We start from the raw sequence: 40831 nt of genomic DNA, 5'->3' as shown, positions 1-40831 counted from the left end.
GGGTCCTTCAGCCTGTCGTCGTCAGGCAGAAGCCCAGCGACCGTTCGCGGTTCGAACTCATTATGGGCGAGCGTCGTCTTCGAGCGACGAAGGATGCTGGTCTATCGACGATTCCGGCAATCATCCGGTACGTCGAGGATACAGATCTCCTACGCGACGCGCTTCTGGAGAATCTGCACAGAGCGGAACTCAACCCCCTCGAAGAGGCTGCGGCATACGGACAGCTGCTTGAGGATTTCGGGTGCACTCAGGAAGAACTCTCAGAGCGCATTGGACGTTCGCGTCCTCAGATTTCCAACACTCTGCGACTTCTTCGCTTGCCTCCCCTGGTGCAGCGCCGCGTAGCTGCCGGCGTGATTTCTGCCGGTCATGCCCGAGCCATCCTGGGCCTGCGGGATCCGGAACACATGGAAGTGCTTGCTCAGCGCATCGTTGCCGAGGGCCTGTCCGTCAGGGCTTCGGAGGAGGCAGTCGTTTTGCTCAATCGTGGTGATTCGATCAATGTTTCACGTGCAACGACGAAGGTGGCGCCGGAGTTCCTTGCGGTCGCAGAACGTCTCGGTGATCGTCTCGACACCAAGGTGAACATCTCCGTAGGTAAGCGCAAGGGCAAACTGAGCGTGGAGTTCGCGAACCATGAGGATCTCGATCGTATCCTTGGTCTGTTGGGTATCTCAAACGAGCAAGCACTCTGAACATAGAACTGTGAGCAGACATGGCCCCCGCGGGAGTGAACGTGGGGGCCATTTTTGTATCTGCTGATCACTATCACTCGACGCTCAGTACCTATAGCTGCATTGAGATGGCGGCACACTTTGGATGATGCGATTGTGTTAGCTTCAAGGTATACCGGATTGCCGGGTCGAGTCGATTAGTAATCCGTGGCGCGGATCGTTTCACGTGGAACATCGATTTCGATTTTGTATTGTATTTCTTGGCTGAGGTGAGAGCTTTCGGACTCGGCGGTGTTGGCCTTCGGCGCTGGATGATCTGTTAAGTTCGGCGCCGAAAAAATAGGGGCCGCCAATTGCCTGGGTCTGTGTCTTGTTGTCCTCGCCTGTGGCGAATACCTTCAGGACCGGTATTTCAGGCATGGCTAGTCGGTTGTGCCTCGACCCCATGTGCCGTGCAGGACTGAGTTGCGCCGGCAGCAGACGAATCTATGAAGCGTACGACTGAACAAGCTCGCGTAAAGCAACGGACCTCTCAGGTCGATCGGTGCACATCCAGTGTTCGAAAATTCATGCTGCACCGTTTCACGTGAAACACGACGAGGTTCTGGTCGGGGGTCTATTCTGCTCTATCAATCTCTGAAAGTCGCAATGCCGCGCGAATCTTCAGTTGTGGCACCAATTTGAGCATCGGTTTCACGTGAAACCTAAGGGTAGCGGCTCGGCTAGCGGTCGCTGCCACCGTCACCTGCAGCGGGACGAGCGCTCAGGTGCCAACGACCAGCTTTGCGGTACTCTCACCGACCGGCGCACTTGGTGGAGGCCATTGAGGTGGCGGAACGCCCCTTGCAAACTGCTATATCCTGCTGCCCCTTGTCGAGGCCAACGTGGAGTTTCGATACCTTGTCTGATCTCGGTTGAGTGGCCCAGGGCGGCATCCGCGACTTGCAAATGGGCATGGCCGGAGGTCGGCAGTGGACAAGTTCTCGTCATCGCGTTGTATGGGCGACTGTAGCCGATGGCTAAGGTGATGCTGTTGACCGGCACGTTTCACATGAAACATGATGCGCCGCCGTGTGTCGACGAGTTCGTGGTGACTTCTGCGGAACTTTATTGCCCATCAACGTCTGGGACACTAGCGCGCCAGTCCAACGCTCTATTGGCGGCGCCGGATGATATCGATGGTTTCACGTGAAACCTAATGGTTAGACCGTCAGTTTGACCTCTCCCGACCAGTGAGCAGCAGAAGACCGCTGTATTTTCGAGTAACTGGAAAGTAGCGTTTGCACTCTTGCGCAAGAGCAGACTTGCAGTTGTAGGGTTCTCAACTCGATCCCTATGCCTGAGCGTCATCGGGTGGCCTGCACCCTAGATCTCTGGCGTCCCAAACAGCGTTGTCGACCTACTGCCGGTGGCGGTGCGCAGCGCTGCGAGGGTATTGACCTTGTTGCAACGCGTGTTCTGAGGGTCGTTTTCAAATAGAGATGGCCCACTACAGCCGGCCAGGCGGTTAGCGCGTAGAATCTTCGCTCCGCTTTGACAGCGGAATGCAGTGTGAATGAGCATGCGCACATGTCTTACAGGTCGTTGGTGCCTCAGCTCCAGGTGAGTTGGCTCTGAAGCGTTTCACGTGAAACACTAACGATCGCTCGGTATGCGCTCGTTGTTGTCAGTCACGACTCTTGTGCCCTATCGCCCGACCGGTTGCTGAAGGCGACATTTGTCAGCGTGGACGAGTTGAGCGAGTCAGAGTCATGTCCAGGTGTGTCTCGCTGCTCTTGCAATCGTACGCCTCGGGAACTACGCTACGACTCGGTTTCACGTGAAACATCCCTCTTTGTGGATTGGGCTGTATCAAGCAGTCGCTGACCTCTGCCCGTGTTTTCGAGCCGGCTGCAGTTCTCGATCAATCGCGAGCCGTACGCTCTCTGAACGTGCCCAGTACCCAATTTGGTTGCTGCCGGCGCGGGAATACGGATGAGACAAAGAAGACTACTGTGTTGCGCGATCATTTTCACGTTGTCGCCTGGCAATCACCGAGGCCCGGAACACGTCGAGTGTTGCAGTTGTCTTTACTGTGTCCTGACAGATTGACGAGAGATTGGACTTAGCATCTGTCGCTCGGATCGTTTCACGTGAAGCCAGAGCTCACCGCCTTCATCGATCGGAGACAACAACGATGGTCTCGCTGCAAGGCGTTGGACTTCGGGAGCGTGTCGACGAGCGAGGACTTGCTCCTGGAGCTACTGCGTGTGATGTGGGAGTTGAGTGAATCATGCAAATCAAAAGCATGGCTGCCTAATGTAGACGAGCGAAGCGATCCGTCCGCACCGAGATTCGCGGATTCGCGTCCGCGTGGCATGAGTATACGCGGTGGAAAAGTGGTAAAGATGTCTGCCGGTGGAATTCCTCACCTGGTTCCTGGCTGCGGACAACACCGTTTCACGTGAAACAAGTGTTCAGAGGCAGTGAGCGGTAGCGTCTTTGTCAGTGGGCATGCCATCAGCTTCTTTGCCTATTGGTAGGCCATCCACTCTCCTGTTCGGACGTCTTGTACGTACTTCGTCCCTGGGCCGGGTTGAACCGAGTAATGCTCTCCTGAATCGAGGAGCAATTTCGCCACGTTCGTGTTCTTGTCGATGCGTCGCCACTCCTCTTAATGCGTGTCCGCCTCCTCGGCGTTGGTATGCCTTGATCGTCGAGCAATCGGCTCAGAGCAATGACTGAACGGTGCTGCTTCATTGGACGTCAAGACTTTCGGAGAATGAAATGCGCCGTGCTCCATTGGTGGAGCACGGCGCGATACAACCGATCGTGGTTATGTGGAGTCTAGTTCAGAGCCTTGATGGCATCGAGACTGAGTGTCCCGGTCTGTGGGTCTTTGTCCTCGAGGATGTACAGGCGTTGGAGAGCGGCAGCGATCCCATCCGCAATGGCATCGCGAACGTGCGGATCTTGCAGGCTCTCGAGATCATCGGAATTGGTGAGATAACCGCTGACGACATGAACCTTGGGAGTCTTCAGCCGCTTGAGTGACGACCAGGTGCGTGCATGGGTCCGACAGTCCAGCATCCCAGTCCGTGCGACGACTTCGGCTTGGATGAGCTCCGCGAGTTTCTGCCCCGTCGGAGAGTTCAGATCAGACTGACGCTCGTGCCCGAAGAAGAATGTTGCTATTCCGTTAGCGTCCTTGGACTTGCTGACATCCGCGGTCACGGTGACCACTGCCGAGGCGCCGAGCGAATCTGCTCGATTGATCTCAACCGCATCGCCTTCCAGGAGAATCGCTCCTGCACCGATCGCTTCTAGACGTCCAACAAGACGACTTGCTATATCGAGAGTAATGTGGCGTTCGAGGGCCGACTGCTCGTCGGTCATGGGCAGATTCTGAAAATCTACAACTGTAGTTGCCGCTTCGATGACAAAGGTACGGCCGACGAGAGATGTTCCCGAAGCAGCTACGCGTGCTTGCTCCTGGAGGGCGAACAGATTGCCGGTGTCCTGATTGCGGTCGATCGCGTTGAGTCCCCGCAGGGTCTGCGGACCGGTCACACCATCGACTTTGGTGCCCAGGCTCATCTGGAGCTCTTTGACGGCCGTGTCGGTGAGAGCTGCGTACTGTGCGTCTATGCGGCCCGGATAGAAGCCCAGTCCCGCCAGCTTGGTCTGGAGGTCGACGACGTCATCGCCCGTCAGCACTCTGACAGGGTCGAAACGGAGCACGCGGTCGCCGAGCTGATATCGAGCCTGCTCGAGCTCTGAAAACGTCTCAGGGCCCAGAACTCCGTCACACAAGATCCCTCGGTCCTGTTGGAACTGTCTGACACCGAGCTCAAAGGCTCGATCGAAATCCGCGGTCTCGGCATCTCCGACGTGGAGGCCCAAACGGGCCATTTGAGTCTTGATATTCGGCAGCATCTCGGAAATGTCGCCGCGCGAATAGCGCGGTAAGTTCGTGTTCGTCAATGCGGTGCCAATCTTCGGTGATGCGGTTCGAGGGTGTCGGGCGGCGCGCGGAAATGCCTAAGGCGCCTGTTGATAGTACAACAGGCGCCTTAGAACTCGATCAGATGAAGTCGGAGAGCTCATCCTCGAGGGCTGGCTTCGGACGTGCGCCGATGATGGTCTTAGCGACCTCGCCGTCCTTGAAGACGTAGAGCGCCGGAATCGACGTGATTCCGTAGGTGCTCGCGGTCTCGAGGTTCTCGTCGGTATTGACCTTGACCACGTTGAGCTTGTCTGCGTGCTCTTCAGCGATCTGGTCGACGATGGGGCTGACCATACGGCAGGGGCCGCACCAAGGAGCCCAGAAATCGACGAGCACGGGCTTGTCGGACTTCAGTACGTTCTCTTCGAACGTTGCGTCAGTGACTTCTGTCGACATGAGTAACCTTCCTTCACAACGATTGTCTCTAGCGGAACAGTGGAACTGGGTCTTTCATTCCCCGGTGAACCTGCACGGTCCTGTCCTGCCCGGGAGAGCAGCGATACGAGCGGTCGATCCGAGATCAGGAAGCGACGACTGTTTCCGCTGGTGCAGGTTCGGCCACAGCAGGCTTGGAGGCCGCTTCGAGATCGGCGAGGTAGTGTTCGGCGTCGAGTGCCGCCGAACACCCCGAGCCGGCCGCAGTGATCGCCTGCCGGTAGACGGAATCGATGACATCGCCGGCCGCGAAGACACCGTCGACCGACGTCTTCGACGTGCGCCCATCGACGCTGAGGTATCCGTCGGCGCGCATCTCGAGCTGATCGGCGAACAGACTGGTGCGCGGGTCGGAGCCGATGGCCACGAACATGCCGGTCACGGGCAGCACGGAGGTCTCCCCTGTGACGGTGTTTCGGATGGTCAGACCGGTGAGCGAGTCCTCACCATGGATTTCGGCGACTTCGGAGTCGAGCAGGAACTCGAGCTTCTCATCGGCGTTCGCACGATCCTGCATGGCCTGCGAAGCACGCAGCTCCTGCCGGCGGTGAACCAGAGTGACCTTGGATGCGAAGCGGGTGAGGAAGGTCGCCTCCTCGAGAGCGGAGTCGCCACCGCCGATGACAGCGATGTGCTGATCGCGGAAGAAGAATCCATCACACGTGGCGCACCAGCTGACTCCGTGACCGGAGAGCTTCTTCTCGTTGGGCAGGCCGAGCTCACGGTATGCCGAACCGGTGGCAAGGATGACGGCCTTTGCCGTGTAACGCGAGCCCAGCGCGGTCTGGATCTCATGAGCACCCGGGTTGAGCTTGAGGGACTCGACGTCGTCGTAGACGACCTCGGCGCCGAACTTCTCGGCCTGCTCACGCATGTTTTCCATGAGTTCCGGTCCCTGCACACCGGCAGGGAATCCGGGATAGTTCTCGACATCGGTGGTGTTCATCAGCTCGCCGCCCGCTGTAACCGAGCCGGCGATGACGACCGGTGAGAGGTTCGCGCGGGCCGCGTAGACGGCTGCGGTATAACCGGCCGGCCCTGATCCGATGATCACCAGTTGAGTATCAGTCATGTGAAAAGATCCCTGCTTCTATCTGCTGTGCGCGGAGCGCCGCCAAGTGGCGCACTCAATGACATTCGTATCTATAACGGTACGGTGCCGAGGACTATTCCGCACCGGTCGGATCAGAAGAACCTCACGGAGCTGATGGTGGCCTTGAAGCCGCCGTCGGTCTGTGGCAGTTCGGTGATCCAGAGGATGAGCTTGTCGGTCTCGACCTCCTCATCGAAGTTCACGGTGACAGCGCCGTCGGCATCGAAGACGCCTTCGCCGATGACTTCTGCGTTCTCCGGGTCGTCTCCGTCGCGGATCTCGAACTTGCCGCCCGAATTCCCCGATGCCACCTTGACCTTGCTGATGGTGGTCTTGTCTTCGAACTCGAAGAGCAGACCGAGACCCGATTTGAGATTGCCGAAGCTCGCCGAGTTGTACCGGTCGGTGTTCCAGGACCCTTCGGTCTTGGGAATGACATTCGCGGTCTCACTGTCGTGTTCCGAACCATCGCCCTCGGGATCGAGAGATTCGACGTTCTCGATCTTCGGCGGATCGGCCTTCGGAGTTTTCTTCTCTTCCGTCTTCGTCGGCTGCTCGCTCGGTGCCGAAGTTTCGGACACCGGGTTGGACTCCTCGTCTCCGGAGTTGAATCCGATGATGACGATGCCGAGCACGATTGCGGCCACTACCGAGAGAGCGAGAACCAGCCACAGGAACGGCTTCCGAGTGGCCGCGGGATCACGCTCGTCGGGACCTGTTCCTCCCGAACTGCCGCCAGCACCACCGGCGCCAGCATCTCCTGCCGCCGCCGCGGCAACAGCGGGTGCGGAGCTCGCACCCGCTGAACTGGACGAATTCGCTGCACCGCTGCCTGCGCCGGCAACGACTGCTGCGTCGGCAACGCCTGGTGCTGCCCCGGCGGCCTTGGTTCGGTTCTTGGCAGACGCAGCCTGTGCTGCATTGGTGGAATCGCTGTGCTGCTGGCGGGGTTTCCCTGCCTTGCGCTCGGCCGGGCGGACCGACGAGGAGCTCCCGGCCGCCTCGGTGGTGGGCTCACCGACGGCGCGCTGATCATCCACTGCACTGCGATCATCAACGGCGTCCGGGGACAGCCGACGCATCTCCTTCGGCGGAGCCGCAGCATTGGCTTCCTGCTCACGGGCGCTCGAACTCGCCTCGAGGGCGGCAAGACGCCTGCGTGCCTCGTCCTCCTTGGCCTTCGCAATCCGACGTTCCCGTTCATACTCACGTCGCTGATGCTCGCGCTGCTGTTCGTTGGTTTCGAACATGCCGCCGAGGAACCAAGAGCCGTCGTCCTCGTCCTCGTCGTTGTCGTTGTCCATGATCACGCGGGTATCGTTCTCATCACCCTCGTCATCGTTGTCGGGGACGATCTCAAGCGCCTGAGTATCAGGATCCGAATCGTCTTCGCGACTCATGATCGGGGTTGTGAGGTTCTCGTCGTATTCGTGCTCTGCGTACTCCGAATACTCCGAATACGTCTGCTCCGGCTGCCATTCCACCCAGTCCTTGGCGGCGCTGTCGAGCTGCTCCTTGGCGATCGGGAAACTCGAGGCTTCGCGCATCTGCATCCGGTCGGCATACCGGCCCGTGGTGCGTCCGACCACTCCGGCAGCCAGCCCCCGAGTGCCGGGACGGGTGATGCCGATACGCACGAGGGCGGCCTGCACCTGATCTTCACTCGCGCTGGCCGAACCGTCAGGACCGGGCCCGATGGTCTTCGAACGAGGTGTGGGCAGGCTGGTGGCTTCATCGAAGCTGCGCGGCGCCTGATCGAACAGGTGCTCGTTCTCTGCGACAGGAGCACGATTGACGTAGCGCAGCAGTTCGGGATCCCAGGAGTCGATGTAGCCGAGGACTTCGGCGACCGAACCCGGGCCGGGATCCGAACCTGTGATGATGCCGCTGACGAAATCATCGAGTTTGTCAGGGACGTCGGGGTTGAGCGCCTGCGCCCGGGCGATCCGGGCATTCTCCTTCTCTGCAGGAGGAATGCCGTCGAATGGCTCCTCACCGGGCCAGAACCCGGTCAGAGCCGCATAGAAGAGCTGAACGAGAGCCAGGGCGTCCCGCCGTAACGCCTGCGTCGGAGTGTAGTCCTTCTGCTCGACGAGCCCGGTGTCCAGCGCCAGTGCCGCATCGATGCCGATGCCCGCGATGACTACCGCACCCTTCGAGGTCAGACCGACCACGCTCGGCCGCAGGAACATATGGAACAGGCCCCGCCTGGCCGAAGTCACGAGGGCCGATCCGACCTCTCCGATGAGCGCGCACGCGGCATCGACGGGCAGCGGCGAACGCGGCAGGATCTGGTTGAACGGCGTCACCGCGATGCGCTTGATGACGATGTAGTCCAGCCCGTTGGAATGACCGACGTCGAGCGTCGGTGCGATGCGCGGGTCACCGAGGATCGATACGCGACGGGCGGCTTCGAGAACGTCGTTGGAGCCATCGGCATCGGCGACGAGGATGAGCACGGGCTCGTCGAGGATCGCATCGAGACCTGTGCAGACGGCACCGACCTCGGGTTTCTCGGGAAGCCACCGGCGGTCGACGGTCGATACGACATAACGGCCGGCCACCACCATGCCGGGTTCGATATCGATCAGGGCGACCACCTCCGGTGGGGATTGACAGGGCTCAGGCTGTTTTTCTTAGTTTTCCAGCAACCACGCCAATAATCGAATGCAACTCTCTGACTCTGAACAAATAACAAGCTCCGATGAAGAACAGGAGCATCACGGTGCCGACGACAGCCGTTGTGATGAACGCCTGCCAGCGTCCTGCCAAGGCGAAGTCCGGGATGAAGTAGAGCAGACCGAAACCTGCTCCACCGGCAATGATCGCGGCGAGGAGGAACTTGAGATGCGACGTGAGGATTTCACGCAGATCGATGGCTCCGAGGCGCTTCTTCAGGACCGCGAACGAGATGATCATGGCCATGAGATATCCGAGGCTCATGACGAGACCGATGATCGCCACCGTCACCGACTTCGGGAAGATCGTGGCCGAGAGCACCGCCAGGGACTGGAAGATGATCTGCGGCAGCTGGATGAGGAATGGAGTCTTCGCGTCCTCGTAGGCATAGAAGACCCTCTGCGCGAGATAATTCGCGCTGAAGGGAATGAGACCGAAGACCATCGTGATGATGACCAGACCGATGGCTGTGGCCTGTTCCCGTCCCTCACCGGCGATGATCATCGCGACCGGCGTGGCGAGGACGATGAAGGCCACTGCGGCGAAGGAATTGACGAACCCGACCATCCGCACACCCATGGAGAAGTCGCTGACGACGGCTTCGGTGTCATCGTTCGCCGCGTCCTTGGCCAGGGAGGTGAACAGAGCTGTGGCCAGAGAGACCGCAATGAGCGAATGCGGGAGCATGAACACGAGGTACGCGGTCGTATATGCGGCGTTCGAGGCGTTTCCGTCGCCGGGGATCGATGCCCCCGAGGCGACACGGGAGATGACGAGGAAGCCGATCTGGCCGATGAGCATGGCCGAGAACGTCCAGAAGGCGACCTTGCCGGCCGAGCCGAGTCCGACCCCGCGGAACCCGAACGTCGGCTTGTACTTGAAGCCGATGCGCTTGAGCGGCCAGATGAGGATGAGTGCCTGAGCCGCGACGCCGAGAGTGGCCGTGCCTGCGATGAGGGCGATCTTGTCCGGGGTCCACGTGTCGAGATCGTGTGGTGAGGCGTTGTTCGTGCCGAAGATGAGGATGAAGGCAGCGAGTCCGGCGATTGCCACGACGTTGTTGAGCACAGGCGCCCACATGTAGGGGCCGAACGACGACTTCGCATTGAGCACCTGGCCCAGCAGCGTGTAGAGGCCGTAGAAGAACAGCTGGGGCAGACACCAGAAGGCGAAGGCGGTGGCCAGGGCCATCTGCTCATCGCTCCACCCCGACGAGTAGAGCCACACGAGCAGCGGCGCCGCAGCGGTGGCGATGATGCTCACGCCCGCGAGGAGCAGGAACGACAGGGTCAGCAGCCGGTTCGTGAAGTCCGCACCGCCGTCTTCCCGCTTGGAGGCACGCACGATCTGCGGGACGAGCACGGCATTGACCACACCCCCGGCCAGCAGCATGTAGAGCGTATTCGGCACCTTGTTCGCGATGTCGAAGGCATCGGCCTGCACCGCAGTGACACCGATCGCAGTGGCCAGCATCGAGGCCTTGACGAAGCCGAGTGCACGCGAGGTCATGGTGCCGGCGGTCATAATCGCCGAGGACCGGGCCAGGGATGAGAAGCTGGACACGCTCTACCTCTTTTCGTTCTCGTTGGTCGTGGCACGGGCCATCGCGTCGGCCAGCTGCTGTTCGGGGATCTTCGGGCGCCCCCGCGAAATGGTCTTGATCAACCCGATCACGAACACGACGGCCAGGCCCAACCCGATCACAGCGGTGCCGATGTTCTCCCAATCGGCGCGCACCCGAACCATGAGTGATTCCTGCTCGGGCAGGACCACCTCGTCGGCGGTGACCATCTCGATCGTCGTCGGCACATCGGCGTTGGCTAGGCCTTCGACGGGCACATCCACACGCATCGTCTCCGCGGCGGGCACCTTCACGGTCTCCGTCTCCTGGGCCCGCAGCTGCGGAGTCTTCGGCTTCATCCTGATCCTGAGGGTCGCCTCGGCGGGGGAATCATTGACGATCGTCACCGGAATCGTCGTCTTATCACCGGTGACGAGGAGGACGGACGATCCCTTGCGCAGGCGGAGACTGTCCATGAGCTTCTCGCTCTGCTCGCGGGCCTGACCGGCGCAGATGTTCGCATTCCGGCCCAGGGCCCACGCCGCCGAGGTGCAGGTGAGAAGCTCGCGGTCGAGTCGGATATCGGCGCTGTCACGGTCGCTGAAGACGCTGTTGAAGTCCTCTTGATTCGCCCGGGTCTCGGCCAGGGACTTCACGGCCTTCTTCCGGATGTGCGGAGCGTCGGAATCCGACCGCAGCAGTCCGCGTTCCTCGGTGTCGGAGTCGAGGATCTCATCGACCCCGGTGGGGGCGATCCACGGTGCCGAGCTCAGTTCCTCGACGGTCTGCTCCCAATTCGCCGAGGCGGCCGCGCGTGGGAGCGGAACGAACAGGCTCCGGGAACGGTAGGGGGCCTCGGATTGGATGACCGCGGACTTAGCGACGAGTTCGGACAGGAGCCCGGCGGGCTTGTCCTCGGCGATGACCTCGGCGCTCATGTCCGTGAGCTTCGAATCGGAGATGAGGGTGTCGATCGTCGACTCCCCGTCATCGGTGATCGTCGTCTGCGAATGCGCATCATCGTGGATGCCGGTGATCGAGGGCTGCTGAGCATCGCTGATGATCGCGGTGGAATTGCCCGACTTCTTCAGCGCTCGCAGCCCGTTCTTCGTCGCGCTTCCTGCTACGGGCCAAGCGATGTCCGTGCGGGCATCGGGGAAGACATCTGTGACGATCGTGCGCTGCTTCTGAGCGAAGGAGCTCAATCGGTCGATCTTCGTCCCGCGCAGCGCACTGAGGTCGGGATCGCCATAGGGCAGAGCGACGACCGTGTGCTTCTGTGCCGCGTCCACGAAGTCCTGATACCAGGAGTCGAGACGCTTGCGCTGGTCTTCTGCGGCTCCGAGCTCGGCACCGCTGGAATCGGCATCGTCGTTCTCGGGTGCCCCGACCAGCGGCGACTGGGTCTCTTCGCCGTCGCCCGTGTCGGGGCCCTCGATCTCCTCCGGTGAGTCGGCGGACGGAGATTCGGCAATCGCGGCTTCGAAAGAGACGATGACTCGCGGATCGATCGCCAGAGCGAGCTCTTCGTGTTCCAGCAGCTTCGCGATCATATCGAGCGAGCCGCCTTCGGCGACGGCGGCATCGAGCCTGTCGGCGGGGATGAGTCCGCCTTCGGAGTGACCGGGCAGGGTGACGGGAGCGAGCGGGCTGATCTTCGTCTGATCGAACTGCGGCTCCGGGTACCACGTGGTGAAGCCGAGGGCAGAGGCGCGCAGACCGGTCTCGTCGCCGAGCTGGACCGCCAGCCCCCGTGGCCCCCACGTGCTCACGGGTGAGGACGTGCTCAGATCGAGGCCATCGGCGGGCACACGGAACGTGAACTCTGCGGTGGCGCCGGGATCGATGGTGTCGTCGAACGAGGTGTCGAGGGTGCTTCCCGAAGAGTCATCGGTGTCGTTGTCCTTCTGCGTCTTATTCCTGGCGTCGGGGCCATCATGTTCGAGATCGGCGACGGTGCGGTGCCGTGCCTGACCCTGCTTCCAGGAACTCAAATCGGATTCGGAATCGAGCTTGCGGGTCGACATCTGCAGACTCAGGCTCGGCTTCTCGACTGCCTCCCTCGTCGTGTTCGAGATCGTTCCCCGCACGGTCAGCGTGCCTTTGTCATCGACCCAGGGAGTCACCTCATCGAGGGTGATCGAAACCTCGTCCTTGTTCGCATCGGTGCTCGCCTCGGTGCTGGCAGCGGCCGGGGTGGCTGTGATCAGCGAGTACGCGAAAACCGGCCCTGCGAGCAGCAGGAGCGTGCTCAGCAGGGCGGTGAGGAATCGCAGTCGGCGGATGGGAATGGGTTTCACTGCTCCAGTCGGGACACCATCGGTCGGGCGGCGGCGACGATTCGGCGCTCATTGGCGAAGGAGAGTCGTGAACGCAGGTCATTGAAGGGCACCCACGCCGCATCGATCGCTTCTTGGTCAGGATCATTATCCACGGTCAGAGTCCCCGACTGTGCGCGCAGCAGGAAATGGTGGACGAGTTTGTGGATCCGGATTCCGGTCACGGTGAACCAGTAGTCGACGGTGCCCAGCGGGCAGATGATCTGCCCGGCGATCCCGGTCTCCTCTTCGACCTCACGGCGGGCGGCCTCGGCGGGGGTCTCCGTTCCCTCGAGATGTCCCTTGGGCAGGCACCATTCGATCCGTCCGGCGCGATTGATTCGGGCGATGACGGCCACGGCCAGCAACGGGTGAGAGAAGTCGACAACGATGCCACCGGCGGAGATCTCCTCCACTGTGGTGCGGCGGGACGTGCGGGGTCCCGGCTTGGGCATCGGTGTGGTCATTCTCCTACCTTAGTAGGCGAAGCTTGGAAGTTTCGTGTCATCGCCTCCCGGTAGGCTTATGGAGACCGGAACTCGCGCCTGGATGCGGGAGGTGAGTTCCCCTGGGCAAGAGCAGAAATCTGAAGAACCGAAGGAGCTCGGTGGATCCGCAGACCGCGCACAACCGACTGCACGACAAGCTCGACGAACTCGAGCACATCCTCGGCCCGCTGGGTCAGAGGTTCTCCTCAGCCGGTTTCGAACTCGCCCTCGTCGGCGGTTCCGTCCGTGACGCGCTGCTCGGCCGGCCTATGCCCGACCTCGACTTCACCACCGACGCCCATCCCGATGACATCCTCGGACTGATCTCCGACTGGGTCGACACGCACTGGGACATCGGGCGCGAATTCGGCACCATCGGGGCCGTGAAGTCCGGGGTGCAGATCGAGATCACGACCTACCGCGCCGAAGCCTACGAAGAGGATTCGCGCAAACCGGTGGTCGCCTTCGGCACTGACCTCGACGACGACCTCGTCCGCCGCGACTTCACGATCGGGGCGATGGCGATCCGTCTGCCCTCGAAGACCTTCGTCGACCCGCATCAGGGATTCGACGACCTCATCGCCGGTCGCATCCGCACCCCCGGTACGGCAGCTGACTCGTTCTCCGATGATCCTCTGCGGATGATGCGCGCGGCTCGGTTCACCTCCCAGCTCGGGCTCGATCCCGTGGCTGAGGTGGAAGAGGCGATGACGGCGATGGCCGATCGGATCGAGATCATCTCCGCCGAACGCGTCCAGGTCGAACTCGTCAAGCTCATCACCGGCATCGATCCGGTCGCCGGAATCGACCTGCTGGTGCGCACCGGCATCGCCGATCACGTCCTCCCCGAAGTGTCCGGACTGCAGCTTGAGACCGACGAGCATCATCGACACAAGGACGTCTACCAGCATTCGCTGACCGTGCTGCGTCAGGCCGTCGAACTCGAGGGCCGGTATGCCGCGGCCCAGGAGGAGGCCGGAATGGCCGACGACGATCCGCAGCGCCTGCGGGTGCCGGACTTCGTCGTCCGCTTCGCGGCGCTCATGCACGATGTCGGCAAACCCGCCACTCGGCGCTTCCAGCCCGGTGGTGCTGTGACCTTCTACCATCACGATGCGGTGGGTGCGAAGCTCACGGCCAAGCGGATGAAGGCGCTGCGCTTCGACAAGGACACGACGAAGGCGGTCGGCCGCCTCGTCGAACTGCATCTGCGCTTCTACGGCTACGGCGATGCCGGGTGGACGGATTCGGCGGTGCGCCGCTATGTCACGGATGCCGGGCGGCTGCTCTCGCGGCTGCACATCCTCACCCGCGCGGACGTGACCACCCGCAACAAACGCAAAGCCGACAGGCTGGCGTTCGCCTATGACGATCTGGAAGAGCGCATCGAAGCCCTGGCGAAACAGGAGGAGCTCGATGCGATCCGTCCGGATCTCGACGGCAAGCAGATCATGGCGATCCTCGACATCGAACCATCGCCGCTGGTGGGCAAGGCCTACAAGCATCTGCTCGAGCTGCGGATGGAGCACGGGCCACTCGGCCCCGAACGCGCCGAGGCTGAACTGCGGAAATGGTGGGAAGCTCACGGTCAGTGATCGACCCCCGCCTGCCCATCGGCTGATCAGTGCTGGTAGCTTCATTATTGGTTAGATTTGTGTGTGACGTCACAGGCTGTGACGGTGGCGATAGGTGAGGAGACCACAATGACAGTGACCGAGGAGTTCCGTGCGTCCCGAGACAAGCTGATCGAGCTCCGCAGCGACTACGAGGCCGCCCGCGAACAATTCGAATGGCCGCGTTTCACACACTTCAACTTCGCACTCGACTGGTTCGACAAGATCGCCGTGAACAACGACAAGCCGGCCCTGTGGATCGTCGAGCAGGATGGAACTGAGGGCAAGTGGAGCTTCGCGGAGCTCTCTGCCCGGTCGAACCAGGTGGCGAATCATCTCCGCCGGGCCGGGGTCAAGCGCGGCGACCACGTCATGGTCATGCTGAACAACCAGGTCGAGCTGTGGGAGACGATGCTCGCCGGCATCAAGCTCGGTGCCGTGCTCATGCCCGCCACGACACAGCTGGGCCCCATCGACCTCACCGACCGGGCCGAGCGCGGTCGGGCCGAGTTCGTCGTCGCCGGCGCCGAGGATGCCGCGAAGTTCGATGACGTCGATGTCGAAGTCGTCCGCATCGTCGTCGGCGGGGAGCCGACCCGCCAGCAGGACTACAGCTATGCCGACGCCGAGGACGAGAGCACCGAATTCGACCCTCAGGGCAGCTCGCGCGCCGATGACCTGATGCTCCTCTACTTCACCTCGGGCACCACCTCGAAGGCGAAGATGGTCGCCCACACCCACGTCTCCTACCCGGTGGGCCACCTGTCGACGATGTACTGGATGGGCCTGACACCCGGCGACGTCCACCTCAACGTCGCCTCGCCCGGGTGGGCCAAGCACGCCTGGTCGAACATCTTCACCCCGTGGATCGCCGAGGCCTGTGTCTTTCTCTATAACTACTCGCGCTTCGACGCCAACGCCCTCATGGAGACCATGGACCGTGTGGGAGTAACGAGCTTCTGTGCCCCGCCGACCGTGTGGCGCATGCTCATCCAGGCCGACCTCAGCCACCTGAAGAATCCCCCGTCGAAGGCCCTCGGCGCCGGCGAGCCCCTCAATCCCGAGATCATCGACCGCGTCCACAGCGAATGGGGCGTGCTCATCCGCGACGGGTTCGGCCAGACCGAGTCGACGCTGCAGATCGGCAACTCTCCCGATCAGGAGCTCAAATACGGTTCGATGGGCAAGGCCCTGCCCGGATTCGATGTCGTGCTCATCGACCCAGCGACCGGTGAGGAAGGCAACGAGGGTGAGATCTGCCTGCGCCTCGATCCCCGACCCATCGGCCTGACCACCGGATACTGGAGCAACCCGGAGAAGACCGCAGAGGCCTTCGACGGCGGCGTCTACCACACCGGTGACGTGGCGTCCCGGGATGAGGACGGCTACATCACGTATGTCGGTCGCGCCGACGATGTGTTCAAGGCCAGCGACTACCGACTCTCTCCCTTCGAGCTCGAAAGCGTGCTCATCGAGCACGAGGCCGTCGCCGAGGCGGCCGTCGTGCCCTCGCCGGACCCGTTGCGACTGGCCGTGCCCAAGGCGTATGTCGTCGTCTCGAGCAAGTTCGAGGCGGACGCCGATACAGCGCGTTCGATCCTCTCCTACTGCCGTGAGAATCTGGCTCCGTACAAGCGCATCCGCCGACTCGAGTTCGCCGAGCTGCCGAAGACGATCTCCGGCAAGATCCGCCGCGTCGAGCTGCGGGCCCGCGAGGACCAGCTGCATCCGTTCAGCGGCGAACCCGCTGTGGAGGGCACCGAGTACGCCGATACGGACTTCGACCTCAAGAGCTGAGCGCGAGGCTGCGCTCGTTCAAGCCGGTGGACTGTTGAATGTGAGCAAACACGCATCCGACATAGTTGATTCTCCAGTCGTGAATTAAAATGCCTGGTGAGATGCCGAATGCAGGGTTACTCTGAGAACTATTCGGTAACCTTGCAAGTCTGCAGGGCCTCAGGCTCAGCACTTTTTCATCCTCTACTAATGAATGCGTGCGAAACTGATTGGCGTCTTTGACCTTTTTCGGACCTCGTCGCCACGCATTGCGGCAGGCTGACTGACCTGGAGGACCTTGGGTGGCTAAGGGACAACACACAGCCAAGAACATCGGCAGGAATACGAAGAATCTGCTCAACTACCCCAGAGCGGGTGTGAGCGGATGGACTCGCTTCCTGCCGAGCATTCGCATACTCGTCGTCGGCGGGCTCAGCCTCGTCATCGCCCTGTGCGTGGCATTCGCCGTCGGGTATGCCGCAACGGACATCCCCGAGCCCAACCTCGAGGCCACCGGTCAGACCTCGACGATCTACTACAACGACGGCAAGACGCCGATCGGTCAGTACAAGGTCGAGGACCGCAAGTCGGTGGACATCGACGAGATCTCCGAACCGATGCAGAAGGCCGCGATCGCCGCCGAGGACACCTCGTTCTACGAGAACCGCGGCATCTCGATCAAGGGTCTCTCCCGCGCCGTCGTCGGTGTGGTCACGAACCAGTACGCGGGTGGCGGTTCGACGATCACCCAGCAGTACGTGAAGAACTTCTACCTGACGAACGAGCACTCGCTTGATCGCAAGGTCAAGGAGATGTTCATCTCGCTCAAGATCGACCAGCAGCAGTCGAAGGACGAGATCCTCGCGAACTACCTCAACACCATCTACCTCGGCAGGCGCTCCTATGGCGTCGAGGTGGCCGCACAGAACTACTTCGACAAGCCTGCTTCGGAACTCAACGTCAGCGAATCCGCTCTGCTTGCCGCGATGATCCAGCGCCCCGGTGCCGCCGATCCCTCGGAGAACCCCGGGGCTTATGAGGACCGCTTCGACTACGTGGTCAAGTCGATGGTCGACGAGGGGTTCATCACCGAGGAGCAGGCCGCGAAGGTCGAGATGCCGAAGGTGCAGAAGCAGAACAAGGAGTCCTCGCTGTCGGGCCAGAAGGGCTACATGTGGGACTTCGTCCGCCGTGAGGCCCTGGCGAAGCTCGACATCGACGAGGCTCAGCTCGACCGCGGCGGCTACAACATCGTCACCACCTTCGACAAGGACCGAATGAAGGCGGCCGAGCAGGCCATCAAGGCGCTCCCGCAGGATCAGCCCGAAGGCATGCAGGCCGGGCTTGTCTCGATCGATCCGGACAACGGCGGAATCGAAGCCTTCTACGGGGGCAAGAACTACCTGGACCAGGCGTTCAATGCGTCGACTCAGAGCCATGTGCAGGCCGGTTCGACATTCAAGCCGTTCGCCCTCGTTGCAGGGCTGGAGAACGGTGTGCGGTTGACGGACACCTATCCGGGTAACAGCCCGACGTCGATCGACAACAACGGTGAGCCTTGGCTGGTGCCGAACTTCGGAAACACGAGTTACGGACCCGTGAGCCTGCTCAAGGCCACCCAGTCGTCGATCAACACCGCCTATGCCGCACTGAATGTTCAGGTGGGCACGGACAAGACGATCGATGTCGCCGAACGTGCGGGAGTCAGTCCTGCCTGCACGGAAAAGCAGGTGGAGACCGGCGACACCGGGCAGTGCACTCTGGACATGAGCGAGGCGAACCCATCGACCGTCCTCGGTGTGCCCAGCGTCAAGCCCCTCGATATGGCCAACGCCTACGCGACCTTCGCCGCCAACGGAGTCCACCACGAGACCCACGCGATCAAGACGGTCACTCAGGGTTCCGAGGACAAGGAAGTGTACAAGGCAGACACCAAGGGCAAGCGCGTCTTCGACAAGGCAGTTGGTGCTGAGACCTCGTATGCTCTGAGCCAGGTCGTCCAGGGCGGTTCGGGCAGCTACGCCCAGAACCTCGGTCGTCCCGCCGCTGGCAAGACCGGTACGACGGACGAGAACAAGGCTGCCTGGTTCTCCGGTTACACCCCGAACCTTGCGACCTCGGTCGTCCTCTACCGAGAGGTCGACGGCAAACAGCTGTCCATCGGCGCATATGGCGGCCGCAGCGAGGTCACGGGTGGTTCGTTCCCGGTGCAGGTCTGGACGGACTACATGAAGCAGGCCCTCCAGGGTGAGAAGGTCGAGCAGTTCCCGGCCCGCGGCGAACTGCCCGACAAGCCCAAGCCGTCGAACACGAACGAGCCGGTCGCTCCCAAGCCCGAACCGAAGGCCCCGTCGGGCAGCAACGACGGCAGCGACGGGGAGGACGAGGCTCCGAAGACCAAGGCTCCGATCGAGGAACCGACCAAGGAACCGGACGACGAAGACAAGGACTCCGACGGAGACGAGAAGGGCAAGGAAGAAGACGCCGAGGCCGACACCGACGGCACCGAGTCTGATGCCGACGCTAATGACGGCGGTGAGTCGCCCGCTGCCAACGATGATCCGGATGACGGAGATGGTGCCGATGGAAACGGCGGCGACGGAACTGATAAAGCCGACGACGACAACGACGACAAGTCGGGCGGTGGATCGGGCAACGGCGGCAACTCCAATGACAGCGAAGGCGACCTGGGTTCCGGTGATGTCACCGGCTGACCGGTAACCTCGAGTCATGCCCTCGAAGTCCAGCACCCGGATCGCCGAGCCTCTGCTCGGCGGTCCGGTCGGCATTCACCTCGGTGTCGCGGGCCGCCGATTCCGCAGCGCGCAGGCGACCGCGCTGGCCGCGGTCCTCGGCATCACCACCTTCCTCGCCCTGGCTCTGCAGGGCCCGTGTCTGAGCTCGGGATACGAACAGCCGTCCGCCTCGGCGAGGATGTGCGCAGGACCCCTGTCCACGGCGTTCCTCGGTGACACCAACCCCGAGGTGCTCGGCCGGGCACACGACGGAGCGGCGGCCTTGGCCCCGCTGGAAGCTCGCCTGGTCGATCTGTTCCACCTGTTCACCGACGACGTCTCCCTGTTCATGGTCGGCGTGCTCCTGCTCAACACCGCAGGCATCGCGGCACTCGGCGCCGGACTCCTCGTCCTCGCCCGCTTCCGCGGGTGGCTGGTCGCGGTCTTCTCCTCCCCGCTCATCCTCTTCACGCTCGGCTCGACTCTCGACCCGCTCGCGCTGGCTCTGGCGGTGTGGGCTGTGGTCCTCTTCGTCGGAACGCCTCCGCTGCGCCCGCGCGGATGGTTGGCCGGTGTGCTGCTGGGCATCGCGACGTTCATCAATCCGCTCGCCCTCCTCGTCCTCGTGGCCCTGACCCTGGCCGGACCGAATCCGGCCCGGGGACTGAAGCCGCGCAATCCGCGGATGATGCTCGCCGCGGCCACGATCACCTCGGCGCTGCTGCTCGTCGTCGACCTGACCGCGATCGACCGGATCCTCCATTGGCACTCCGATGCCGTCGACGGCGGATCCTTCGCCTCGATCCTGGTCATGGCCGAACTCGGCGACGTCTCCGTCTGGGCACCGCTGTGGATCATCGTCAGCGCCGGAGTGGTCCTCGCCGTCACCGTCTCCCTCTACATGGTCCGCCGCACCGGCCTCGACCCGGCAGTGGCCGCCTGCCTGCTCATCGGCGCCTGCCTGCTGCTGGCACCGGGCCTCATGCCGTGGGACAGTCTGTGGCTGCTGCCCTTCATCGCCCTGTCCATCCGCCGCTGGTGGGTGCTCATCGTCTGGACTCTCGCCGAGGCGGTCTTCGCGATCAGCATCCAACTCGGAGATGTCTCCGGCTTCGAAGCAGACAAGGGACTCGACCCCACCTTCGTCGCCCTCTTCACCCTGCTCCGCCTCCTCGCCCTCGTCCTCGTCGTGATCATGGCCGGTGAGAACCTCTACCGCCGCGGTATCCGCGGTGCCACGGTCACTGCAGCGCCGCCTCGGCGAGGTAAGGAAGACCACGCGGATGAACATGACAGCCAGCGCACTGGTCGATTAGACTAGTGAGGTCTGTTCCCATTTCGTGACCATCACGGGACCGGGAGCGGGCGTGCATATACCCTCCTGCCATGGACCGACCATGGCCGCAAAGACCAGAGGAGGTGGGTGACATATGCGTAAGTACGAGCTCATGCTCATTCTTGATAACGACCTCGAAGAGCGGACGCTGGCTGACACCGTGAACAACCTGATCAAGGTTGTCCCGGCTGAGAACGGCACTGTCGACAACGTGGACATCTGGGGACGTCGTCGCTTCGCGTACGAGATCCAGAAGAAGTCCGAAGGCTACTACGTCGTGGTTGACTTCCACGCCGAGCCTGCAACGACTAAGGAACTCGATCGTCAGCTCGGACTCAACGAGTCCGTTCTGCGCACGAAGATCCTCCGCCCGGACGCCAAGTAAGGCATCTTAAGCTACCTCGCTTCAAGGAGATTCAATGGCAGGCGAAACAGTCATCACGGTCGTCGGGAACCTCACCAGCGATCCCGAACTGCGCTTCACACCGAACGGTGCGGCAGTCGCAAACTTCACCGTGGCCTCGACGCCGCGCATCTTCGACCGTCAGGCCAACGAGTTCAAGGACGGGGAGACCCTGTTCCTGCGCTGCTCGGTGTGGCGTGAAATGGGAGAGAACGTCGCCGAATCTCTGCAGCGCGGTACACGGGTCGTCGTTCAGGGCCGACTGAAGTCCCGGTCCTTCGAAACCAAGGAAGGCGAGAAGCGCACAGTCATGGAGCTGGACGTCGACGAAGTCGGCCCCAGCCTGCGACGCGCCACCGCCCAGGTGACGAAGAACAACCCCAGCGGCGGAGGAAACTTCGGCGGTGGCGGCGGCTTCGGTGGAGGCCAGGGCGGAGGCGGCCAGCAGGGCGGCTTCGGCAACCAGCAGTCCTCCGGTTGGGGCAACAACCCTCAGCAGGGCGGCCAGCAGGGTGGACAGCGCCAGGGCGGTTACAGCCAGGGCGGCAACAACGCACCCGCCAATGACCCGTGGGCATCATCGAACCCGCAGAGCGGCAACGGCGGCTGGGGCAACCCCGGCGCCGATGAACCCCCGTTCTGATCCACGTCTGAAGACATTTCGAGACATTCGTTAACAGGAGATACTCATGGCAAAGCCAGAGATCCGGAAGCCTATCAAGAAGAAGGCTAATCCGCTCAAGAAGGGCGAAGCGGCGAACATCCACTACAAGGACACCGCTACGCTCCGTAAGTTCATTTCCGACCGCGGCAAGATCCGTGCACGTCGCGTCACCGGTGTGACCGTGCAGGAACAGCGCGTCATCGCAAAGGCCGTCAAGAACGCCCGCGAGATGGCACTTCTGCCCTACTCGAGCTCAGCTCGCTGATCGGAGGGAGACAGACATGCCTAACCGCAAAGTGATTCTGAACCAGGAAGTCGACGGCCTCGGTGCCGCCGGCGACGTCGTCGAGGTTCGTGCCGGATACGCACGCAACCTGCTTCTGCCTCGTGGCTGGGCTTCGGCCTGGTCCGCTGGCGCTGAGAAGCACATCGAGTCTCTGCGCAAGGCCCGTCAGGCCAAGCAGATCGCCGATCACGACGAAGCCATCAAGGTCAAAGGCGAACTCGAGTCGACCACGGCTCGCATCGACATGAAGGCCGGCAAGAACGGTCGCCTCTTCGGCGCCGTCACCCCTGCCCTCGTGGCCGAGGCCCTGCAGACCGCGACCGGACGCGACTTCGATCGCCGTCAGGTCGCCCTGACCGGTCACGTCAAGACCCCCGGCAGCTACAGCGCTGTTGTGCGCGTCGGCGACGAGATCACCGCGAAGATCAAGTTCGAGGTCATCGGTAAGGCCTGATCGAAGGTCTTGTCCGGGCGTCCCAGTCCGGATGCCCTTGTCCGATTGAGTCGGACGTGGTGAGCGTCTGAACGACCCCACCACACCACCGCCGAGGCGGCACCTGAGTCCAGGTGCCGCCTCGGCGTTTTTCGACCGGTCTGGTGTTTCAGGACGGGGTGCGGACTCGGGCCGCCGACAGGGTCAGCTGTCAGCGGGATAGGTGAGGGTGCCGTCCGCCTCGATCCGGGCACCCTCGCTCAGCTTGGCCCGATCGATGTGACCTTCGCCGAGGATGTGCGCGACGGGGAGATTCCGGGCGAGCAGCTGATCGGCGATGATCCTCCGGTGACACCGCCACCACACCGCCTCCGAACACATGATCGCGCAGCGCGCCTCTGTACTCCAGCCGATGAGAGTTTCGAGGTCGGTGCGGAATGCCGATGAGAGGCAGTGGTCGGCATAGTTGTGGAAGCTGCGGTTCTGCCACCATGCGTTGACGGTGAAGGGCACCGTCCGGCTGACCGGTCGGCGACCGGTCAGCCCCTCGAGGCGTCGCAATTCGATCCCCACTTCGGCGAGGTTGCTCTCAAGGGTGTCGGCGTTGAACCAGGGGTTCTTCGTCGAACCAGGCAGCTTGCGGACGTCGACGACCACCTCGGTGCCGGTATCGGTGAGCAGTTCGATGAACTCGTTCAGTTCACGATTCGAATGCCCGACTGTCAGCAGACGCGGCAGAGCGGCGTCCGCAGGGCCAGCCGACGCGGCGGGGGATTTCGCCGTGTCCAGTCCCGTCATTCGTCGTCGATGAGGTGCAGAGCGCTGCCTTTGTGGGCGGCGATGTGATCGGTCTTGTCGCTCTTGACCTCGTACTGCGGGTCCTCTGCCGAGGCGCGGCGACGGTGTCCCTTGTAGTCGAAGTCGGCAGTGTGGACCTTCGTGATATGACCGGAGACCTGCCCTGCCTCGGAGTTCCAGCCCACGTGGTCACCGACCGAGAATTCAGTTGCCATGATTCCTTCCTGCCTGAGTATGTGATCCTATGTGCAGCCTACGACTCTGAATCCGCGTCCTCAGCTCTCGGAGAGGTCGGCGATGAGGGCGTCGATGAAGGATTCGCAGGCGGCGATCTGGTCGAGTTCGATGAACTCGTCGGGAGCGTGAGCCTGAGCGATGTCTCCGGGACCGCAGACGACGGTCGGGATGCCGGCTTCGGAGAACAGTCCCGCCTCGGTGCCGTAGGTGACCTTGTCATCGGCGGCGATTGCGCCCCAGTTCGCGGCGAGCGAGACGATGTCCGCATCGGCCGGAGTCTCGCAGCCGGGAGCTTCCGCTTCGATCGTGAAGTCGACTCCGGCGGCCTCGTTCTCGGCGGCCATGGCTCGACCGAGGCGCTCGGCTTCGGCGCGGAAGCGTTCGATGAGGGACTCGCGGTCCACGGAACCGAGCGAACGGAACTCGAACTGGACTGTCGCCTCGGCGGGGATGGTGTTCACGGCGATGCCGCCGTTGAACGTGTTCGCCGTGACCGAGGTGAAGGGCACGACATAGGCCTCGTCGAAGGGCCCTTCGGTGCGGAATTCGGCTGCGACGGCGTGAACGAAGGCGACGAATTCGGAGGCATAGGCGATGGCATTGACGCCCTCGGGGGTGAGCGAGGAATGGGCGGCGACGCCATGGAAGTCGACGCGGAAGACGTTCATCGATTTGTGGCCGCGGATGACCCGCATGCTCGAGGGTTCGCCGACGATGCAGCCGCGGGGCGCCAGGCCCTCCTCGGTGATGGCCTCGACGAGGGAGATGGCGCCCACGCAGCCGATCTCCTCGTCATAGGAGAAGGCGAGGTGGATGGGTTCGCGGAGTTTTGCGGATTTGAGCGCTTCGAGGCGGGAGAGGATGACGCCGATGAAGGACTTCATGTCGGCGCTGCCGCGGGCGAAGTACTTTCCGTCGCGGATCTCCGGAGCGAACGGGTCGGAGGACCAGTCCTGGCCGTCGACGGGGACGACGTCGGTGTGACCGGAGAGGACGATGCCGCCGGTCGTGGTGCCGTCGGCTGCGGGGATGGTCGCGAGCAGGTTCGCCTTCGTGCCCTCAGGGTTCGGGATCCGGCGTGATTCGATGCCGGCGGCCTGGAGGCGGGCTTCGACGTGGTCGATGAGCGGGAGGTTCGTGTCCCGACTCGTCGTGTCGAAGGTGATGAGATTCGTGATCTCGGTGATGGTGGCCTCGGCGGGTGTCGCTTGCACGACTGCTCCTGACTCTCGGATGCGGGTGGTCTCGGTTCGGTCAGATCGCTGCGCCTGCGGCGAGGGCCGCGGTGGTCCCAGAAGGGATGAGTGCACGTCTCCACCGGGTGGTGGCGGCGTCAGCGGGGGCGCGGCCCCGGGCAGGACAGCGGTGACCAGACTCTTCTCACTCTACGTGTCGGGCTGGTGGCGCGTGGGACCGGCCCAGTCGGTGGGCACTGCTCAGCATTGAGCGCGCAGCTTTTGAACCCATGAGCGTCCCATATTCAGGCCCCAGCGAGGACGAGAAGGGCCTCATTCCGCGCATCGAGCCCGTCCCCGGGGATTTCGGCGGACATCTCTTCGCGCATGACCGCTCTCTTCACCGGGTCCATCGTCAGCTGAGCCGAGTAGGTGAAGACCATCGACAGCCACTCATGCCTCGGGTAATGGAGGTCTTCGATGAAAGTGGTCTCATTCGGGGTGAAACCGGCGTCGCGCAGCTGCGTGAGAGCCGGGTGCTCGACGGCTTCGACTGCCGGCACGGACTCAGTCGTGCCGCTGCCCGCCGTCGCCTCTTGGTTCGCTTCGATGCCCCGGCTCGCTCTCGAACCGAGACTCGCGGTCCTGCCGTCGGCATGGAACCGTGCGACAACGGCATTGAGTCGGGTCTTCAGCTCGCCCTGCGGTCTGATGTCATTCCAGGCCAGAGCCAGACTTCCTCCTGGACGGAGCAGGGTGCGGATCTTCGGCAGCGCCACTGCCGGGTCGACCCAGTGGAAGGACTGTCCGAAGCTGACGAGATCGAAGGTCCGGCCCTGCGGATCCCAGTCCTCGAACGTCGAGACGTCCACATCGAGGCCTTTGGACCGAGCGACCGCAGCCATCTCGTCATCCGGTTCGACGGCGAGGATCTCGGCGCCTGCTGACCGGAGCTGGGACGCGAAGATGCCGGTGCCGGAACCGACGTCGAGGATGCGCGGGGCGCGCGTGCCTGCCTCGGTGAAGGTCTCGGCCGATTGCATGATCGCTGAGATGAGCGCGGCAGGGTACTTCGGCCGAAAGGCATCGTACTCCTGGGCGACCTCGCCGAAGGATTCCGCTCGTTCTCGATTCGCGAAGTATTCCATCCACGAAGCCTAACGTTCCACGGTCGGGCAGGGCCGCCTCGGCGAGGCAATGAAAATCTATCCGCACCGGAGCAGATCAGAATGAGATCGTCTCCGGTTCGGGGAAATCCGTGAAACTCTGACCCTCGTCGATCGGTGCCAGCTCGAGATAGCTGGGTGAATCGTCGTCAATGAAGAGCAGCAGCATCGCCCCTGGTGAACCGGCTGTGAGGACGGTGCGATCCGACCAGTCCCCGTCTCCGCCCTGATCATTGCGGTGCTCATCGTCGAGGCGATCCTGCGGACGCATTCCCACGCTTGGACAGGTTCCACAGTCGCAGTGGCTGGTGACCATCACCTCGCCGAGGCGACCCTCCCAGATCTGACGCTGTTCGTTCGAGATGGGCTCGGGTGGATCCCAACCTTGCCGTTGCTCAGGAGTGAAGTCGGCATAATCTGCTTCGTCGGGGGACGGCGTCGCCGAGCGGATCATGCGCAGCGCGACGCTGGCTTCTCGGGGGTTCAGCGGGCGGACCATGGTCGTAGTCTAGCTCGAGTACCTGGTCGAAAGGCGCACCTCTCATGAGTCGTGGCATCTCCACCCGGCGCACCGGGGAGATACGAGAGCGACGGGGCGGATAGCCGGCAGCGCGGGGAAGTAAGAGCAACGGTGAGGGACGCTCGCGGGCGATAGGGCGTCCCGAGCGGTGGGGCACTCCGCGGAATTCCCAGGTGCGGACCCGCCTGCGGATGCGTGTGGAGCCGCAGGATTTCGCTAAAGTCGTGGAGCAGGGGGTAACGATGTCGATCGAGAAGACACCATCCGTACCGCGCTTCGGCGCCGGCAGCGGAAACGGCGGGCCGGCCGAGCTCACGCCGGAGGATCAAGAGCGCGCTCGCGGGCTGAAGAAGATGCGCACGCTCGCGCTCTCGCTGCTCATCCTCGCCACGCTCATCTTCCTCTCCACCCACCTCTTCACCGACAACACCGGCGTCTGGGGGTTCGTCTCCCGCGCCTCGGAGGCCGCGATGATCGGCGCGATCGCCGACTGGTTCGCCGTCACCGCGCTCTTCCGCCACCCACTCGGGCTGCCGATTCCGCACACCGCGATCATACCGCGCAAGAAGGACACCCTCGGAGCGAGTCTGTCGGCCTTCGTCGCCGCGAACTTCCTCCACGCCGAGGCGGTGTCGACGAAGATCCGATCCGCCGAGATCTCCCATCGAGCGGGGAAATGGCTGGCCAAGCCCGCCAACCGAGATATCGTCGTCGACCGTGCCGCAGGGGGCCTCGAATATGTGCTCGCGCGCATCGATGACGACTCCATCAAGGCGCTGACCAGGAACGTGATCATTCCACGGCTCGTGGCCACCCGGAAGACACCGGTGCTCGCGCAGCTGCTGCGTCAGATCGTGCTCGACGGTGCTCACCACAGACTCGTCGACCTCATCGTCTCGGAGGCCTATAGCTGGCTGGGTGACAATCCGCAGGTCATCGATGAGATCGTCCACAATCGGGCACCGTCCTGGCTGCCCGATTTCGTCAACGAACAGCTGGCAAACCGACTGCAGCGCGAAGTCCTCGCCTGGGTCGCCGACGTCCGCGACAACGAATACCACAAGGCTCGACAGGCGCTGGACGCGTGGCTGGTCGACCTCTCCGACGACCTCGAATCCGACTCAACTCTGTCCCAGCGGGCCGAAGAGATCATCAACGACCTGCTCAGTCAGGATGGGGTCGTCGACTCCGTCCTCGAGATCTGGGGTTCGCTCAAACAGCTGCTGCGCGAGGCCATCATCGACGAAGGCGGCGAAGTCCGCGCCCGCATCTGGCAGCTCATCGGCGAGTTCGCCGACCGACTGCAGGCGGACTCGGAATTCTCCCGCCGCATCGATGACCGGATCGCCACAACTGCGGGTGATCTGGCCGAGAGTTTCGGCCCCGAGATCGCCAGCGTCATCTCCGACACCATCGAGCGCTGGGACGCGAAGGAAGCTGCCGAGCGCATCGAGCTCTACGTCGGCCGCGACCTCCAGTACATCCGCATCAACGGCACCGTCATCGGTGCGCTGGTCGGCCTCGTGATCCACACCGTCATCGTGCTCCTGCCGGGGTGAGATCGGCAGACCCGCACCGAGGCTGCCCGGTCCTCTGCGCCGGAGACGATCCAGACGTCGAAGGAGTAGACCTGTTCGGTCGGGCGGGACCACGGGCAGCCAGCCCGGATCTCGCATGTCGATGAGCTGGTGTCGGAAGACTGTCAAGCACGGTGCCCTGACCTCGGTTTTCCGTCAACGGAGGTTGGGAAATCCCGCACCGGCTGACGGGCTGACTGCATAGTGCCAAGGCCCGTTGGGCGAAAACATGGAGACATGACTTCTTCACAGCATCCTGCCGCAGCGCAGCAGTCAGCATCTCAGCACCCGATGGCCCAGAACTCTTCGCCCCAGCACCCCGCCATCATCACCGCCAGCACCGTCACGAAGCACTTCAATCAGACGTACGCCCTCGCCGGAGTCGACCTGACGATCGGCCTCGGCGAATCCGTGGCCATCATGGGACCCTCCGGCTCCGGCAAGACGACCCTTCTGCACTGCCTGGCCGGCATCATCAGCCCCGACGACGGTCACATCCGCCTGTCGCCGACCGACCGCAGCGCCGCCGCCGAGATCACCTCCCTCAAGGAATCCGGCCGCACCGCCCTGCGCCGCGAGGTCCTCGGCTTCGTCTTCCAGCAGGGGCTGCTCCTACCCGAACTCACCGCCGTGGACAACGTCGCGCTCGCCGCCATGCTCGCCGGAATGAGCCGCTCGGACGCCACCCAGCACGCCCGGGCCTGGCTCGACCGCCTCGGACTGAGCGAGCACGTGAACAAGCGGATCGGACAGCTCTCCGGCGGACAGGCACAGAGAGTGGCGATCGCCCGCGCCCAGGTCACCCAGCCCGTCGTCACCTTCGCCGACGAACCGACCGGTGCCCTCGACTCCCGCACCTCGAATGAAGTCCTCACCGAGCTGCTGGGCTCCACCGTCGGCCGCGGATCCACCCTCGTCGTCGTCACCCACGATGAGAACGTCGCCGCCCGCTGCTCCCGGGTCGTCAGGCTCGCCGATGGCCGCATCGTCGCCGACTCCGCACTGCAGGAAGCCGCACAGTGATGAATATCCTTCCCCTCCTCCTGTCCAAGCAGTCCCTGACCTCGACGACGTCGCGGCTCGTCGGGATCGCGTTCTTCTCCTGTTCGACGATCTTCCTCACCGTGGCCGCCGGAGCCTGGGCGTTCATCGACCGCCCCGAGGTCACCGGATACGCCGAGGTGGCCGAGCTCTACCAGCTCCTCGCCGTCCTCGCCACGGTCTTCCTCGTCGTCCCCGCGACCAGCCTCGGGGTCGCCTCGGCGAAATTGAGCGCTCGCCGTCAGGACGAACGACTCTCCACTCTGTCCCTGCTCGGGGCGCAACGCAGCACGATCCGCCTCATCGCCGTCGCCGAACCCTTCATCCCCGCCTCGCTGGGCATCCTCGCCGGAATCGGCGGCTACCTGCTGGTCGCCTGGTCGCTGAGCTTCATCACGTTCGTCGGCGAACCGCTTGGCTACCAGGCACTGCTCATGCCGGTCTGGCTGCTCGCCGCGGTCGTCGCCGGCCTCCTGGCCGTCTGCCTGATCGCCTCGCTCATCGGCCTGCGCAAGATCACGATCTCCCCGCTGGGCGTGCGCACCCGGTCGCTGCCCCGGAGATTCCCCCTGGCCCGCGTCATCACGGCCATCCTGCTCATCCTCGTCGTGGCCATCGCGACCTACATCTCCACCCAGATGGAACTGCCGATGGCGGTGACGATCATGTACAGCATCGCCACGATCGGCATCACCCTCCTGCTCATCAGCGTCATCGGCGTCCTGTGCATCCGCGTCCACGCCGGCATCGCCGGCAGAATCGCCCGCGGTCCCGCCTCGGTGATGGCGGCAGGGATGATCGCCGACGCTCCCGGACAGTACTGGCGCCGGGTCGCCGGGCTGGCGATGATCACGTTCATCGCCGTCGTCGGCGGGGCGGGAACGGCCATGATGCGCAGCGGTCAGGAGGACTTCTCCGCCGAGGACCGCGCGGTCATGGGACCGTACGTCCACCTCGGCGACGATATCTTCACCGGGCTCATCCTCACCTTGGTCATCGCCTTCGTCCTCGTCATCGTCTCGGCCACGATCAACCAGGCCGCTGACATCCTCGACCGGGCCACGACCTACCGCGAGCTCCACGCCGCCGGGATGACCCAGCAGATGATGCACCGGGTGACCGTCAACGCCGTGATGTCGCCGATCCTGTTGGTCACCGTCGTCTCCCTGTTCCTCGGCGGAATCCTCGCCTGGCTCATGGCTTCGGTGAGCGACCTCGGTGATCCGCTGACCATCGGAACCGTCGCCGCCGTCCTCGTGGCCGGGGTTGCGATGGTGTGGCTGGGACTGCAGGTCACCCGCCCGCTCGTCCGCCGGGTCACCGAGATCGACCCCGACACCCGCACCCTCGCCGAGGCGGCCCCCGAGAACCGGGCCACCGCCGAAGCGACCATGGCCTGAGAGGAGACACAATGTCCACGTCGTTGACAGCCGTTCCCCTCGTCCTCGGACGCAGATCGCTGACGTCGGCGAGTTCCCTGCTCGTGGCCGCCGCGTTCTTCGCGTGTGCCACGCTGTTCCTCACCGTGGCCGCCGGGGCCTGGATGTTCTTCCAGATCCCATCGAGCCCCGATCCCGCGGACGCGGGTCTCGACATCATGTACAAGACCCTCGCGGGTCTGGCCACGGCTCTGCTGATCATCCCCGCTTCCACCCTGGCATCGGCCTCGGCGACGCTGTCGGCACGTCGGCAGGACGAACGGCTGTCGACGATGTCGCTGCTCGGGGCCAGACGGTCCCAGATCACCGCGCTCGCCGTGGCCGAACCGCTCATCCCGGCCCTGGCCGGCATCATCCTCGGGGTGCTCGGCTACCTGGGACTGGCGCTGCCGGTCAGCTTCATCCACTTCATGGGCGAACCCATCGGGTACCAGAACATGCTCATGCCCGCGTGGCTCATCCTCGTCGTGGTCGTCTTCCTCGCCCTGGTCTGCGCGGGCTCGGCCCTGCTGGGTCTGCGCAAGGTCGCGGTCTCCCCGTTGGGCGTGCGGACGAAGAGTCTGGAACGGAAGTTCCCCGCGGCCAAGGTCATCGTCACGGTGCTCGTGATCTGCCTGCTGCCGGTCGTGTACGCGCTCACCCAGAGCGGCGGTCTCGGCGTGGGGATCGTACTCGGCGCGGTGGTCGGATTCTTCGCTCTCGGGCTGGTCGTCGTCGACCTCCTCGGCGGTCTCCTCGTCCGCTGGTTCGCTCACCTGTCCGGTCGGCGGGCCGCGACCCCGGAACGCCTCATCGCGGCTCGCTTGGTCTCCGACGAACCCAAACGGTTCTGGCGACGCGTGTCCGGACTCGCGATGGCTTCGTTCACCGCGGCCGTCTGCGGGTCGGGGGTAGCGCTGATGCAGCTCGGACTCGACGCCGCCGAGGACGACCCGGCAACGATGGGCACCTCCGATATCAACCTCTTCCACGACATGTTCACTGGGGTGCTGCTCGTCATGGGCATCGCGATCGTGCTCATCGCGGTGTCCGCAGTGATCAACCAGGTCGCCGATATCTACGACCGAGCCGACACCTTCTCCGACCTCTATGCCGCGGGCGCCGATCCTCAGCTGCTGCACCGCGCGCTGGTGCGGGCCGTCATGGCCCCGGCGATCTGGGTGTCCCTGCTGGCCGGAGGGCTCGGGCTGCTGCTCGTCCTGCCCCTGGCCGGAGCCGCGCTCGTGTTCAAGCCGGTCACCTTCCTCACGATCCTGCTCACAGTGGTCGTCGGCATCGGCATCATCCGCGGTGGACTGCAGCTGACGAAGCCGATTCTGCACTCCGTGGCCACGGCCGGGAGGACGCGGGAGTGAGATTCGGGAGGGCTCGCGACTGAGATTCGGTGTCAGTGCCGCATCCTACGATGGCAGGTGTTGAGTCGATGGGACCCTCCCCGGGTCTCCGGGTACAGTTGGAGCGCACCACATGAGGGTGGGCGATCAGATGCTGTGAGGAAGTGGGAATCGAGTGAGCAACGACCAGGGCTATGACGGTCTGAGGACCCCTCCGCAGGACGTTGAGGCCGAGCAGAGCGTGCTCGGTGCGATGCTTCTGTCGAAGGACGCCATCGCCGACTGCGTCGAGACGATGAATGGCGACGACTTCTACAAGCCCGCTCACGAAACCATCTACGAGGCGGTTCTCGACCTCTACTCCCGTGGTGAGCCAGCGGACTCGGTGACGGTGGCGAACTATCTGACGAAGACCGGCGATCTCGCCCGCGTCGGCGGTGCCGCCTACCTGCACACCCTCATCTCGTCGGTCCCGACCGCCGCCAATGCCGGCTACTATGCCGCGATCGTCAGCGAACAGGCCGTGCTGCGCCGCCTCGTCGAGGCCGGCACCCGCATCGTGCAGATGGGCTACGACGCCGAAGGTGATACCGATGACGTCGTGAACTCCGCTCAGGCGGAGATCTACAAGGTCACCGAACGCCATACGACAGAGGATTACGTCATCCTCTCCGACATCCTCGGCGAGGTGGCTCAGGAGATCGAACGCAACGGCAACACCGATGGGCAGACCGCGGGTGTGCCCACCGGTTTCACCGAGTTCGACAACCTCACCAACGGTCTGCACCCGGGCACGATGATCGTCATCGCCGCCCGTCCTGGTGTCGGCAAGTCGACTCTGGCGCTCGACTTCATCCGCTCGGCCGCGATCCACAATGATGCGGCCGCTGTGTTCTTCTCGCTCGAGATGGGCAAGAACGAACTCGTCATGCGTCTGCTCTCGGCCGAGTCGGAGATCCCGCTGCAGAACCTGCGCCGCGGTGAACTCAGCCCGCACGACTGGACGACCCTGGCCGCGACCGAGGCCCGGATCAACAATGCGCCGCTGTTCGTCGACGATTCGCCGAACATGGCGCTGACCGAGATCCGCGCGAAGTGCCGCCGGCTCAAGCAGCAGCACAATCTGCAGATGGTCTGCGTCGACTACCTGCAGCTGATGTCCTCGGGCAAACGCGTCGAATCCCGCCAGCAGGAGGTCTCGGAGTTCTCCCGTTCGCTCAAGCTGCTGGCCAAAGAGCTCGAAGTGCCGGTCATCGCGTTGTCCCAGCTCAACCGCGGCAGCGAGCAGCGCACGGACAAGCGGCCGATGATCTCGGATCTGCGTGAGTCCGGTTCGATCGAGCAGGACGCGGATATGGTCCTCCTCATCCACCGTGAGGACATGTACGACAAGGAACACGAACGCGCCGGTGAGGCCGACATCATCGTCGCCAAGCACCGTGCCGGTCCGACGATGGACATTCCCGTGGCGTTCCAGGGCGCGAAGTCCCGATTCGTCAACATGCCGCAGTGACGAGCGGCAGTGCGAGCGCCAGCCGCTGGAATCAGGGCAGCCGGAAACCGCTGAGCATCGTCATCACCGGTGCCGTGTTCCTCGTCGGCATCGGCCTGGTCTTCGCTGTCGGGTACCTGTTCCCGTCCGTGCTGCTGGTGACCATCATCCTCGGGTGCGTCGTATTCGTCGGCGTCACTCTGGCGATGAGAGCGATCATGGGCACTGCCTGGGCGTATTGGTTCACGGGGCCGTTCGTCGCCATCGCGTTCATCGGCGCGGTGATGCTCGCCGAGGATGTGGCCTTGTCGCAGGCGGGAGAGGTCACCGAGGTGGTCGTCATCGACCACGAGGTCGATGTGACGACCGAGCATGATTCGAACGGCAGACATGCCCGGAAGGTCTATACGCACACGTACAGTCTCGAACGCATCGACGGCACCCCCGTCGCCGAACCGCTGATCTACCGCGGCAAGGACGGATTCGACGACTTCGATGAGGGCGACACGATCTCCGTCCTCATCGATCCGGAAGGGAAAGCGCCGACCAAACCAGCCGAGGACGTGGATCTGCCTGCCGATATCGGCATCCTCGTCACCGGACTGGTCACCTCGGGGATCGTGTTCCTCATCTGTCTCATCGTCGTGCTGCTGCGCTGGACGCGCTCGCCGTCGCAGCAGCACGTGCGCTGACGACCGGGCGGCAGACGTCGGAAAGGCCTTCATTCCGTCGTGAGCGACCCGCGACAACAAATCAGCACAGGCTGTATAGTCAGCATATGCTGACTATTGCCTCCCGTGTCGATGCCATGCAGCGCCTGGGCCGCGCGATGGCCGATCCCACACGCTCACGGATTCTGCTGTCGCTTCTCTCCGAGCCCGGCTATCCTGCGCGCTTGGCAAATGATCTGGGACTGACGCGCACCAATGTCTCGAACCACCTCGCCTGCCTGCGAGGATGCGGAATCGTGGTGGCCGAACCTGAAGGCCGGCGCACGCGCTACGAGATCGCCGATCCTCATCTGGCAACAGCACTCACTGCTCTTGTCGAGACGACTCTGGCAGTCGATGAGAACGCGCCGTGTGCCGATTCCAATTGCACGGTGGCCGGCTGCTGTGACGCTGGACCGAGCCGATGACGGAGACTGCGCCGCGAGGGGACAGAGCAGCAGTTCTGCGGAAGCGGATCCGGATCATCGTTGCCATCACCATCACTTGGAACGTGATTGAAGCGGTCGTTGCCATTGCCGCAGGCGGAGCAGCCTCCTCGGCGGCTCTCATCGGGTTCGGACTCGATTCGATTGTCGAGGTCCTCTCTGCCGCAGCGGTTGCCTGGCAGTTCTCGGCACCGGAACCCCAGCGCCGGGAACGGGTCGCTCTGCGCGTCATCGCAGTATCTTTCTTCGCGCTCGCGGTCTACGTCAGCGTGGACGCTGTTCTGTCCATGGTGGGCCCGCGCCAACCCGAACATTCGACCGTCGGCATCATCATCGCCGCACTCAGCCTGCTGGTGATGCCGTTCCTCAGCTGGTTCGAGCGGAGGACGGGACGAGAACTGGGATCTGCTACGGCTGTCGCTGATTCCAAGCAGACCCTCATCTGCACCTATCTCAGCGCCGCAGTGCTGATCGGCGTCCTGCTCAACAGCCTGTTCGGGTGGGCCTGGGCCGATTCCGTCGCAGCCCTCATCATCGCGGTCTTCGCCGTTCGGGAAGGAGTCGAAGCCTGGCGAGGGGATGCCTGCTGCGCGGTTCCGGCTGCGGTTCTCACCGGTGAGCGTACAGAAGGGTGCTGTGCTGAAGATGATCCGGACGACGGGTGCCGAAACGCGTGCTGTGCTGCCGACACATAGCGTCGAATAAGCCCGCCTACTATGGCTGAAATGGACACCACTCCCAACGATCTGCTCGTGCTGCTGGCCGTCTCCCGCACCGCGAAGTTCACGACGGCGGCACACAATCTCGGGCTCACCCATTCGACGGTCTCCCGCCGCATCGCCGCCTTGGAGAAGTCCTTGGGCGGACGCGTGCTGGGCCGCTCGGACGACGGATGGGAGCTGACCGACCTCGGGGAACGAGCCGTCGCTGTGGCCGAACAGATGGAGACCGCGGTCGCCGAACTCGAGAGTCCCGGCCAGGGCCCGGAGACGGTGTCCGGAGTGGTGCGGATGACCGCGACGGATGGGTTCAGCGCCTATGTCGCCTCCCCGGCGGTCGCGAAGCTGCGACGTCGACATCCCGGGCTGAGTGTCGAGATCGTCACCGTCACCAGGCAGGCCCTCCAACAGCGATCCGGTCTCGATATCGAGGTCGTCGTCGGCGAACCGCGCGTGCACCGAGCGGAGGCGATCGAGCTCGGTGACTACGAACTCGGTCTCTACGCCTCGCGTGACTATCTCGCGGCCAACGGCACCCCCGCCTCGGTGGAGGAAGTCAGCGACCACCGGCTCGTCTATTTCGTCGATTCCATGCTCCAGGTCGACGACCTCGATGCGCCGAGGCGGCTGTTTCCCGAGATGAAGGATGCACTGACCTCGACGAATGTCTTCGTCCACGTCGAAGCGACCCGGGCGGGAGCCGGCATCGGATTCCTCCCGTGTTTCATGGCCGACCGTCACCCCGAGCTCGTGCGACTCTTCCCCGATTCGGTGGCCGAGCGACTGCCCTACTGGATGGTGCTCAGACCCGATTCGATGCGGCGACCGGCGATCGCCGCCGTCGTCCAGGGGCTCAAGGATGAGATGCTCGCCAATCAGGCTGCTCTCGAAGGCCGGAAGTTGCCCCGGTGAGGCGGCGCGACCAGGATATGAGCATGAACCAGCCCCAAACTGACGTCGGCGACGAACTGGCCGGACGTCGTATCGTGCTCACAGCTCAGCGGCGCGCGCAGCAGCTCGCCTCCGCCCTCGAGCGTCACGGTGCCAGGATCGTGCACGCCCCGACCCTGTCCGTCATCCCGCATATCGACGACCCTGAACTCGTCGCACGCACCCGTGAACTCATTGAGCAGCGGCCGGGCATCGTCGTGGTTACGACCGGCGTCGGATTCACCGGCTGGGGTGACGTGGCTGAAGCCGCGGGTCTGCGCGAGGAGTGGCACTCGATGCTCGCCGGAGCACGGATATACGCCCGCGGTCCCAAGGCAGGCGGAGCGATTCACGCAGCCGGACTGAGCGCTCACTGGGTCGCGGAATCGGAGACGAGCGCAGAGATCCAGCAGGTCCTCCTCGGCAAGGGTGTGGATGGTCAGCGCATCGCCGTACAGCATCACGGTGCCGGCGCCGACGGACTTGATGAGGCCTTCGCCGCAGCTGGCGCCGATGTCCGCTCCCTCGTCATCTACCGGTGGGGTCCGGCCCCCGATCCGGCCGCCGTGGTCGACGCGGTCCGACTCGTCGCGGAGCGCAGGTGCGATGCCGTGGCCTTCACCTCAGCACCCGGGGCGGCAGCATTTCTCACCGCGGCCGAGGAGCAGGGACTGCTGTCGGCCGTGATCGAGGCGTTCAACGAATCGGTGGTGGCCGCAGCAGTCGGCGACGTCACCGCAGCGCCGCTGCATGAACAGGGCATCAGAACCGTGATTCCCGAGCGATTCCGACTCGGAGCCCTCGCGCGTCTCCTGATCAGCGAACTCGCCGAATGATCTCAGTCTGACGGGAATTCGATGTCGACGGCGTCTGACTCGCGCAGTGCGCCGATCGCCTCTGCCTCAGCGGTCAGCGCGCTCTTCATCGACGTCCGGACGGTGCCGAACGGTGCGATCGTCATGCTCAGACGTCGGTTGATAGCAGAGCAGTCAACGGCGCAGCAGCTCGGATCTGGTCCGGTCGCCTTCGCTGTCGTCGGATGCGGTCGGCGCCCCGCGCATGGAGTGCGGTCAGCGCGGATCCCGGTGGGCTGTTCTGGATGCCGCAGGCTCCCGCGGCGTCAAGAAGTGAGTTGTGGCTGAGTCGCTCACCGAGGTGATGAGCGCGGATGCGGAAGGCGATGATCTCGTCGTTCGTCGCAGAGTCGGCCATGTGCCCAGGCTAGCTCAGGACCCGTGTTTGAATGGGGCCATGTGCACGGCCGGTTTCAGGTGCGTGCACGACCACAATGAGAAGGGACGACGATGACGCGAACGATGCAGGTCAGCGACAGTATGGTGATCAAAGCCGACGCCGCCGGGCTCTGGGAGCAGATCGCCGATCCGACCCAGATGGCCCGATGGAGCCCGGAGAACACCGGAGCCAGCACGCGCACGACTGCAGGTCCGCTGCAGACAGGCGATGTCTTCGAAGGCACGAACCGTCGCGGGCCGGCGACGTGGGTGACCGAATGCGTCGTCACCGAATCTGTGCCCGGCAAACGGTTCGCCTTCACCGTGCGCCGGATCGGGCCCCGAACTCCCAGCATCGAAGGACCGAACGCGAGCTGGGCATACGAGTTCGAGGACCTCGGCGAGGCGACTCGAGTGACGGAGTCGTGGACGGACGATCGTCGCACTTGGCCCGACTGGCTGGCCTGGGTCTTCGACCACATCGTCACACGGGGCCGGAGCTTCGCGGACTTCCAGCGATTGAACATCCGGCAAACCCTCACCGCTGTGAAGGATGACGTCGAAAAGCGGTGACACGGACGAAACGAGGGCGAAACAACTCCTCGCTACTCTGATCGCATGACAGCGACGGCACAGCCCACAAAGAGCTCCGCCCGCCACGATGTGGAGGGGATGAACTTCTATACCCGCAAATGGGTGCGGCCTGAGGACCTCAACGCCAACGGCTCCCTCTTCGGCGGCAGCCTACTGAGGTGGATCGACGAGGAGGCCGCGATCTACGCGATCATCCAGCTCGGCAACCATCGAGTTGTGACGAAGCTGATCTCCGAGATCGACTTCCAGGCTTCGGCGAGGGAAGGTGATCTTATCGAGATGGGGCTCCTCGCCACGCATTTCGGACGCACCTCGCTGACGATGAGGGCCCGGGTGCGCAATATGATCACTCGCAGATCCATCCTCAGCATCGACAAGATCGTATTCGTCGGAGTCGACGAGGACGGCACTCCGATTCCCCACGGGTACACGACGATCACCTATGACCGAGACCGAATGCCCGAACCACACGGGAAGATCTCGTAGGAGAGACCGCGGTCCGACGCGGTCGCAGGTGTCGCCTCCTGGACCGCCTCGGTGCCGGAGAACTCGGTGAGAGCCTCGGTGATGGTGTCATTGACCGCTTCACTGTTGTCCGTTAGCGGGAACTGGTCGAAGTACTCGAAGGTCGGTTCCTTCGGGGTTCCGGCGGCCGCGCATTCGCCGCGGACGATCCGCTCGATCGACGCGATGACTCTCTTGCGCACAGCGGTGTCGTAGGTGTGGACATTGAGCAGCAGCTCCGGTCGATCAGGGATGGTATTCGACCTCGTATCCGGCGTTCGACGCACCGACCGTGACGACGGCGAACTCGCCGGGTTCGGTTTCCCGGGACACGATCGTCTGCAGGCGCAGGACAATCGCTGCCGCGAGCACGACAGGGTCGACGGACAGGTGCGGCATCGATCCGTGGGCACCGCGACCGAAGACAGTTATCTTCACCGAGTCTCCGGCCGACATCGGCGGACCCGCAGAGGTATAGATCTTCCCCGCCGGCATCGGCATGATGTGCTGAGCCAAGGCCACATCAGGTGCCGGAATCTTCGACGTCAGACCGTCGTCGATCATCGCCAATGCTCCGGCTGCGTTCTCCTCGATGACTCCGTCGACCTCGGACGCGAATTCGAGACCGGTGTCCTCGGTGACCGGGAGAGCATCGATATCGGCTCGAGCCAGGACGGTGGGCTCTTCGGCATTCTCGATCACCTCGACGCGACCGGTCTCCCCGATGCGTCTGACATCGAGCCCCAGACCGGTGAGATCGGACTCGACGCGCTCGGCGGTCTTATGTTCTGCAAAGCTGATTTCAGGATGGCGGTGAAAGTCTTTGTAGACCTCCCGCTGCCAGTCGAGCTGGGAATCGATGGAGTCGAGGAATGAGGGTGTCGTCATCGTGTCTCCTGTGCTCAGGCCGCGGGTGGGCCCTCCAGGCGCGGACATTTCTCACAGCATTAGCGGGCGAGGAACCCGTTCGGGGGTGTCGTTCGGGCGGCGCCATGTGAACGCTATTGCGTGAGCAGCCCTCGTTCGGAAAGGTCCGTGCGCAGTGAAGCTGCTCCCGAGAACACATGACCGATGAAGCCGAGTCGTTGTGCTGCCTCCACGTTGGCGGGCAGATCATCGACGAAGACCGTCCGGGCCGGGTCGAGGTCGAATCGGTCCCGAGTCAGTTCGAAGATCGCCGGATCGGGTTTGACCAGCCCGACTCGGCCGGAGACGACGATGTCTTCGAGTTCGCTGATCGCCGGGGCGACGACGGGGGCATGGTGGATGGTCTCGGCCGACCAGTTCGACAGCCCGAGCAAGCGGATGCCGGCGGCCTTGAGATCCGCGACGATCTCGGCCATGCCGTCGATCGGACCGGTCAGGGACTTGTCGAAGTTCTCGTAGTAGCCGGCGACGATCTCACCGTGGCGGGGGTCCGCCTCGGCGGCTCGGGCGACGATATCGGTGATCGGAACGCCGGAATCAGCTGCGGTATTGAGCGTGGGGAAGTCGGCCGCCTCGGCGAAGGAATGCCATTCATCGGCACTCAATCGATCGGCCAGAGGCGCTGTCTGGTCCCAGCCGATGAGCACATTGCCGAGGTCGAAGACGACGGTAGTCGGGGTCGGGCGAGAGAGTTCGGTCATGGGCCACCACCTGTCATCGGCATCCTGGAGTCGAACCCCACGCTACCCGGAGTCGCCGGACCATTGTGGATTCGCGCCGGCTGGCCTAGGTTGGTTTCATGATCGGCTACCCGCCACTGCAGATCCGGGTGAAGACTCCCCGACTCGAACTCGTCGGTGCCGCCGATGAGATGCTTGCGGCGCTCGCCCCTCTTGTGCGGGACGGCAAGGTCTTCGCGGAACCCGCCCCCTACGACGATCCGATGTCGTTCTACGAATCCGACCCGGACGTGCGGGTGAGCAGGTGGCTTCAGAGCGTATGGCGCGGACGTGGGCGGTTCTCTCCCTCTGAATTCCGGCTGGCTTTCGCCGTCCTCGTCGACGGTGAGGCGGTGGGGATGCAGGACCTCATTGCGGAGAAATTCGACTCCTGCGGGACGTTCGCCTCATTCTCCTGGCTGTCGACGGATGTGCGCGGTCGCGGCCTCGGCACCGAGATGCGCAGTGCTCTGCTCCATCTCGCGTTCGCGGGGCTTGGTGCACGGGAGGCCGGTTCCGATGCGTTCGTCGACAACATCGGATCGAACAAGGTGTCCGAGGCCTTGGGGTACGAGCGCAACGGGGTCGACTGGGACATCCGCCGAGGCGAGCCGGGCCGCATCCAACGCTGGCGCCTGACCCGCTCGGCGTGGGAGACCCGGCGGCGGAACGACATCGAGCTCACCGGAGTCGAGGACTTCCTCGCCCTCTTAAACAACCACTAATTACTACCCGAGGGCGGCCCAGCAACCTGGTGTGGAAACTCGCGACCTTGCTGACAACCTCACTCAT

The 40831-nt window shown here is 63.5% G+C and carries 39 protein-coding genes; 22 read left to right on the top strand and 17 right to left on the bottom strand.

Features of this window, described 5'->3' with window-relative positions:
- Window positions 1-695 (top strand): ParB/RepB/Spo0J family partition protein (locus ACTIIH_RS09910; RefSeq protein ID WP_441451625.1); only part of this gene is annotated, 695 nt, incomplete at its 5' end.
- A gap of 2805 nt (window positions 696-3500) precedes the next feature.
- On the opposite strand, the gene ACTIIH_RS09905 is transcribed toward ACTIIH_RS09910, so the two are convergent.
- The 7 genes from ACTIIH_RS09905 to ACTIIH_RS09875 all read right to left on the bottom strand — a co-directional run bounded on the left by ACTIIH_RS09905 (window position 3501) and on the right by ACTIIH_RS09875 (window position 13212).
- The gene (locus ACTIIH_RS09905; protein WP_441451624.1) at window positions 3501-4637 is read right to left on the bottom strand and encodes a peptidoglycan-binding protein; all 1137 of its coding nucleotides are present in this window, start codon (window positions 4635-4637) and stop codon (window positions 3501-3503) included.
- 100 nt (window positions 4638-4737) lie between these two features.
- A complete protein-coding gene (trxA, locus tag ACTIIH_RS09900) occupies window positions 4738-5055 on the bottom strand; it encodes a thioredoxin (RefSeq protein WP_025779581.1) in 318 nt (105 codons plus the stop codon).
- Between the two features lie 124 nt (window positions 5056-5179).
- Entirely contained in the window at window positions 5180-6166 is a 987-nt protein-coding gene (gene trxB, locus ACTIIH_RS09895) for a thioredoxin-disulfide reductase (RefSeq protein WP_441451623.1), read from the bottom strand.
- A 113-nt stretch (window positions 6167-6279) separates the two neighbouring features.
- Window positions 6280-8787 (bottom strand): virulence factor MviN, encoded by a 2508-nt coding sequence (locus tag ACTIIH_RS09890; protein WP_441451622.1) that lies wholly within the window; start codon window positions 8785-8787, stop codon window positions 6280-6282.
- A gap of 22 nt (window positions 8788-8809) precedes the next feature.
- Entirely contained in the window at window positions 8810-10429 is a 1620-nt protein-coding gene (gene murJ / locus ACTIIH_RS09885; RefSeq protein WP_441451621.1) for a murein biosynthesis integral membrane protein MurJ, read from the bottom strand.
- Between the two features lie 3 nt (window positions 10430-10432).
- Window positions 10433-12727, bottom strand: coding sequence for a DUF6049 family protein (locus ACTIIH_RS09880; protein WP_441451620.1), 2295 nt, complete (start codon window positions 12725-12727; stop codon window positions 10433-10435).
- Window positions 12724-13212, bottom strand: coding sequence for an NUDIX domain-containing protein (locus tag ACTIIH_RS09875; protein ID WP_135808011.1), 489 nt, complete (start codon window positions 13210-13212; stop codon window positions 12724-12726). The genes ACTIIH_RS09880 and ACTIIH_RS09875 overlap by 4 nt, the downstream gene beginning before the upstream one ends.
- Window positions 13213-13352: 140 nt before the next feature.
- Here ACTIIH_RS09875 and ACTIIH_RS09870 point away from each other — a divergent pair, with 140 nt between their 5' ends.
- The 8 genes from ACTIIH_RS09870 to rplI all read left to right on the top strand — a co-directional run bounded on the left by ACTIIH_RS09870 (window position 13353) and on the right by rplI (window position 22500).
- Entirely contained in the window at window positions 13353-14828 is a 1476-nt protein-coding gene (locus ACTIIH_RS09870; protein ID WP_441451619.1) for a CCA tRNA nucleotidyltransferase, read from the top strand.
- A 108-nt stretch (window positions 14829-14936) separates the two neighbouring features.
- Window positions 14937-16643: an AMP-binding protein gene (locus ACTIIH_RS09865; RefSeq protein WP_441451618.1), complete on the top strand. Its 1707-nt coding sequence runs from the start codon at window positions 14937-14939 to the stop codon at window positions 16641-16643.
- 281 nt (window positions 16644-16924) lie between these two features.
- Entirely contained in the window at window positions 16925-19336 is a 2412-nt protein-coding gene (locus ACTIIH_RS09860) for a transglycosylase domain-containing protein (RefSeq protein ID WP_441451617.1), read from the top strand.
- A gap of 16 nt (window positions 19337-19352) precedes the next feature.
- On the top strand, window positions 19353-20678 hold the full coding sequence (locus ACTIIH_RS09855) for a hypothetical protein (RefSeq protein WP_441451616.1): 1326 nt from the start codon (window positions 19353-19355) through the stop codon (window positions 20676-20678).
- A 109-nt stretch (window positions 20679-20787) separates the two neighbouring features.
- Complete coding sequence (rpsF, locus tag ACTIIH_RS09850; RefSeq protein WP_025779601.1) at window positions 20788-21078, top strand: 30S ribosomal protein S6; 291 nt, start codon at window positions 20788-20790, stop codon at window positions 21076-21078.
- A gap of 34 nt (window positions 21079-21112) precedes the next feature.
- Window positions 21113-21739: a single-stranded DNA-binding protein gene (locus ACTIIH_RS09845; RefSeq protein ID WP_025779603.1), complete on the top strand. Its 627-nt coding sequence runs from the start codon at window positions 21113-21115 to the stop codon at window positions 21737-21739.
- A gap of 46 nt (window positions 21740-21785) precedes the next feature.
- Entirely contained in the window at window positions 21786-22025 is a 240-nt protein-coding gene (gene rpsR / locus ACTIIH_RS09840) for a 30S ribosomal protein S18 (protein WP_025779604.1), read from the top strand.
- 16 nt (window positions 22026-22041) lie between these two features.
- The gene (gene rplI, locus ACTIIH_RS09835; protein ID WP_441451615.1) at window positions 22042-22500 is read left to right on the top strand and encodes a 50S ribosomal protein L9; all 459 of its coding nucleotides are present in this window, start codon (window positions 22042-22044) and stop codon (window positions 22498-22500) included.
- A gap of 183 nt (window positions 22501-22683) precedes the next feature.
- Here rplI and ACTIIH_RS09830 read toward each other — a convergent pair whose 3' ends face one another.
- From ACTIIH_RS09830 to ACTIIH_RS09810, 5 genes are all read right to left on the bottom strand, one after another.
- Window positions 22684-23277 carry a DUF488 domain-containing protein gene (locus tag ACTIIH_RS09830; RefSeq protein WP_441451614.1) on the bottom strand — a complete coding sequence of 198 codons (594 nt, stop codon included), beginning with the start codon at window positions 23275-23277 and terminating at the stop codon, window positions 22684-22686.
- A complete protein-coding gene (locus ACTIIH_RS09825; RefSeq protein WP_101546501.1) occupies window positions 23274-23492 on the bottom strand; it encodes a DUF2945 domain-containing protein in 219 nt (72 codons plus the stop codon). The genes ACTIIH_RS09830 and ACTIIH_RS09825 overlap by 4 nt, the downstream gene beginning before the upstream one ends.
- Window positions 23493-23552: 60 nt before the next feature.
- On the bottom strand, window positions 23553-24728 hold the full coding sequence (gene argE / locus ACTIIH_RS09820) for an acetylornithine deacetylase (RefSeq protein ID WP_441451613.1): 1176 nt from the start codon (window positions 24726-24728) through the stop codon (window positions 23553-23555).
- 266 nt (window positions 24729-24994) lie between these two features.
- Window positions 24995-25837 (bottom strand): class I SAM-dependent methyltransferase, encoded by an 843-nt coding sequence (locus tag ACTIIH_RS09815; RefSeq protein ID WP_441451612.1) that lies wholly within the window; start codon window positions 25835-25837, stop codon window positions 24995-24997.
- A 76-nt stretch (window positions 25838-25913) separates the two neighbouring features.
- Window positions 25914-26354 carry a hypothetical protein gene (locus tag ACTIIH_RS09810; protein ID WP_441451611.1) on the bottom strand — a complete coding sequence of 147 codons (441 nt, stop codon included), beginning with the start codon at window positions 26352-26354 and terminating at the stop codon, window positions 25914-25916.
- Window positions 26355-26617: 263 nt separating this feature from the next.
- On the opposite strand from ACTIIH_RS09810, the gene ACTIIH_RS09805 reads away from it, so the two are divergent.
- From ACTIIH_RS09805 to ACTIIH_RS09760, 10 genes are all read left to right on the top strand, one after another.
- On the top strand, window positions 26618-27934 hold the full coding sequence (locus tag ACTIIH_RS09805; protein WP_441451610.1) for a DUF445 domain-containing protein: 1317 nt from the start codon (window positions 26618-26620) through the stop codon (window positions 27932-27934).
- Between the two features lie 309 nt (window positions 27935-28243).
- A complete protein-coding gene (locus tag ACTIIH_RS09800) occupies window positions 28244-28975 on the top strand; it encodes an ABC transporter ATP-binding protein (protein WP_441451626.1) in 732 nt (243 codons plus the stop codon).
- On the top strand, window positions 28975-30393 hold the full coding sequence (locus tag ACTIIH_RS09795) for an FtsX-like permease family protein (protein WP_441451609.1): 1419 nt from the start codon (window positions 28975-28977) through the stop codon (window positions 30391-30393). The genes ACTIIH_RS09800 and ACTIIH_RS09795 overlap by 1 nt, the downstream gene beginning before the upstream one ends.
- A gap of 11 nt (window positions 30394-30404) precedes the next feature.
- The gene (locus tag ACTIIH_RS09790) at window positions 30405-31787 is read left to right on the top strand and encodes an FtsX-like permease family protein (RefSeq protein WP_441451608.1); all 1383 of its coding nucleotides are present in this window, start codon (window positions 30405-30407) and stop codon (window positions 31785-31787) included.
- 154 nt (window positions 31788-31941) lie between these two features.
- Window positions 31942-33279 carry a replicative DNA helicase gene (gene dnaB / locus ACTIIH_RS09785; protein ID WP_025779630.1) on the top strand — a complete coding sequence of 446 codons (1338 nt, stop codon included), beginning with the start codon at window positions 31942-31944 and terminating at the stop codon, window positions 33277-33279.
- Entirely contained in the window at window positions 33276-33950 is a 675-nt protein-coding gene (locus ACTIIH_RS09780) for a hypothetical protein (protein WP_441451607.1), read from the top strand. The genes dnaB and ACTIIH_RS09780 overlap by 4 nt, the downstream gene beginning before the upstream one ends.
- Window positions 33951-34036: 86 nt before the next feature.
- A complete protein-coding gene (cmtR, locus tag ACTIIH_RS09775) occupies window positions 34037-34396 on the top strand; it encodes a Cd(II)/Pb(II)-sensing metalloregulatory transcriptional regulator CmtR (protein WP_025779632.1) in 360 nt (119 codons plus the stop codon).
- Window positions 34393-35109 (top strand): cation diffusion facilitator family transporter, encoded by a 717-nt coding sequence (locus ACTIIH_RS09770; protein WP_441451606.1) that lies wholly within the window; start codon window positions 34393-34395, stop codon window positions 35107-35109. The genes cmtR and ACTIIH_RS09770 overlap by 4 nt, the downstream gene beginning before the upstream one ends.
- Window positions 35110-35139: 30 nt before the next feature.
- A complete protein-coding gene (locus tag ACTIIH_RS09765; RefSeq protein ID WP_441451605.1) occupies window positions 35140-36045 on the top strand; it encodes a LysR family transcriptional regulator in 906 nt (301 codons plus the stop codon).
- 23 nt (window positions 36046-36068) lie between these two features.
- Entirely contained in the window at window positions 36069-36899 is an 831-nt protein-coding gene (locus ACTIIH_RS09760) for a uroporphyrinogen-III synthase (protein WP_441451604.1), read from the top strand.
- 2 nt (window positions 36900-36901) lie between these two features.
- Here the strand turns inward: ACTIIH_RS09760 and ACTIIH_RS09755 are convergent, their stop codons facing one another.
- Window positions 36902-37024: a hypothetical protein gene (locus ACTIIH_RS09755; RefSeq protein ID WP_441451603.1), complete on the bottom strand. Its 123-nt coding sequence runs from the start codon at window positions 37022-37024 to the stop codon at window positions 36902-36904.
- 2 nt (window positions 37025-37026) lie between these two features.
- Entirely contained in the window at window positions 37027-37275 is a 249-nt protein-coding gene (locus ACTIIH_RS09750; RefSeq protein WP_441451602.1) for a hypothetical protein, read from the bottom strand.
- Between the two features lie 92 nt (window positions 37276-37367).
- On the opposite strand from ACTIIH_RS09750, the gene ACTIIH_RS09745 reads away from it, so the two are divergent.
- Both ACTIIH_RS09745 and ACTIIH_RS09740 read left to right on the top strand, forming a co-directional pair.
- Window positions 37368-37868, top strand: a complete 501-nt coding sequence (locus ACTIIH_RS09745; RefSeq protein ID WP_441451601.1) for an SRPBCC family protein — start codon at window positions 37368-37370, stop codon at window positions 37866-37868.
- A gap of 45 nt (window positions 37869-37913) precedes the next feature.
- On the top strand, window positions 37914-38375 hold the full coding sequence (locus ACTIIH_RS09740; protein WP_441451600.1) for an acyl-CoA thioesterase: 462 nt from the start codon (window positions 37914-37916) through the stop codon (window positions 38373-38375).
- Here the strand turns inward: ACTIIH_RS09740 and ACTIIH_RS09735 are convergent.
- The 3 genes from ACTIIH_RS09735 to ACTIIH_RS09725 form a co-directional block, all read right to left on the bottom strand.
- Window positions 38330-38596, bottom strand: a complete 267-nt coding sequence (locus tag ACTIIH_RS09735; RefSeq protein ID WP_441451599.1) for a hypothetical protein — start codon at window positions 38594-38596, stop codon at window positions 38330-38332. The two genes, ACTIIH_RS09740 and ACTIIH_RS09735, sit on opposite strands and share 46 nt — an antisense overlap.
- 43 nt (window positions 38597-38639) lie before the next feature.
- Entirely contained in the window at window positions 38640-39281 is a 642-nt protein-coding gene (locus ACTIIH_RS09730; protein WP_441451598.1) for a hypothetical protein, read from the bottom strand.
- A gap of 113 nt (window positions 39282-39394) precedes the next feature.
- Window positions 39395-40021, bottom strand: coding sequence for an HAD family hydrolase (locus ACTIIH_RS09725; protein WP_441451597.1), 627 nt, complete (start codon window positions 40019-40021; stop codon window positions 39395-39397).
- Between the two features lie 98 nt (window positions 40022-40119).
- Between ACTIIH_RS09725 and ACTIIH_RS09720 the strand changes: the two genes are divergently transcribed.
- Window positions 40120-40764, top strand: coding sequence for a GNAT family N-acetyltransferase (locus ACTIIH_RS09720; RefSeq protein ID WP_441451596.1), 645 nt, complete (start codon window positions 40120-40122; stop codon window positions 40762-40764).
- Window positions 40765-40831: the final 67 nt, after the last annotated feature.

The sequence above is a fragment of the Brevibacterium sp. genome (assembly GCF_052105255.1).
GTDB lineage: Bacteria > Actinomycetota > Actinomycetes > Actinomycetales > Brevibacteriaceae > Brevibacterium > Brevibacterium linens_B.
The sequence above is the reverse complement of the archived record's forward strand: the minus strand, read 5'-3'. Positions and strand labels throughout refer to the sequence as shown.

Coding starts and splice junctions, on each gene's coding strand:
- ACTIIH_RS09830 (WP_441451614.1), bottom strand. CDS start 23,277: ATGACGGGACTGGACACGGCGAAATCCCCCGCCGCGTCGGCTGGCCCT.
- ACTIIH_RS09720 (WP_441451596.1), top strand. CDS start 40,120: ATGATCGGCTACCCGCCACTGCAGATCCGGGTGAAGACTCCCCGACTC.
- ACTIIH_RS09815 (WP_441451612.1), bottom strand. CDS start 25,837: ATGGAATACTTCGCGAATCGAGAACGAGCGGAATCCTTCGGCGAGGTC.
- ACTIIH_RS09855 (WP_441451616.1), top strand. CDS start 19,353: ATGCCCTCGAAGTCCAGCACCCGGATCGCCGAGCCTCTGCTCGGCGGT.
- rpsR (WP_025779604.1), top strand. CDS start 21,786: ATGGCAAAGCCAGAGATCCGGAAGCCTATCAAGAAGAAGGCTAATCCG.
- ACTIIH_RS09730 (WP_441451598.1), bottom strand. CDS start 39,281: ATGACGACACCCTCATTCCTCGACTCCATCGATTCCCAGCTCGACTGG.
- trxB (WP_441451623.1), bottom strand. CDS start 6,166: ATGACTGATACTCAACTGGTGATCATCGGATCAGGGCCGGCCGGTTAT.
- rpsF (WP_025779601.1), top strand. CDS start 20,788: ATGCGTAAGTACGAGCTCATGCTCATTCTTGATAACGACCTCGAAGAG.
- ACTIIH_RS09740 (WP_441451600.1), top strand. CDS start 37,914: ATGACAGCGACGGCACAGCCCACAAAGAGCTCCGCCCGCCACGATGTG.
- ACTIIH_RS09845 (WP_025779603.1), top strand. CDS start 21,113: ATGGCAGGCGAAACAGTCATCACGGTCGTCGGGAACCTCACCAGCGAT.
- ACTIIH_RS09760 (WP_441451604.1), top strand. CDS start 36,069: ATGAACCAGCCCCAAACTGACGTCGGCGACGAACTGGCCGGACGTCGT.
- ACTIIH_RS09790 (WP_441451608.1), top strand. CDS start 30,405: ATGTCCACGTCGTTGACAGCCGTTCCCCTCGTCCTCGGACGCAGATCG.
- ACTIIH_RS09795 (WP_441451609.1), top strand. CDS start 28,975: ATGAATATCCTTCCCCTCCTCCTGTCCAAGCAGTCCCTGACCTCGACG.
- ACTIIH_RS09755 (WP_441451603.1), bottom strand. CDS start 37,024: ATGACGATCGCACCGTTCGGCACCGTCCGGACGTCGATGAAGAGCGCG.
- ACTIIH_RS09805 (WP_441451610.1), top strand. CDS start 26,618: ATGTCGATCGAGAAGACACCATCCGTACCGCGCTTCGGCGCCGGCAGC.
- cmtR (WP_025779632.1), top strand. CDS start 34,037: ATGCTGACTATTGCCTCCCGTGTCGATGCCATGCAGCGCCTGGGCCGC.
- rplI (WP_441451615.1), top strand. CDS start 22,042: ATGCCTAACCGCAAAGTGATTCTGAACCAGGAAGTCGACGGCCTCGGT.
- ACTIIH_RS09825 (WP_101546501.1), bottom strand. CDS start 23,492: ATGGCAACTGAATTCTCGGTCGGTGACCACGTGGGCTGGAACTCCGAG.
- trxA (WP_025779581.1), bottom strand. CDS start 5,055: ATGTCGACAGAAGTCACTGACGCAACGTTCGAAGAGAACGTACTGAAG.
- ACTIIH_RS09750 (WP_441451602.1), bottom strand. CDS start 37,275: ATGGCCGACTCTGCGACGAACGACGAGATCATCGCCTTCCGCATCCGC.
- ACTIIH_RS09810 (WP_441451611.1), bottom strand. CDS start 26,354: ATGGTCCGCCCGCTGAACCCCCGAGAAGCCAGCGTCGCGCTGCGCATG.
- ACTIIH_RS09725 (WP_441451597.1), bottom strand. CDS start 40,021: ATGACCGAACTCTCTCGCCCGACCCCGACTACCGTCGTCTTCGACCTC.
- ACTIIH_RS09865 (WP_441451618.1), top strand. CDS start 14,937: ATGACAGTGACCGAGGAGTTCCGTGCGTCCCGAGACAAGCTGATCGAG.
- ACTIIH_RS09770 (WP_441451606.1), top strand. CDS start 34,393: ATGACGGAGACTGCGCCGCGAGGGGACAGAGCAGCAGTTCTGCGGAAG.
- ACTIIH_RS09875 (WP_135808011.1), bottom strand. CDS start 13,212: ATGACCACACCGATGCCCAAGCCGGGACCCCGCACGTCCCGCCGCACC.
- ACTIIH_RS09745 (WP_441451601.1), top strand. CDS start 37,368: ATGACGCGAACGATGCAGGTCAGCGACAGTATGGTGATCAAAGCCGAC.
- ACTIIH_RS09765 (WP_441451605.1), top strand. CDS start 35,140: ATGGACACCACTCCCAACGATCTGCTCGTGCTGCTGGCCGTCTCCCGC.
- ACTIIH_RS09800 (WP_441451626.1), top strand. CDS start 28,244: ATGGCCCAGAACTCTTCGCCCCAGCACCCCGCCATCATCACCGCCAGC.